Here is a 55,860-nt window from a genome sequence, read left to right as displayed (position 1 = left end):
TCTATCTCGCGCTCAGCCTGATCACATCGGCGATCATGAACGTGGTCAACGCCAGGATGGCGCTGGTGGAGAGGTAGGGTCATGCAAGAACACGATCTTTCCTTCGTCCGCGCCGAAATGGCGCTGGCAGAGCCGGCGCCATTAAGCGAGCGCGGTCTCGTCGCCTGGGTTCGCAAGAATCTGATCGCCTCGGCCGGCGACACCATTCTGACCATCATCGGCATCGCGCTGGTGGTCATGATCCTGCCGCAAGTGATCAACTGGGCCTTCATCAACGCCCAGTGGACGGGACCGGACCGCACGGTCTGCGCCACGGTGGCGCAAGGCGGCATCCAGCCGGACGGCTGGTCCGGCGCCTGCTGGGCGTTCGTCAACGCCAAGTTCGGCCAGTTCATGCTCGGCCGTTATCCCTTGGAGGAGCGCTGGCGGCCGATCCTTGTCGCCGTCCTGTTCGTCGTGCTGCTGGTGCCGCTGCTCATCCCGAAGGTGCCGCGCAAGGGTCTGAATGCCATTCTTCTCTTCCTGGTGCTGCCGGTCGTCGCCTTCATCCTGCTGGTCGGCAATGTGTTCGGCCTGCCGCATGTCGAAACCTCGCTGTGGGGCGGCCTGCTGGTGACGCTCAGCCTGTCGTTCGTCGGCATTGCCGTGTCGCTGCCGGTCGGCATCATGCTGGCGCTCGGCCGGCGCTCGAAGATGCCGATCATCAAAACGCTGTGCGTGGTCTTCATCGAAACGGTGCGCGGCATCCCGCTGATCACCGTGCTGTTTTTTGCCAGCGTCATGCTGCCGCTGTTCCTGCCGGCCGGCGTCACCTTCGACAAGTTCCTGCGCGCGCTGATCGGCGTGTCGCTGTTTGCCGCCGCCTACATGGCCGAAGTGGTGCGCGGCGGCCTGCAGGCGATCCCCAAGGGCCAGTATGAAGGCGCCGATTCGCTCGGCCTCGGCTACTGGCAGAAGATGGGACTGATCGTGCTGCCGCAGGCGCTGAAGCTGGTCATTCCCGGCATCGTCAACACCTTCATCGGCATGTTCAAGGACACCAGCCTGGTCATCATCATCTCGATGTTCGACCTGCTCGGCATCGTCAAGCAGAACTTCTCCGACGCCAACTGGGCGACGGCGCAGACCGCCAGGTCCGGCCTGGTGTTCGCTGCCTTCATCTTCTGGCTGTTCTGCTTCGGCATGTCGCGCTATTCAATGTACACGGAACGTCGGCTCGACACCGGCCACAAACGCTAAGAAAATAAGGGGATCTGCCATGGCAACGGAAAATGCAGTCAGCGCGGAAGAGATCAAGGTCAATGCCGCCAAGATGCACATTTCGACCACTGATGTCGCCATCGACATCATCGGCATGCACAAATGGTACGGCGAATTCCATGTGCTGAAGGACATCAATTTGAAGGTGATGCGCGGCGAGCGCATCGTCATCTGCGGCCCTTCGGGCTCGGGCAAATCGACGATGATCCGCTGCATCAACCGGCTGGAAGAACACCAGAAGGGCAAGATCATCGTCGACGGCAAGGAATTGACCAACGACCTGAAGAAGATCGACGAAGTACGCCGCGAGGTCGGCATGGTGTTCCAGCACTTCAACCTGTTTCCGCATCTGACCATCCTGGAGAACTGCACGCTGGCGCCGATCTGGGTGCGCAAGACGCCGAAGAAGCAGGCCGAGGAAATCGCCATGCATTTCCTCACGCGCGTCAAGATCCCCGAACAGGCCAACAAATATCCCGGCCAGCTTTCCGGCGGCCAGCAGCAGCGCGTCGCCATCGCCCGCTCGCTGTGCATGAACCCGCGCATCATGCTGTTCGATGAGCCGACGTCGGCGCTCGACCCGGAAATGATCAAGGAAGTGCTGGAGACGATGGTTGGGTTGGCCGAGGAAGGCATGACCATGCTCTGTGTCACCCACGAGATGGGCTTTGCGCGCAAGGTCGCCAACCGGGTGATCTTCATGGACCAGGGCCAGATCGTCGAACAGAACACGCCGGCCGAGTTCTTCGACAATCCACGCCATGAGCGGACAAAACTGTTCCTGTCGCAGATCCTGCACTGACAACTTCAATGCGAAGCAAGCGAGCCCGGCCGAAACCCGGCCGGGTTTTTTGCGTATCAACTTGCATTATGCCGCAAGTCGACCGGTAACCCGCCCCGCATGAAAAGGCTCGGACGTTTTCTTGGCATGCTCGTGGCAGCGGTAGCGCTTCGCTTCATTTGCAACGTTGGAGATTGGCGAAAGCCAGGATGACGTCCGATCTCCCCCCAAGTGGGGGAGATGTCCGGCAGGACAGAGAGGGGCGCGCGGTCCGCCGGCCTGTCGACCATTTTATCCTTGATCGACCGCCTCGCTCGCTCTCCAGCCATAGAGCCAGTCGAGGTCGGCGGCGAGCTCCTCCGGGGACCGCGTCTTCAGCAACAGGTTGCGGGCGATCGCCACCGGCCCCGATGCATGCCAGGCGAGGCGGTTGAGCGCGCCGCGGCGGGCGACCCGGGCGACGCGCGGCCGCCGCGCTTGCTCCCAGGCGGCAAGCGCGCCCTTAGGATCGACAGGCGAAGCGGCGATGAAGCCGGCTAGGGTGGCAGCATCCTCGATCGCCATCGCCGCGCCTTGTGCTGCAAACGGCGTCATCGCATGCGCCGCGTCGCCGATCAGCGCGATGCCGTCCGGCGTCGTCCACGGCTGGCGCTGGTCGACCGTATGGATCGGCCAGGCCGTCCACGGGCCGGCATCCTCGGCGAGCCGGGCGAGTGCCGGCGCCGTACCGAGCATGGCTTCGGCGAGGATCTTGGCATCGGCATGACCCGACCAGTCTTCGGCGATACTCTCGCCCTCGGTGAAGGCGACCAGGTTGAATGCCTTTCCGGCACGCACCGGATAGGCAACAAGGTGGAAGCCGGGATGCAGGAAGGTGGTTACGCAGTCGGCTGCTCCGACCATAGCGAAGGCTTTTCCCGCAGCACTGTCGGCGTGGATGGTGGTGCGCCAGGCGAGCTCGCCCGAGAACCGGCTTTTGGCTGACGCTCCACCTCTGGCCGAAACCCCGAGCTTGCGGGTCGCCGACCAGACGCCGTCGGCGCCGATCGCCAGGAAGCCCTCGGCTATGACGGACTTGGCCGCAATCTCGGCCATTGCGGTGATGCCCCGTGGCCCGGCGGCGATGTTGCTGACACGTGCCCCGGTTTCAAGCTCAACGTTCGGCATTTCGGCGATGCGCGCCATCAGTGCAGCTTGCAGGTCGGCACGATGCGCAACGAGATAAGGGGCTCCCCAGCGCCTTTCGGCCGCCTGGCCGAGCGGCACGCGCGTCAGCTCGCGCAGTTTCGCGGCATCCCTGAGCACGACCGCTTGCGGTCGCACCGCAGCCGGCAGCAGCTTGCCGAGCACGCCGAGCCGGCCAAGGATGCGCGTCGCATTGGGCGAAAGCTGGAGGCCGGCGCCAGCAGCCTCGAGGTGCGGCGCCTGTTCGAATAGCTTTACCGGATAGTTGCGTTCGGCAAAGGCCAACGCAGCGGTCAGCCCAGCGATGCCGGCCCCGGCTATGACGACCTGCCGGGACCGCGTGTCGTCCATCAGGATTGTCGCGAAAGAATCAGGCGGCCTGGTCGATGAAGAGACAGCCAGGCGGCTGCGTTTCCGTCGCCTTCAGCTTGGGCGAATAGCGATAGAGCGTCGAGCAATACGGGCAGACCTGCTCATTGTCGTCGCCCATGTCGAGGAACACGTGCGGATGGTCGAAAGGCGGGTTGGCGCCGGTGCACATGAATTCCTTGACGCCGATGTCGATCGCCGGGTAGCCCGCATCGTTCTGGAAATGGGGAATGGAACCACCTGCCATCGTCGTCGTCTCCTCAATTTCGTAGAATTGCATCTGGATCATAACCCGTCTGTTTGCAAGATCGATGAAATGAAACTGTCGCAAAAGCCTGTCAGAGGATAAGTTAAGCCGGTTAATGCATGACCCCGAGACCGAACTCGGAAAGGCTCATGCGTCGCTTCAGAGTAATAGAGGGTCCCTTGCGCCCGGAAGGACGCGTGGCGCTCCAGCAGGGAAATGAGTGCGGGAAGAGCAAGAACCATGACCGAATTGAAACCGGTGCAGAACGAATTCATCAATGCCGAGGTGGTGAGCCCCGAAGGCGGCAACCCCGACCGCTTTGTCAACCGCGAGTTTTCCTGGCTGCAGTTCAACCGGCGCGTTCTGGAGGAGTCGCTGAATGTCAGCCACCCGCTGCTCGAACGAGTCCGCTTCCTGTCGATCTCGGCCGCCAATCTCGACGAGTTCTTCATGGTCCGCGTCGCCGGTCTCGCCGGCCAGGTGCGCGAGGGCATCGTGCTGAAAAGCCCGGACGGCCGCACGCCGGAGCAGCAGCTGGAACAGTTGCTGCGCGAGGTCGAACGCCTGCAGGAGGACCAGCAGAAGAGCCTTTCGGCGCTGATGCTGCTGCTCAACAAGGAAGGCATCGAGAGCATCACCCGCGACGCGCTGACCAGGGACGAAAAGACCTGGCTGGAAGAGCACTTCCAGGAACAGGTTTTTCCCGTGCTCACGCCGCTGTCCATCGACCCGGCGCACCCGTTCCCGTTTATTCCCAATCTCGGCTTCTCGATGGCGCTGCAGCTTCGCCACCGCAAGAACGGTGAGGAGATGAGCGCCCTGCTGCGCCTGCCGGTGGCGCTGAAGCGCTTCATCCGCCTGCCGGACCGCAAGAACCATGTCCGCTTCATTCCGCTCGAAGAGGCAGTCGGCCTCTATATCGGCAAGCTTTTCCCCGGCTACGAGGTCAAGGGCTCCGGCACGTTCCGCATCATCCGCGACAGTGATATCGAGGTTGAGGAGGAGTCCGAGGATCTCGTGCGCCTGTTCGAGACGGCGCTGAAGCGCCGCCGCCGCGGTTCGGTCATACGCATTGAGTTCGACATGCTGATGCCGGCCGCACTACGCGACTTCGTCGCCGGTGAGCTCGGCGTTGCAGCAAGCCGCATCAGCGTGCTCACCGGTCCGCTGGCGCTCAGCCAGATTTCCGAGATCGTCGCCGTCGCTCGCGACGACCTCAAATTCACGCCCTACAATCCGCGTTTTCCCGAACGCATCCGCGAGCATGGCGGCGATTGTTTTGCCGCCATCCGCGAGAAGGACATCATCGTTCACCACCCTTACGAATCCTTCGACGTTGTGGTGCAGTTCCTGCGCCAGGCGATGGCCGATCCCGAAGTGGTGGCAATCAAGCAAACGCTCTACCGCACCTCCAACGACAGCCCGATCGTGCGGGCGCTGGTCGATGCGGCGGAGGCCGGCAAGTCGGTGACGGCGCTGGTCGAGCTCAAGGCGCGCTTTGACGAGGAAGCCAACATCCGCTGGGCGCGCGACCTCGAGCGCGCCGGCGTCCAGGTCGTATTCGGCTTCCTCGAGCTGAAGACCCACGCCAAGATGTCGCTGGTGGTGCGGCGCGAGGACAGCAAGCTGCGCAACTACGTGCATCTCGGCACCGGCAACTACCATCCGGTCACCGCGCGCATCTATACCGACCTGTCCTTCTTCACCACCGATCCGACGATTGCGCGCGATGTCGCCCAGCTCTTCAATTTCATCACCGGCTATGCCGAGCCGGCCGAGCAAATGCGGCTGGCGATATCGCCGTTTACACTGCGCGACCGCATCCTGAGGCACATCTCAGAAGAAGTGAGCCACGCGCTGGAGGGCCGGCCTGCCCGCATCTGGATGAAGATGAACGCGCTCGTCGATCCGACCGTCATCGACGCGCTTTACGACGCCAGCGGTGCCGGCGTCGAGATCGACCTCGTCGTGCGCGGCATCTGTTGCCTGAGGCCGCAGGTGCCGGGCCTGTCGGAGAACATAAGGGTGAAATCGATCGTTGGCCGTTTCCTCGAACACAGCCGCATCTACTGCTTCGGCAACGGCTATGGCCTGCCTTCGGATGAAGCGGTCGTCTATATCTCCTCGGCAGATTTGATGCCGCGCAATCTCGACCGCCGCGTCGAGACCCTGGTACCGATCACCAATCCAACTGTGCATGAACAGGTTCTTGGCCAGATCATGCTGGGCAACATCATGGACAACCAGCAAAGTTTCGACGTATTGGCTGACGGAACCTCCCGGCGCGTCGTGCTGGAGGAGGGCGAGGAACCGTTCAACGCGCAGGAATATTTCATGACCAATCCGAGCCTGTCGGGACGGGGCGATGCGCTGAAATCGCATGCGCCCAAGCGCATCGCGCAGTTCAAGCGCCGCAAGAAGCTGAACGCAGCGACTGGCTGATGATTTCAACATCCCAGGGCCGGCTCCAGGACCGCCGACCGCTATCCATCATCGACATCGGGTCGAACTCGATCCGTCTTGTCATCTATGAGGGGCTGGCGCGCTCGCCGACCTTGCTGTTCAACGAGAAGATGCTGGCCGGCCTCGGCCGCGGCATCGTTTCGACCGGAAAGCTCGACCCCGGGGCGGTGACGCGCTCGATGGAGGAATTCCGCCGCTTCCGTGCGCTTTCCGAACAGGCTGGTGCCTCACACATGTATGTGCTGGCCACCGCCGCCGCCCGCGAGGCGATCAACGGTCCAGACTTCATCCACCGCGCCGAGGACGTGCTCAGGACCGAGATTGAGGTGCTGAGCGGCCGCCAGGAGGCCCATTATTCGGCGCTCGGCGTCATTTCCGGCTTCCATCCCGCCAACGGCATTGCCGGCGACCTCGGCGGCGGCAGCCTCGAACTGATCGACATCAACGGTGAGGCGATCGGCGACGGTATCACGCTGCCGCTGGGCGGCCTGCGCCTGCAGGACATGGCCAAGAACTCGCTTGCCCAGGCGGCAAGGATCGCGCGCCAGGAACTGGCGCGGGCAAAGTTGCTGAAAGGCGGGCAGGGCAGGCCCTTCTATACGGTCGGCGGCACCTGGCGAAACCTCGCCCGGCTGCATATGGAAATGACCAATTATCCGCTCGGCGTCATGCACCACTACGAGATCAGCGCCGACAGTGCCGCGAGCTTCCTCAAGCAGGTGGCGAAAGCCGAGATCGAGAAGATCAAAGGTATCGAGGGCGTCTCGAAGAACCGCCGTTCGCTCCTGCCCTATGGCGCCATCGTGCTGCAAGAGATCATGGCGGCGATGCAGCCGTCGAAGATCATCGTCTCGGCGCTGGGCGTGCGCGAGGGCTTTCTCTATTCGCTGCTCGACGCGGCCGAGCAGAAGGCCGATCCGCTGATCTCGGCAACGGAGGAACTGGCCCAACTGCGCTCGCGCTCGGTCACCCATGCGCGCGAGCTTGTCGAATGGACGGGCAAGGCATTCGCCGCCTTCGGCATCGACGAGACCGAGGACGAGGCGCGCTATCGCCAGGCCGCCTGCCTACTCGCCGACATCGGCTGGCGCGCCCATCCCGAATATCGCGGCAAGCAGTCGCTCAACATCATCGCCCATGCCTCGTTCATCGGCGTCGACCACCCGGGCCGCGCCTTCCTGGCGCTTGTCGGCCTGTTTCGCCACGAGGGCGTGTTCACCGAAGCCGCTCCGGAAATCCGCAGCCTGGCGACGCCGCGTTACCTCGAGCGCGCCCGCGCGCTGGCAGCGATGATGCGCGTCGTCTACCTGCTGACGGCGGCGATGCCGGGCGTCATGCCACGGCTGAAATGGGAGAACCGCGGCAACGGCATGCTGGCGCTGGTGCTGCCTGCTTCGCTGTCCGACCTTTACGGCGAACGGCCGGCCGGCCGGCTGGCGCAGCTGGCCAAGGTCACCAACCGGCGCTTGGTGCTGGCGGTCGAGGGCGGCCCCAGCGTGTCGGTCAAGTGACCTGTTCCAGTTAAGTAACCTGTCTCCGTCAACTGGCTTTGGTCAGGTCGTCTCAGGGCCGATGCCAAGAGCCCAGCCGTCGATCGAATAGGCGCCGGCGCCGGCCATCGCCAGCGCCAGGAAACCGCCTGATATGGCGATGTCCTTCATCAGCATCTGCGAGTGCAGGAGGGTCAGTGTCGGATCGTCGCCGCCCTGGCCGTAGTGGCCGATGAAGCCGGCGGCGATGCAGAAGGCGGCGAGCAGCAGTGCCGCAATCGGCGTCCTGAGGCCCACGAGGATGAGCAGTCCTGCAATCAGCTCGAACAGGCCGGTTGCCCAGGCCGCCAGCGTCGGCAGCGGCAGGCCGAGGCCGGCAAAATAGCCTGATGTTCCGGCAATGTCGGCAAGCGCATGGAAACCGGATGGAACGAACAAGGCGGCGAGCAGCAGTCGGGAAAGCAGAAGCAGCGCGTTGCGGGGCATGGTCACCTCCGATGTCGGTGGGGCTGGTCGACCCTATTCGTCACCGACGCCTCGATCCTAGCAGGAATTGCCAGTTGGAACGCATGCATAGACAACGAAAAAGCGGCGCGGAAAATTCCGCGCCGCTTTTGGCCAGGTATTTCCAGCCGAGGCTCAGCCTCGCTTGGCGTCGATCGAATAGGCGCCGGCGCCGGCCGAGGCCAGCGCGATGAAGCCGCCGGCAATCGCCAGGTTCTTCATGAAGTTGATCATCTGCATCTGGTCGGCCCAGCCGGTGTGGGCGACCAGCGCCGTGGCGACGGTGAAGACCGCAAGCACCCAGCCGGCAATCCGGGTCTGGAAGCCGACGAGGACGGCGAGGCCGCCGACCAGCTCGATCAGGCCAACGACGATGGCCGTTGCGGTTGGCATCGGCAGGCCCAGGCTGCCGAAATAACCAGCTGTTCCGGCAATTGCCGTGAGCTTGCCGAAACCGGAAAGCAGGAAGATGACTGAGAGCAGGATGCGGCCAAGCAGGATCGTGGCCGAGGCATTGGAAACTGTGCCGGAACCGGCAACGGAAGTGTTGGTGGACATGGTGATTCTCTCCGGAAGGTTTTTTTGCGATACCGACCAGATAGAACAGGCTGACTGTTCACCAAAGACGCAGATCTGGTGACAGTTCGTTCACCGCAGTAACGTTTTTGCGACCAGATTGTGAGTCGACGACCTATCCCGGATGTGTCATGTCCTCCGGCCGCACCAGCCGGTCGTAGTCGGCCTCGCTGACCAATCCGGTGGCAAGCGCTTCCTCGCGCAGCGTGGTGCCCTTTTTATGCGCAGTCTTGGCGATCTTGGCGGCGTTGTCGTAGCCGATGGTAGGCGCCAATGCTGTCACCAACATTAGCGAGCGGTCTAGCGCCGCCTTGATGTTGTCCTCGCGGGCTTCGATCCCGACGACGCAATTGTCGGTGAAGGAGATGGAGGCGTCGGCCAGAAGCTGTACCGACTGCAAGAAATTATAGGCCATCAGCGGATTGTAGACGTTGAGCTCGAAATGGCCCTGGCTGCCGGCGAAGGTCAATGCCGCATGATTGCCGAACACCTGCACGCAGACTTGCGTCAACGCCTCGCACTGTGTCGGATTGACCTTGCCGGGCATGATCGAGGAACCCGGTTCGTTTTCCGGCAGCGACAATTCGCCGAGGCCGGAGCGAGGCCCGGAGCCGAGGAAGCGGATGTCATTGGCAATCTTGAACAGGGCGGCAGCGCAAGCGTTAATGGCGCCGTGCGAGAACACCATGGAGTCATGCGCGGCAAGTGCCTCGAACTTGTTCGGCGCGGTGACGAAGCCGATGCCGGTGATATCAGCAATGCGTGCCGCCACCTTTTCGGCAAAGCCGACCGGCGCGTTGAGGCCGGTCCCGACGGCGGTGCCGCCTTGTGCCAGTTCCTGCAGGCCGGGCAGCGTCATCTCGATGCGATTGATCGAGGAGGCGACCTGCGCGGCATAGCCCGAGAATTCCTGGCCCAGCGTCAGCGGCGTCGCATCCTGCGTATGGGTGCGGCCGATCTTGATGATGTGGGCGAAAGCCCTGGTCTTGGCTTCGAGCGCCGCATGGAGATGCCTCAACGCCGGCAACAAATCATGCACGATGCGCTCGGCGCAGGCGATGTGCATGGCCGTCGGATAGGTGTCGTTCGACGACTGGCTCATATTGACGTGGTCGTTGGGGTGCACCGGCTTCTTCGACCCCATGACGCCGCCGAGCAACTCGATCGCCCGGTTGGAGATCACCTCGTTGGTGTTCATGTTGGATTGCGTGCCCGAGCCGGTCTGCCAGACGACCAGCGGGAAATGGTCGTTGAGCTTGCCGTCGATCACCTCTTGCGCGGCCTCGATGATCGCCTTGCCGATCGTTGGATCCAGTCGCTTTAGCTCCATATTGGCTTCGGCCGCCGCCCGCTTGACGATGCCGAGCGCGCGCACGATCGAGGCCGGCTGCTTTTCCCAGCCTATCTTGAAATTGCCGAGCGAACGCTGCGCCTGCGCGCCCCAGTAGCGGTCTGCGGCGACCTCGATGGCACCGAACGTGTCGGTTTCGGTTCTGGTCTCTGGCGCGCTCACATGTCTCTCCGGTCTGTCGAAATTCGGCACCGGCGTATCGCGTTGCACAACGGCCTTCAAGCGGAGATTTGCAGGCGGCGAGGATGCAAATCGGTTGAAGGGAGGCACTTCTTCACCCCGCCGTATACCCGCCGTCGATGGCGAAGATGCCGCCGCTGGTCCAGGCGGCCTCGTCGCTGGCGAGATAGACGGCGATGCCGGCAAGATCGCTGGTCTGGCCGATGCGGCCGAGCGGATAGCTGCGCTCGACATAGGCCTTGAGCTCGGCCTGTGCGGCCGGCGGCAAGTTTTCGATCGATTTCCGTCGCATGGCGGTATCGACCGTGCCCGGCGCGATAGCGTTGACTCTTATGCCGCGCGGGCCAAGCTCGAATGCCAGCGACTTGGTCAGCGAATTGAGCGCGCCCTTGGACAGCGAATAAAGGCTCGACGGCCGCTTCGGGATCATCTTGTCGGCGAAATAGGACGAGACGTTGATGACTGAGGCGCCGCTTGGCACGAGATGCGGCAGCAGCCGCTGGGTGAGGAAGAACACTGCCGTCACATTGAGCGCGAAGGATTGCTGGAACTGCTCTTCGCTGACGGTTTCGAACGGCACCAGGAAGGCGATGCCGGCATTGTTGACGATGATGTCGAGCGGAGGGCCGCGCCTTACGTGCGCGACCACAGCGTCGATGCCGGTATTGGTCGAAAGATCGGCCGACAGGGTCTTGGCGCTGGCGCCGCCTTTGTTCGAAGCGGCGAGTTTTACGCGGGCCGCTTCGAGCTTCCCGGCGTCGCGGCCGACGATCAGCACATCGGCGCCTTCACGCGAAAAGGCCTCCGATATCGCCAGGCCGATCCCGTCCGAACCGCCAGTCACCAGTGCCCGTTTGCCGTGAAGTCTCATCGAACGCTCCCGCGCTATCTCTATTCTGCCTGATCAAGAGAGCAGCGCCGATCAGTGAGGCGGTCAAGCCGCCGGCCTATCGCACAGTATGAACTTCAGCGGGGCGCCTTCTGCCGCCGACATTCTCTTGATCCAGGCTGCCACGGCCGGGAAATTCGGGGCATGGGTCTGAGCAGCAGGCTTATCGCAGCAGCGATCGTGCGGTGGGCGATAGCCGCAACGTCTGCGCCGGCTTCGCAGATGCCGCTTGCAACGTCTGCCGGCATGCTTGCCACTCGGGTGAAGCGGTAAGCGCGGCTTCGTGGCGTGCATAGGCGTCGGCGCTGTCGAAACCTGTGACGCTGACGAAGACGTTTTCGCCAACCCGCACCGGCAGGCGAGGAAAGCTGTTCTCGGCGTGCTCGCTGACGAAGGCGGCGAGCGGCCTTACGCCAAACGCCTCGAACACGGGCAGGGCTTGGGCCTCGAAGTTTCCGGCGAAGTTGACCTCGGTGCCGGGCCGCAAATGATGAATCTGGATGGCATAAAAGCTCGCCAACAAGCTCGCATCGCTCGGTTTTTTGCCGTCGACCGGAGCTGGCCGCCACAGCCCGGACAGGTCGAAGCCGGCGTCCCGCCATGCCGGTTTCAGCAGCAGCACATCGTCGGAATCAATCATCGTGGCGTTGGCGGCGTCGCGCCAGGCGGCCCATACCGACCCGTCATAGAAGGCGGTCAGCGCATCTTTCCGCGCTTCCATGCCGTCGAAGCCGCGCATCCAGACGAACATGTCCGGTCGGTCGAGGTCGCGGAACTGACCGATGATGGTCATGCCTGCCTCTTCCTGGCCTTCGATCAGGTGGGCGTCGAAGATGCCGATCAGCGTCTCGCGCCGGCCGGGCTTCAATGTGTATTGCCGGAGTTCGACGATCGGCGAAGCAAGGCAATCGGATTTCTTCGCGGCGCTCAAGGGAGGGATCATGGCTCGGCCTTAAAACAGGGTGGTCGTCCTGTTCTTAAACAGACCGGTTGTCCTGTTTTGTCAATATGGTATTTCTCCCTTTCCTTCTCCCAGGGGAGAAAGGGGAGATCGCGATGGCACCGCTCGTCAAAAAACGCACCAACGACCCCGCAGGCATGCGCAAGAGGGTGCTCGATATCGCCGAAGCGTCATTTCAGGAGCGCGGCTACCATGTCTCCAGCCTTGGCGACCTGATGGCGGCTGCGGGCGTCACCGGCGGCGCGCTGCATCACCATTTTCCGACCAAGAAGGCGCTGGCGCTGGCGGTAATCGAGGAGCGGGTCGCCGCCGCCGTCGAGGAAACCTGGATCGCGCCGGTGCTGGCGGCAGGCTCGGCGCGCGAGGGCGTGCACAGCGTATTCGAGGCCGTGGCGGCGGAACTGGAACAGCAGGGTTTCGTGCGCGGCTGCCCGCTCAACAATCTGGCGCATGAATTGTCGCTCGCCGATCCGGATTTCCGCGCCGCCCTTGCCGGTATCTTTTCGGCATGGCGCCAGGCGATCGTCGACAAGGTCAGGGCCGACCAGCAAGCGGGCAGGGAGCAGGGCACGGATCCACAGCGCTTTGCGGCACTCGCGGTTGCCGCCTATTCGGGCGCCATGTCGATGGCCAAGACGGCGCAGGACGCCAGCCTGCTGCGCGACTGCCTGGCGGAACTGGAGCGGACCGCAGCCTGAAAAACGGCCTGCCTGGACACAAAATCCTATTTGGACATCAAACCTATTTGGACAGGGGCTTGATGGTCTCGTAGCCGACCACGCTTTCGGCTTTTGTGCCCTCGTCATAGCGCCTGGCGAGAACCGCCTGCAAATCGGGTGCGTAAAGCGCGGTGAATTCATCCAGCTTCTCGCCGTCCTCGCTCCTGATCGTCTGCTTGACGGCAAGCACATTGTATTTGCAGTCGCCCAGGCTAAAGCTCTCCTTGCCCTTGACGGCGAGTTCCAGCGTCTCGGTGCCCTTCGGCTGCTTGCTGGGTGTGAGACGGACAAACAGCGTCTTGCTCTTGGCACCGGCCTTCAGCGGAAACAATTTTCTGAGATCCGAAAGCGGGATCATTGCCAGCTGTCCTGTGCTGCTGTCGCGAAACACCTCGATCAGGCCGCCGAACAGGAACTGCGTCTGTGGCGATTCGGACTGGTATTTGTTGGCGACGGAAACCATGCCGCCGGCCGCGGGGCGAAATTCGCTGTGGATGCCTGGCTTTTCGAGGACGAAGCCGACCTTGGCGGATTTGGCGTTGATGCACTCGGCACCATTTGCGGCGCTCGCCAGCATGATCAGTGTCATGCCGATAGGCGCAACTCTCATGGCACTTCCTCTCTCTAGTCGCGCAAGCCCGACACCCGGCACCGGAAAAATGACAGACCGACGGCAATGTGTCGATGCATGGCGCATGAGAGAGCCATGCAGGAGAACTGGACGGACGAGCACTGGCCGTGCTGAATTCCGACGCATGATGAACCGCCGCTCGGCAAGATCGGTTTCCCGGCGCAGCGTCCTGGCGCAGCTGGCAGGGTTTGCCGTGGCGGGCACCCTTGCGCGCCAGGCCTTCGGCCAGACCGGGCAGCGCATTTCGCCGATCGACGCCACCTTCCTGTTCATCGCCGATGTCCATGCCTGCCGCATGGCCAATGGGCTTAGTCCCCATTGCGAGCAGGAGGGCAAGACCGACGCCGCCTTGCTGCGCAATGTTGCCGCCCTCAACGGCATCGGCGACAGGCAATGGCCGCACGAAATCGACGGCGTTGCGACCGGCCTGCGTTCGGCGGGCAGCATCGGCACGCCGCTGGGCATCGTTGTCGGTGGCGACATCACCGACGACGGCGGCGGTCAGATCACCCAGCCTCGCGAGGGCACACAGCTTCTCCAGTTCAGCCAGCGCTACCAGCAGGGTGTCGGCCCCGATCGCGTGCATGTGCCGGTCTATGTCGGGCTCGGCAACCACGACCTCGACCAGAACGGGCCGCGGCGGAATGTCGATTGGTACCGGCGCGAAATGCGCGACTATGTCGAGGTCAACCATCGCGCCGGCGTGTTCTTCAAGCCGCCGGTGCCGGCGACCGACTACGATGTCGACACCGATTGCTATTCATGGGACTGGGGCGGCCTGCATCTCATCCAGACGCACCGCTTCGCCGGCGACACCGGTCATGGCGCCGATAACAGCCTGCCATGGTTGAAACAGGATCTGGCGACCTACGCCGGCGACGGCCGCCCGGTCATCCTGTTCCAGCACTATGGCTGGGATGGCTTTTCGATCGAAAGATGGGACACCGCCAAAAAACTATTCGACGATGACGGCGCCGGCCGGCCGCATTGGTGGAGCGAGGCGGACAGGCGGGCGCTGCTGGCGGCGCTGAAGGGCTATAATGTCATCGGCATCTTCCATGGCCATCAGCACGCGAGGCCGATGATCTACAATCGCGACGGGCTCGACGTGTTCAAGCCAAAGGCCGCCTTCATGGGCGGCTTCGCGCTTGCGCGTGTCACCAGCAACAGCATGGACGTCGTGCTCGGCGAAGCCACCAACGACCATGGCGGGGTCGCTTTCACCAACGCTTTCTCCAAGAGCCTGGAGTTTTTGGCCAGTAAATAGCGGCCCCGGTAAATAGCGGCCGGACTTGCCATTTTTCACTGCTGGGAAGACGGCGCGGCTCAAAGCGCCTTCTTCACCTTGTCCTTCACGTCGCCATAGGCCTTCTGCAATTTACCGGCGATCTTGTCGACCGAGCCTTCAGCCTCGACACGCCTGTTGCCGGTGGCCTTGCCGGCGGCCTTCTTCACCGACCCTTTGACCTGTTTGGCCACGCCTGCAACCTGGTCCTTGTTCACCATTGTCCGCACCTCCTGGGAGTTCCACCCAAAAGCGAATATCGAGAAAACGGGCAGGCGCGGCCTCGGTTCCGAGGCCGGTATTTGCCGTCCGCATCGGTTGTCGCCATCGCGGCCACCTGACATATCCGCGCAGAATGGCACGCTATCGCGAGGACGGCTCAAGTAGCGCGTCCCATCGTCCTCCCGATGGTGGGGATCGCAGATTTTTGCGTTCGGCGATGGAATTCCTCTTCCGGATAAGTACACTGCGCAGCAGCTCTCCACTCGCTGCGACATTCGCCGAATGTCCGATCTCGGCGATGCCCCACAAATGGCGCACAGGGAGAACGCCATGACAATTCTCGCCATCGGTGCCGCCGGCGCAGTCGCCGGCCTTGTCGTTCCCGCCCTGGCAGAACGCGGCGCGCGGGTGCGTGGCCTGGTCCGCAAGCCGGAGCAGGTCGATCAGGTGCGCGGTTGTGGCGCGGCGGAAGTCACTGTTGGCGATCTTCGCGACCGGACGAGCCTCGATCAAGTGTTCCGGGACATCGACGCCGTCTTCTATATCTATATCGCACCGGCGTTCCTTCCTGGCGAAGCCGAGGTGGGAAAGGGCGTGGTCGACGCTGCGATCAGGGCAGGCGTGCGCCGGTTCGTGTTTTCGTCGGTGATCCACCCCGTGCTCAGCGGGCTCGTCAACCACGCCGCCAAGGCTGTCGTCGAGGAGGCGGTGCTCAACTCGACACTGGAGTATACGTTCCTCCATCCGACCCTCTATTTCCAGAATTACGCCGGGCTCTGGTCCACGATCATCAAAGCGGGAGTGCTGGCAGAACCATGGTCGGCCGACACCCGTTTCACACGGGTCGACTATCGTGATGTCGCGGAAGCCGCGGCGATCGCATTGACCGAGGATCGGCTGCTCTACGGCACGTTTGAGCTCTGCTCGGCGGGCAATTTGAACCGCAAGGAGGTCGCGGCGTTGATCGGCGAGGTGCTGGATCGCGAGATCAGGGCCGAGACGAGTGATCCAGCCGCTCTCGGCGATATTCCGAAGCCGATGAGGACGATGTTCGAACATTATGAGCATCGCGGTCTGCTCGGAAGCCCGCTGACGTTGCGCGCCATTCTGGGTCGGGAGCCACGGACGCTGCGTGCCTATATCAAGGAACTCGCTGCCGGAAAAGCTTAGCGTTCCTGGGCAGGTCCAAAGGTGCAAAGGCGCAGGTCGTACGGAAGCGGAGGTCGGGGATCGGTGCATCCGAAAAATCGGAATCGATTTTCGGCAGGGATCGTGCACAAGATCGTGCAGCGTTCTGTGCGCGTCTAAAAAGGCGCGGCCGTAGTCTGGCGAAAAATCCGGGGGAACCGTCTTGACTGAATTCACGCTCTACATCGGCAACAAATGCTTTTCGTCCTGGTCGCTGAGGCCATGGGTGGCGATGAAGCATCTGGAGATCCCGTTCGACGAAAGTTTTGTGCGCCTGCGCACGCCGGAGACCGCTGCCAATCTGGACAAAGTGTCGCCAACCGGGCTGGTGCCGGTGCTGAATCACAAGCCGTTGAATGGTGGAGGCAGGGTCGTCTGGGAAACCCTTGCCATCCTTGAATATCTTGCCGACCTGTTTCCGGAGAAGAAGCTGTGGCCGGCCGATATCGGCGCCCGCGCGCTGGCGCGCTCGGCGGCGACCGAGATGCATTCCGGTTTTCGCGAGGTGCGCTATGGCTGGCCTATGAATTTGCGCCGGCCGAAGGGCCACAAGCCGCTCGACGCCGAAGGCGAGGCGCAAAGGGCTCGCATCGAGGCGCTGTGGCGCGAGTGCCGGGAAAAATATGGCAAGGGCGGCCCGTTCCTGTTCGGTCACTTCACTGCGGCCGATGCCATGTATGCGCCTATCGTCACCCGCTTCGACACCTATGGCGGCACGTTGGCGCCGGATATCAGAGCCTATGTCGACGCCATGCTTTCAACACCGGCCATGCGCCACTGGTATGCTGAAGCGGCGAAGGAGAAATGGCCGGAGCCCGGCCCGGACGAGTGAGCCTGATTAGAAGGCGGGTTTTCAGAACGCCCGTTCGGGGCGCGGCTTTCGCTACGAAATCCTGCCGATGATGACCGCGGTGATGTGAAGAGGGCGCGCCGCCGTATAGGAACGCCTCTCGCGCGGTAGTCGCGCGGGAGGCGTCCATTGTCGTCAGCCTTTCCACAGATTGCTCTCCGGAACTCTTGACGACATTTGGAAAATGCAACGATGCCAAAACGGTTCCCGACTTTTGATGATTTTTTCTGGAAATTTTCGTGACTGGCGGTTTTGCGCCCGATCCGCCAACAGAGTGGCCGTAACGTGCCTTTGCCAGCAGCCTGCGGCACGCTTCCGCTGCAGGTCCAAACCAAAAAATTGACAGGGCGCCAAAAGCAGCGTAAAAGTAATTGTCGATATTTGTTTGACCGACTTTTGTTATCCGTGCGCCCAGGCGCGCCTTTGACGAACTTCCCCCATCAAAATCGAGACAAACGTTGTTGTGCAGTCGCATGGCAACCAACGAATATTTGCCATGGAAAGGGTTCGTTATGAGCACAGGCACAGTTAAATGGTTCAACGCCACCAAGGGTTTTGGTTTTATTCAGCCTGACGATGGCTCGGCAGACGTTTTTGTCCACATCTCCGCCGTCGAGCGCGCCGGAATGCGTGATATCGTCGAGGGCCAGAAGCTCGGCTACGAGATGGTCCGCGACAACAAGTCGGGCAAGATGTCCGCCGATCAGTTGAAGGCGGCCTAAAACGGAATTCAGCCTCGCCGGTGACCACGGATGTACTGGCACCGGTGATAGCGAATTCCAGCGCATGACCTCGGAAACATCGGTTTCCGGAAAGGATCATGCGCAGATTGGAAAGTGTTGGCGCGTTCATCTGGACGCGACGCTCCAGCGGAAGGTCAGGCAACGCCCTGGCCTTTTTGCATTTGGGACGCTTTAAAAGTCCGAAAGAGCGCCGCACGACCGCTTGAACGTGCTATGGACGCTCCAGCAACTGAAATCCGACTGCCGTATTGCTTTGTGCGTGGACCTGGCCGAAAGACCGGTCTCGCCACTTTCGGCAGCACGCTCCGAACCGGGAGAAAGACCTTGACCGCCGCTTCGAACAAACCCCACGACCAGGCCGAATCCCTTTTCAGCAAGACCAAGACCCAGTCGATGTCGCTCAACCGCATCATTTCCGAACAGGATGCCGTCAGCCAGGCCCGGGAGGCCAAGACCGCGCGGCTGCGCGAACTGCGCCTGGAAAAGGAAGCCGACGACATGGCGGCAGCCGCCGTGCTCGCTGCCTTGCCGAAGCGCGCAGGCAAACGCTGATGGCCACCAAGCGTGTGCCGCAAAAGGCGATTGCCGGCGATTCGACCATTGCCGATGTTGTGGAAGGCCTCGACAAGCCGATTGAATATGTCCGGCGCGTGCTCGAAAAGCTCGAGCGCTGCAAGCGCGCCCATGGCGATGCCCAGGTGCGTCTTGGCGTGCGCGGCCGCGCCGAATGTCCTAACTACCTGATCGAATACGTCCGCGAAAACGCCAGGACCAATGAGCGCGTCACCCATCAAGATGCCGCCTATAGCGGCAGCACGCATCGCGAGCTGGCGCCCCGGCATATCGAGGAAGCCAGGAACTGGTCGCCCGAGGAAATGAACATCACGGCGGTTTCGGCGCTGATCGGCCGCCTGCGCAATCCGCGCGCGCCATCATCGCGTTTCGCCGACGAGGATTGACATGGCTATAAAGTTTTCCGCCAAGGACCAGCCGACGTCTGCCGCCACGGCAAAACCGGCCAAGCCGGCTGCCGCGCCGAAAGCCGATGAGCCGGCGGCCACCGACCTGTTCAAGTCGCCGGCAGAAGCACCATCGCGCAAGACCAGGAAGAAGAAATAGCGCCTTGCCGCAACAAGACGCCGATCGCGATCCTGTTGCGCCAGGGCTGCTTGCCTTGGCGCTCGCCGGCGGCTTTTCGTCGACGGAGGAGGGCGCCGGCCCGGGCGCGACCTTCGACTGCCAGAGCTGCGGCGCCTGCTGTTCCTATTCATCCGAATGGCCGCGCTTCTCGACCGAAGATGACGTGCAGCTCGACCGGATCCCGCAAAAATATGTGGCCGCCGACGAATCCGGCATGCGCTGTGACGGCGTGCGCTGCTCGGCGCTTTCGGGCGAGGTCGGCAAGTCGACCGCTTGCGGCATCTACGACCTCCGCCCGGATGTCTGCCGCTCCTGCATGCCGGGCGGTGACGATTGCCTGCTGGCACGACGCGCCCACGGGCTGCCGACCTCTGATCCCGCCTTGCTGGCATGCCCTTCACCCGGCCCCTTGGTCGACACTTGTGCGCGCTGATCTTGCTGGCTAACTTGCCGGCGGGCAGGTCACCGGAGGAACCATCGTGAGCATCGAATTCCTGTTGACGTCGCTGATCGTCGTGGCTTCGCCCGGCACTGGCGTTCTCTATACGCTGAGCGCCGGCCTTTCGCGCGGCGCGCGTGCCAGCATCATCGCCGCTTTCGGCTGCACGCTCGGCATCATCCCGCATATGGCGGCGGCCATCACCGGCCTGGCGGCGTTGCTGCACACCAGCGCGGTCGCCTTCGAGACGCTGAAATATCTGGGCGTCGCCTACCTGCTCTACATGGCCTGGAACACGCTGAAGGAGAAGGGCGGACTGAGCGTCGAGGAAAATGTCGCGCCGCGCTCGGCCGGCAAGGTGATCACTTCCGGCATCCTCATCAATATCCTCAACCCGAAGCTGTCGATCTTCTTCTTTGCCTTCCTGCCGCAATTCGTCAGCACCACCGAACCGCATGCGCTGTCGAAAATGCTTGAGCTCAGCAGCGTCTTCATGCTTCTGACTTTCATCGTCTTTGTCGGCTACGGCATTTTCGCCGCCTCGATCCGCAGCCATGTCGTGTCGCGGCCAAAGGTGCTGACCTGGATGCGCCGCACCTTCGCCGGCGCCTTCGTCATGCTCGGCGCCAAGCTGGCGCTGGCCGATCGGTAGGGAGGCGTCGCCGCTCTTTCCGCTCCGCTATCCCCTCACGTAGCCCATCGCTTCGACGATCAGCCCGTCGCGCACCCGCATCAGATTGACCCCACGGATGGAACCGCCGTCGGCCCGCCAGTAGCGCCAGCGGATCGTGGCCCGCTCGCCGGCGACGAATGTTCCCTCGAGGTCGAAGCGCGTCCCGGCTTCGCTGGCGATCGCCGACCAAAGGCCGACGCACGCCTCCCGGCCGACATTGCGGGCGCCATCTGGTGCCGGCACAGTGTTTTCGATGACACAGTCCTCTGCGACCAGACCGGGAAGCGCCGACGGATCATGATTTTGGAACACGTCGTTGAAGCGCCGCATGATCTCGGCTGTCTGTCTGGATTGGTCGTCCGGATGGATGTGCATAGTGCTATCCTGTTTCATCTCATGTCCTCCTGATTTCATCCGGGGCGGTGGTCGCGATCAGTTCCGCCTTGAGCGTGATATCGGCCACGCCGGCCAGGGCGCGCGAGACCAGGCAAGTCGCTTTCGCGGACTCAGCCAGGCGCTGGAATTCTTCCGGCGCCAGGCCCGCAATCTCGGCTTCGGTTTCGAGGTCGATGCGGGTGATCGTCGGCCCGGACGTGCTCGTGCCAAGATGCACCCTGGCGACGGTGCTGATGCGCACGGGAACATGGCCGCCGCGGCCTGCTATGGCGCTCAGCGCCATCGAAAAGCAGCCGGCATGCGCCGCCGCGATCAATTCCTCGGGGTTCGTGCCCGGACCGTCCTCGAAACGCGACGGGAAGGAATAGGCGCCTTCGAAGACGCCGCTGCCGAGCCGCAGCCGGCCCGAGCCTTGTTTCAACGATCCCTGCCATTGGCCCTCTGCTTCACGGATGGTCATTCGTCTTTCTCCTTTCAATGATCGAATCCCTTCAGGCGCCTTCGATGATCACCTTTCCGAAGACGTTGCCCTGCTCGAAGTAGCGGTAGGCATCGCGGACTTCGGCGAAGGGGAAGACCTTGTCGACGACGGGCTTCAGGCGATGCGCCGAGATGGCGCGCAGCATGGTTTCAAGGCCGGTGCGGCTACCGACGAAGACGCGGCTGATGGTGACGAGGCTGCGCTGGTAAACCGCGCCGGGAATCTGCACCGCGCCGCCTTTCGCATCCTGTACGGTGAGCAGCACAATGCGCCCGTAAAGCGTGCTGGCGATCATCGACTGCGCGAAGGTCGGCGGGCCGCCGGTCTCGACGACGAGGTCGATGCCGCCGGTCTGGTCGCGCACCATCGCACCCCATTCCGGCGTGTCCGCAGTGGAGACGACGATGTCGGCGCCCAGTGCGCGCAGCTTGTCCGCCTTCTCGCTGCGCGAGGTGACCGCCACGACCTGACAGCCGAGCAGCTTGGCGAACTGCAGCGCAAACAGCGCGACGCCACCCGAGCCGATGACCAGAACCCATTGGCCGGGCTTCGGAATCTCCGCACCCGTCAGCGAATTCCAGGCCGTCAGACCGGCGCAGGTCAGCGTCGCCGCTTCATGCCAGTCGAGATGTTCGGGAAGCCGCACGGCCCACTGTTCGTCAAGCAGCGCATATTCGGCCAGCATGCCGTCCAGCGTGCAGCCGAATTGGTCGATGAGCTTGGCATTGATGCGGCCGTCGATCCAGCGCGTAAAATAGCTGCCGGTGACGCGGTCGTCGACGGCAAAGCGGGTGACGGCGTTGCCGACGGCAACGACTTCGCCGGCGCCGTCGCTCAGCGGAATGACGCCTTGGCGCGGCGTCAGCGGATAGGTGCCGTTGAGGATCATCGTGTCGCGCCGGTTGAGCGAGGTGGCGCGAACGCGAACCACGATATCGTGCGGTTTCGGCGTCGGCTCAGCCTCGTCATGCATCACCAGGCAGTCAGTCCCACCGGACCCTTCAAGACGAAAGTTGCGCATTCGACCCCCATATATGTAGACTGATCTACATATTATGTAGACCGATTGTCATATTCTGAGCAAGGCCTATAATGATTGCTCCTGACAGAGGTTGACATGGCGAACGACACCCGCATCCGCATGCTCGAGGCGACGGCGCTGCTGCTTAGGCAGCGCGGCTATCACGGCACCTCGCTGAACGACATTTTGAGCGCCAGCGGGGCGCCGAGAGGCTCGCTCTACTTCCATTTTCCGGGCGGTAAGGACCAGCTGGTCCTCGAGGTGACGCGCAACAGCGTCGACGAGGTGACGCAAAGGCTGGAGGCCGCGCTCGCCGCCGAGACGGACCCGGCGGTGGCCGTCCACCATATCTACCAGTCGGTCGCGCGCATGTTGGAGGAGAACCAGTTCACGCTTGGATGTCCGATCGCGCCCGTGGTGCTGGACTCGCCGACCGACGTGCCGGAGCTGGCCGAGTTGTGCCGGTCGGCCTTCGAGCAGTGGATAGGCTTGCTGCGGGCGGCCTTCGTCAGGGCAGGGATACGCGAGCGCCGCGCCCACGCCCTGGCGCTGCTTGTCGAATCATCGCTGGAAGGGCTGATGGTGATCGCGCGCGCCACCCGCGACCGCGCCCCGGTGCTGGCGGTAGCAGATGAAGTCGCCGCGCTGATCGAAGGTGCGATGCTGGCCCAGGAGGTGGCTGCGGCACATTGAGCCGTCGCCTGAGCCGAGGCAGTCTCAGGCGAAATGATCACCCGATAGCAAACAGAAAGGGCGGCATTGCTGCCGCCCTTTCCGTAAGCTTAGCGAGATTGGCTGGATTAGAAGTCCATGCCGCCACTCAAGCCCGCTTGCGGGCTTGAGCAATTGTCAGTTCATGGGCGTGCTCTATGGACTTCTTTAGAAGTCCATGCCGCCCATGCCGCCCATGCCGCCGCCGCCCATGCCGCCAGGCATGCCGCCGCCAGCAGACTCCTTCTTCGGAGCCTCGGCGATCATGGCTTCGGTGGTGACCAGCAGGCCGGCGACCGAGGCCGCGTCCTGGAGAGCCGTGCGCACGACCTTGACCGGATCGACGATACCCATGGCGATCATATCGCCGTATTCGCCGGTCTGGGCGTTGTAACCGAAGGTCGCGCCCTTGTTGTCGAGGATCTTACCGGCAACGATCGAAGCTTCCGCACCGGCGTTGGCCGCGATCTGGCGGGCCGGAGCCTGCAGCGCGCGACGCACGATGTTGATGCCGGCAGCCTGGTCGGAGTTGACGCCGGTGGCCTTGAGGTTGGCCGAAGCGCGCAGCAGGGCGACGCCGCCGCCGGCGACAATGCCTTCTTCCACGGCCGCGCGGGTCGCGTTGAGGGCGTCATCGACGCGGTCCTTCTTTTCCTTGACTTCCACTTCGGTCGCACCGCCGACGCGGATCACCGCAACGCCGCCCGCCAGCTTGGCGAGACGCTCCTGCAGCTTCTCCTTGTCGTAGTCCGAGGTGGTCTCCTCGATCTGCTGCTTGATCTGGGCGACGCGGCCCTGGATCTCGGCCTTCTTGCCGGCGCCGTCGACGATGGTGGTGTTCTCCTTGGAGATCGACACCTTCTTGGCGCGGCCGAGCATGTTGAGGCCGACATTCTCGAGCTTGATGCCGAGGTCTTCGGAAATGACCTGGCCACCGGTGAGGATGGCGATGTCTTCCAGCATGGCCTTACGGCGATCACCGAAGCCCGGCGCCTTGACGGCGGCGATCTTCAGGCCACCGCGCAGCTTGTTGACGACCAGCGTGGCCAGAGCCTCGCCTTCGACGTCTTCCGAGATGATGAGCAGCGGCTTCGAGGTCTGCACGACGGCTTCGAGAACCGGCAGCATGGCCTGCAGGTTGGAGAGCTTCTTCTCGTGGAGAAGGATGTAGGCGTCTTCCAGATCCGCAACCATCTTGTCGGCGTTGGTGACGAAGTAGGGCGAGAGATAGCCGCGGTCGAACTGCATGCCCTCGACGACTTCGAGCTCGGTCTCGGCGGTCTTGGCTTCCTCGACCGTGATGACGCCTTCGTTGCCGACCTTCTGCATCGCTTCCGCGATCATCTTGCCGACCGACTCGTCGCCATTGGCCGAGATCGTGCCGACCTGGGCGACTTCCTCTGAGGTCTTGATCTTCTTGGCAGCTTTGCCGAGGGCCACGACGACTTCGGTCACGGCGAGGTCGATGCCGCGCTTCAGGTCCATCGGGTTCATGCCGGCGGCAACCGCCTTGTGGCCTTCCTGGACGATCGACTGCGCCAGAACGGTCGCGGTCGTGGTGCCGTCGCCGGCGATGTCGTTGGTCTTCGAAGCAACTTCGCGGACCATCTGCGCGCCCATGTTCTCGAACTTGTCCTCAAGCTCGATTTCCTTGGCGACGGTGACGCCGTCCTTGGTGATGCGCGGGGCGCCGAACGACTTGTCGATGACGACGTTGCGGCCCTTGGGGCCGAGCGTGACCTTCACGGCGTCGGCGAGGATGTTGACGCCGCGCAGCATGCGCTCGCGGGCATCACGGGAGAATTTTACGTCTTTGGCAGCCATTTTTAGCTCCTGGCAGGGGCTTGGATTGAGCCCGAAGATTCAAGTTGACGGTGAGGCCGATATTCAGCCGATGATGCCCATGATGTCGGATTCCTTCATGATCAGAAGGTCCTCGCCATTGAGCTTGACTTCGGTGCCCGACCACTTGCCGAACAGGATGCGGTCGCCGGCCTTGACGTCCAGCGGGACGAGCTTGCCGGCTTCGTCGCGGGCGCCGGAACCGACGGCGATGATCTCGCCTTCCTGCGGCTTTTCCTTTGCCGTATCGGGGATGATGATGCCGCCCGCGGTCTTGGATTCGGATTCGACCCGGCGAACGACCACGCGGTCATGAAGCGGTCGGAACTTCGACTTTGCCATATTTGATTCCTCGATGAGAATGGTGAGAATAGTCCCTCCGTCCGGCAGCGCCGGACATATGAGTTAGCACTCACCAATGGCGAGTGCTAACGTGGCGCTGAAATAGGCCCGCGGCTCGTGAGAGTCAAGCCGCGGCACGTCATCGAAATGCGCGAAATTTGCGTTCCCTGATCGTGACCGCGTTAGAGGAACAGCCGCAACTGGGCGTGGATGATCGACCTGTAATCCTCGATAGTCCGCCGGCTTTCGGTTTCGTCCTGGGTAAGCGCCAGGCGCACGACGCCACCGGCAAGCTGGAAGATCAGGAAAACCACGCGTCCGAATTGCTCGCGTCTCTCCGGCTCGAGAAAGGGGGCGACATGGTCGCAGAATAGCTTGGCTTGATGCCGGGTTTCGGCGATGTCGAGATTCTGCAGCGCCTTGTCGGCCTGGATCGCGTTCTGCAGGTCCTGGATGGCGGGGTCGCCGGCGACACGCTCATAATAATCGTCGAGCAGGCGGTCGGCCGCCGCCATCACGTCGTCCAGTCCATGGATGTCGGCGATGATCGCGGTCAGCCGCGCGCGGCTGACCTCGGAGAACCGTTCGTAGAGCATCGCCAGGATCGCCGATTTGCTAGGAAAATAATGATAGACGGTGGCGATCGGCCCACCCGCCAACGTGCCGACTTCCTTCATCGTGACGGCGTCGATGCCCTTCTCGCCGATCAGCCGCATGGTCGTCGACAGGATGGCATCGATGCGCTCGCGGCTGCGCTCCTGCTTGGGCTTGCGCCTGGGCTCGGTCGCCGTTCGCCTTGCTTCTTTCATGCACAGATCTCTCGCGGCAGGCCCAAATTTCGGTTGACAGGAAATATGATCAAGTATCAGTTTCTGGAAAGCTGACAGGTTGTCAGATTTCTCGCCATGCGGCAAGGACATCGGGGAGGGCGCCTGTGACTTCGACAAATGCCGGGCATACGGACAATGGCGACTGGCTGGTCGGCAATCCGACTAGTGGACAGCTTGCCTCAGCACTTTGGATCGGTTCGGTCGGCTTGCTCATCCTCGGGCTACAACCCGTGCTGCTCGGCGCGCTTTATACCGAGGGGCATGTCAGCGGCGATGAGCTGGCCCTGGTCGCCACGGCGGAGATGATCGCGATTGCCATCGGCTCGGCAATCGTGGCGATGCTGTTGTCGGCCCGCAACATGCGCTGGAAAAGCGCCATCCTGCTGATCATTCTGGCGCTGGCGAATTGGTGGACTGCGCACGTCGCGACCCCCCACATGCTGATCTCAGCTCGCACCGTGGCCGGGCTCGCCGAGGGTGGCGTTGTGGCGGTCGCCACCGAGCTGATCGCCCGTTCGCGGCGGGCCGAGTGCATCGGCGGCTATTTCGTCACCATCCAGACCCTGGCGCAAAGTGCCCTGGCTTTGCTGCTGGCGCTCTACGTGATTCCGGCTGCCGGGTCGGCTGGCGGCTTCATTGTCCTTGCCGTCGTGTGCGTCGCCTCTCTGGCGGTCGCCTGGAAGGTGCCGGCCGACTATGCCGACCTGCCCAGGGAAGAGCATTTCGGCAATGTGCTCACTTTACCCTCGATCACCGCGCTGCTGTGCATCTTCTGCTATTTCATGTTCTTCGGTGCGGTCTGGGCCTTCCTGGAGCCGCTTGGTGCGCAATTCGGGATTTATTCGTGGACTGTCGGCCTGATGGTGTCGGCCAGCCTCGCTGCCCAGGTTCTGGGCGCAATGACGGCGACAGTTCTCGAGGCGCGCATCGACCACCGCATCACCATTGCGGTGGTCGGCGCCATCGCCGTTGCCAGCTCCGCTCTGCTCGCCAGTGGGCCGGGCCTCACGACTTTCTGGGCGGTCGCCCTGGTCATGGGCTTCATCCTCTTGTTCATCGTCCCCTACCAGATCCGTCTGGCAATCACCGCCGACGAGACGCGCACTGCCGTGCTTCTGGTGCCGGCCGCCCAGATCCTTGGTCTGGCGATAGGACCGATTGCGGCATCCCTGCTCATCGACGGCACGGATTTCCGGCCGGTGCCGGAATTCGCCGCCGCCTGCGCCCTCGCCAGCGTCGTGCTGCTCGGCCTGTTCATTCTGGTATCGCGGCGTCGCCGCGCAATAGCTTAAATCGGCGCCATGTCGAACGCCACCACGCAGACCTGGAGCAACTAGTCCGGCCATGTACGCGCCGAACCGCAGCTGATCGCCAGCCCTGCCGACGCAGATGAACTCAGCGATCTCGTACGCACCGCGCCTGGCCCGGTGCGGGTCGCCGGCGCCGGGCATTCCTTCACGCCGCTGGTAAAATCCGAAGGCACGATCCTGTCGATGGAGAGGTTCGAGGGGCTGGTGTCGCACGACAGCGAGCGGCATCAGGCGCGGGTGCGTGCAGGGACACGGCTCGGGCCGCTGATGCATATTCTGCAAGGCATCGGCCAAGGCCTGCCGAACATGGGCGATATCGACCGCCAGGCGATCGGCGGCGCTCTTGGCACCGCCACCCACGGCTCCGGACCGACGCTCGGCGCCTATCACACGCAACTGGAGACAGTGCAGATCGTCGACGGGCAGGCAGATTGCACGACTTCAACCGGGCCGGCGATCTGGACATGGTCCATGCCATGGGTGTCGCGCTCGGCGCCTTCGGCATCCTGACCGAAGTGACAATGAACAATGTGCCGACCTATCGGCTGCGCCGCCGCAAATCGGTGCTGCCGATTGCCGACATGCTCCGCGATTTCGAGACAATGATGGCCGCACACCGTTCGGCCGAATTCTACTACATCCCGTTTTCGGGCTACGCACAGTTCATCGCCAGCGATCTGAGCGATGCGGCTACAACGACGCGGCCGACCGAGGACGACGAAGCGGGGCTGGCGACGCTGCGCCGGCTGCGTACCGCGCTTGCCTGGCTGCCGTCGCTGCGCCGCCGGCTGATCCTGGGCGCGATCGCCAAATTGCCGGCCGAGGACTATGTGCAGGACTGGCTCAACGTCTATGCCAGCGACCGGCAGACGAAGTTCAACGAGATGGAATATCATCTGCCGTTCGAGGAAGGGCCGAAGGCGCTGGCCGAAATCATCGAACTGACCGAAAAGCGGTTTGCGGAAGTCTATTTCCCGATGGAGGTGCGCACGGTCGCGCCCGACGAATTCTGGTTGTCGCCGTTCTACAACAGGCTCACCTGTTCGATCGCCATCCACCATGATGCGGCCAGCGATCCGCAACGGTTCATGCGGGCGGCCGAGCCGATCTTCCGCAGATATGGCGGCAGGCCGCATTGGGGCAAGATGCACAGCCTGAAGGCGGCGGACCTGAAAAAACTCTATCCGCGCTGGGATGACGCCATGGCGGTGCGCCGCGACATCGATCCCGAGAACCGCTTCGTGTCGCCTTACATGGCCGGCCTTTTCGGCATCGAAGCATGAGCACCTATTTCGCCGCATTGTCAGATGCGCTGAAGGCCGCCGGCATCTTTCAACCCTGCCTGCTGCTCGACCTCGACATCCTGGACCACAACATCGCTTTGGTCAGGGAACGCTTGGCGCCGGGCCTTGCCCTGCGGCTGGTCGACAAGTCGCTCGCTTGCCTGCCGCTGCTTTCGTATATCGGCAAGGCGCTCGGGACCAATCGCTTCATGACCTTCCATCCGCCGGTCGCCGAAGCGGTGCTGAAGGCGTTTCCCGACGCCGACATGCTGTTCGGCAAGCCGATGCCGGTTGGCGCGGCAAGGGCAGTGCTGGCGAACGGCGCCGCCGACTGGTCGCGCGTGTGCTGGCTGATCGACACCGAGGAAAGGCTGGCGGAATATGGCGCGCTGGCGAGCGAACTCGATATCGAGTTGCGCATCGCTTTCGAGATCGATGTGGGGCTGCATCGCGGCGGCTTCACCAGCCCGCAGGCCCTGAAGGCATTGCCTACCCAAGAGCGGCTGCGTTGCGAAGGCATCATGGCCTACGAGGCGCATGCGCCGCATATTCCCGGCCTGTTCGGCGGACCGGCGAGGGCCCTGGAACAGGCGTCAGTATCAGCCGTGGCATTCGCCGCCTGCCTTAGCGCGGACCAGCGCCGCATCCTCAACATCGGCGGCAGCAAGACCGCGCTGCTCCACCGGGGCGGCGTGGCCAATGAAGTGTCGATCGGTTCCGCCTTCATGCTGCCCAGTGATTTCGACACGCCCGGCCTCGATGGCTTTCAGCCGGCTGCCTTCATTGCGACGCCGATCCTGAAAGTGGTCGAGCCGATGCTGCCGGGCCCGGCAGCTGTTTCCCGGGCGTTGCAGACGATCGGCCTGTTTCCGCGCAAGGGTTGCTATCTCTATGGCGGCAAGTGGATGGCCGAACCGGAATTTCCCGTCGGCATGAAGCCGAACCGCCTGCTCGGCCTGTCCTCCAACCAGCAATTCATGGGCCTGCCTAGCGATGCGAGCGTCAAGCCCGGTGACTACGCTTTCCTGCGCCCGACGCAGAGCGAGGCCGTGCTGCAGCATTTCGGATCGATCACCGTCCTCTCCGGCGGCAGCATCGTCGACCGCTGGCCAGCACTGCCGATGGCGTGAGCGGCCGCGCCAGAAACCTGTCGAAGATCATCGCCGCCGGCACCGCCAATCTCGCCGCCGGCTTCGAGGGCCTCATCCGCCGTGCCAGATAAGGTCCGTCGCTGCGATACTTGACTAAGTCAACTAATTGATTGATCATGGTCCGGCAGGAGCATGCCATGACGATTCATCATCAGCCCGGCAAGGAGCGGATAGACGCCGTGCGGGCTTTCAACCGCTTCTATACCCGCCAGATCGGCCTGCTCGACGAAGGGTGGCTGAAAAGCGCCTTCTCGCTGACCGAGGCGCGGGTGCTCTACGAGCTGGCGCATCGTGATGGCCTGACCGCCACCGACCTTGCGCGCGATCTCGGCCTCGATCCCGGCTATCTCAGCCGGCTTCTGAAGAAGTTCGAGCAACGCGGCCTGGTCGAGCGCGCCGCGACCGAGGCCGACGCGCGGCGCTCGTCGATCGCGCTGACCCCGGCCGGACGGCAGGCCTTTGCCCCGCTGAACCAGGGCTCGCATGACCAGGTCGCGGCCTTGCTCGACCGGCTTTCAGTTCCCGAACAAGACAGGCTGGTCAAGGCCATGCAGACGGTGCAGCGCCTGCTCGGCGAGGATGCCGAGCCGAAAGTCCCTTACATGCTGCGGCCTCCGAGGGTCGGCGACATCGGCTGGATCATCAATCGCCAGGGCCTTCTCTACGCGCAGGAATACGGCTGGGACGAGACCTATGAGGCGCTGGTCGCCGAGATCCTCGGCGCCTTCGTCAAATCCTTCGACCCGAAATGGGAGCGCGGCTGCATCGCCGAGCGGGAAGGCGAGATCGTCGGCTCGGTCTTCGTCGTGCGCAAGTCGGACGAGGTGGCGAAGCTTCGGCTGCTCTATGTCGAGCCTTCGGCGCGCGGCCTCGGCATCGGCAAGCGGCTGGTCGATGAGTGCATCAACTTTGCCCGCGCCAAAGGGTACAAAACCTTGACGCTATGGACCAACGACGTCCTCACCTCCGCCCGCCGTATCTACGAGGCATCAGGCTTCAAGCTCGCCGACGAGGAGCGCCATCACGCCTTCGGCAAGGACCTGGTCGGCCAGAACTGGAACCTGGAGCTCTAGGGCACTTCGCCCAAAAGTGCGCAGCGGCGCTTCAGGCCTTGACAGGAATCCAGATTTCCAGCCCGCCATTGCCGTTTCGCGGATCGAACTCGGGGCCGTAGCGCTCGAATTCGGGCGCATCGGCGATCTCGTGCCCGGAGGCCGGCAGCCATTTGTTCCAGATCGTGTTGACCGTGCGACGGATGGTCGAGATGTGTTCGCGATGGGCGAATACCGCATATTTCTGCGCTGGTACCCGCACGCGGAAAAATTCCTTCGGCAGGTCGGAAAAATCCGACACCTCGACGCCGGCGATGTAGTCGAAATTGCCGGCATCGTCGCCGTTGACGCAGACGCCATAGGCGATGTCGCCGACCTCGCCCGGAATGTTGCCGATATAGGGGCCGAACCGCTGCCACTGCATAGGAATGCCGGCGCTGGTTTCACAGCTGTAGCGCTCACCCAGGCCGGCGATGAGGAAAGGCCGGCTGGTTTCGAAGCATGGCGGTTCGAGATTGGTCAGGAAGGACTGGTCCATCAGGATTGGCTCCACGAGATCGAGTTTTTTGAGGCTGCCTTGCGCGCGCACCAGTTCCGGCGTGGTGCCGAACTGGACGCGAAAGGCGCGGGTGAAGGCCTCATGCGAGGCCTAGCCGGCATCGAGCGCCACCGAGAGGATGTCGGGTGCGCCGGCAGCGAGCTTGCGCGCCGCTTCGCTCAGCCGGCGCGAGCGCATGTAGCCCATCACCGAACGGCCGGTGGCGGCGCCAAAGGCCCGTGTGACATGAAAGCGCGACACGCCGCTGCTCTTGGCGACATCGTCGAGCGAAATCGCTTCCGGCAGATGGCTCTCGACGAACCACAGCGCTTTCTCGGTCGGGTTCATGAGTCTCCTCGTCCGCAATTGGCGCGGCCATGGTGCCGCTTCCTTGCATGATCAGTTTGATCGAAGTTGTGCCCCGCGCAAAATTGAAACGATGATGATCGTCAGCGCCGGCGCTCATGCCCATATTGAATTGAAGTTGTAGTCGATGCCGCCGGGCGTGTTGCCAATCCAGGGCGTATCGCCTTGTCAATCAGGCTACCAATCGACGTGTTAGGTCCGCTTTCGGACCCGAAGCCGCGGCGGAAATCGCTCAGATCGTTGGCCTGATGTTCTGATTCAAGCGGAAGAAATTGGTGGGATCATATTTGTTTTTTAGTGCAGCCAACATCGGGTAGTTCTCGCCGTAAGCTGCCAGGACCCGGTCTGTGCCCTCTTCGCCGAGATTGTTGGCATAGACGCCGCCGGTCGAGAACGGTCTCATTGCATCCCATAGGTCACGCGCCCATCGGATGTGCGTTTCGTCATTGGTCGGATTGTCCCAGATCGATATCGGGAAGCAATCGTAAAGCGCATCTCTATTGGCGTAGGGAGTTTCGGGCGTCGGTACACGCGAGATTGCGCCGCCAACCTGCTGCAGGACAAGAAGCGACTCGCTGGGTGCGGTCGCGTAAGCTGCGAGCATTGTGTCGATCGCCAGGTCAGTGATTTCGCGCATGAACTGCGCCTTCCAGTAGTAGCGCCGCCCGCGCGGAAAGATGCTGTCTCCGGCTGACTGGATTTGAAGATACGGGACAGCAGCAATCCGATCTTCAACCGGCGTACCGTATTCTCTCAACGGTTGGACGATTTGCTCGCCCTCAGCGAGCGGGCCGATGTAACAGGCCGAGATGCTGAAGAAGCGTTCGCCTGAGGGCGCAGTTACAAGCGCCGCGTCCAGGCTCAGCTCATCGGGAGCGTTGCTCGAAAACGTGCGGTAGAACCGCATTGCTTCGCGCGCATGATCGTAGCGGTATAGCACGGACCCCGCGATGAGCAGGGGACCCACGGGATGAAGCTTGTATTCGAAGGCTGTAACAACACCGAAGTTGCCGCCGCCGCCCCGAATGCCCCAGAAGAGATCCGTGTTTTCGGCCGCGCTTGCCTTGAGCAACCGGCCGTCCGCCGTCACGATTTCTACGGCTACAAGATTGTCGCAGCTCAGACCATGTTTGCGGCCAAGCTTGCCAAACCCGCCGCCGAGTGTCAGTCCAGCTATGCCGGTATCGGCGTTGACACCCATGGTCGTCGCGAGGCCATGAGCCTGCGTGGCTTCATCGAACTCTCCCAGGTTCAAGCCGGCCTCTGCGCGCGCAATACGGCGAACTGGATCGACCTCAATCCGCTTCATGCGTGACACGTCGATTACGACGCCGCCGTCGCATACCGAAGTGCCGGCGACGTTGTGACCACCGCCGCGAACGGCGACGAGAAAGTTTTGCGATCTGGCAAAGCTGACGGCCGTGACGACATCGTGGGATTCGGTGCAGTAGATGATCGCTGCTGGTCGCTTGTCGACCATTCCATTCCAAACTCTGCGTGCCCGGTCATAGCCGGAATCGTCCGGGAGGACCAAATCCCCGCGAATTGCCTGCCTGAGCCGCGCAACGTCCGAAGCGTGCAGGGCTGGCCCTGTCCTGGGATCGTCCATCAGCTCGAGCGTGCTCATCAAGGGATTCCCTTCGTGATCCAGACAGGCTGGATGCGATGATCTCATGGGCCTTCACCCGCCGCAAAGTCGAATATCTCAGTCGCCAGATGAGCCAAATTCATCTAGATTCCACGAATGAGAAAACTTCCGCCGCTTGGATCCCTCCGCGCCTTCGAAGCGGCTGCCAGGCGCATGAGTTTCAGGGCGGCCGCGATTGAGCTCGGCGTGACGCCCACGGCCATCAGCCACCAAATTCGGTTGCTCGAGGGCATCTGCGGACAACCGTTGTTCCGACGGCGGCCTCGGCCACTTTTGCTCACGAGTGCGGGTGAGCGGCTTTTCCCAGCAATTCGGAACGGCTTCGACGCTTTCGCCACCGCAATTGCATCAGCCTCGGCCGGCGTCGGCCAACGTCCGCTGCGTGTGACGAGCCCGAATGCATTCGCCAGTCGGTGGCTGGTGCCGCGCCTGCCAAAGTGGCGGGAAGAGCACCCTGAGATTTCTTTGGAGATCATCGGCACCGACTCGGTGTTGGACTTGCGCGCCGGCAATGCCGATGTCGCGATCCGCTATGCCCGCACAATGCCTCCCGACCTTGCCGCCCAAGAAATTTTTCGGGACCGGTTCTTTCCGGTATGCAGTCCGGAATTGCTCGCCAAGGGCGCCCGGCAGATCGAGCGGGCCGCCGATGTATTGCAATATCCGCTCATCCATTTTGATTGGATGAACCGTGATCGCGAAGCACCGACCTGGTCGTGTTGGTTGGCAGCGGCACGCTCCGTCGATCCCGGCTTCCCGGATACCAACAAGGCTTGCGACCTGAGCTTTCGCGAAGAACTGCACGCGATTGATGCGGTCGCGGCGGGCCAGGGTATCGCTATCTGCAGCGACGTGGTTGTCGGCCGCGAGCTCAAAAATGGAGCGCTGGTCAAGGCATACGATCTGTGTCTCCCGGGCTACGGGTTCTATCTCGTATCCGTACCCGGTCACCCCCTGCAGCCGCACATCGAGGCCTTTTCTGCCTGGATGAAATCGGTGGTGTAAGCGTTGACCATCGGGCTCGATATGTGGGTCCGGTGTGGGCGCAGGTCGACCGGAACGCGGATTTCTTCTGCCATCCATGAATCGCTAACCATGACCGCTTTTGCATGGCTGCCATACAAACTTGCCGGTCTCTGGCGCAATGCGTCGGCTTGAATAGTAAGCACGCTTATTATATATGCCGCTCATGGTTTCCGACGGCATCGACAGATTGGGCTTCTTGATCCACGACGTGCAGCGCCTGATGCGCAAGCGCTTCGAGGCGCGCGCCAGCGGCTTCGGCCTTTCCTCGGCGCAATGGCGACTTCTGGTCCGTGTCGCCAAGGAGGAGGGCGTCGCGCAGGCCCGGCTTGCCGAGCTTCTCGAAATCGAGCCGATCAGCGTATCGCGCCTGGTGGACCGCATGGAGGAGGGCGGCTGGATCGAGCGCCGGTCCGATGCCGCCGACCGCCGCGTGCGCATGATTTTCCCGACCGCCAAGGCGAGCGAGGCTTACGCAAAGGTCAAGAGCCTTGCCGGCGAAGTCTATGAGGAATCGCTTGTCGGCGTTTCGCCGGAAGATCGCCGCATCCTGATCAAGGCGCTGGAGGCGATCGTGCAGAATCTTGCGGACGACGAAACGTCGTCCTTGGAAAAGTGAAGAATACGGAAGGCGCAGCAGCATGAACGCGGTAGCCAAGATAGACGAGAATGTGACCAAGCTGGAGATGGAGGCTCCCGAAAAGCCGGCTGCAACTCCGGTGACGGTGGCTCCTCCGGAACAACCGGCGCCAGTGCCGCCGAAGAAGCGTCGCGTCGGCCGTTTCCTTTTGATGTTTGCGCTGCCTGTGGCACTGATCGCCGGTGGCAGCTACGTCTGGGTGACCGGCGGCCGCTACCAGGAGACCGACAACGCCAACCTGCAGCAGGCCAAGGTGTCGATCGCCGCGGATACGGCGGGACGCATCGTTCGGGTCGATATCGCCGACAACCAGCTGGTCAAGCAGGGCGACCTGCTGTTCGCCATCGATCCCGAGCCATACCGGATCGCATTGGCGCAGGCCGACGCGGCGGTGGCCGGCGCACGGCTCAACGTCGAGCAGTTGCGCGCTGCCTACAGCCAGGCGATGGCGCAGGAAAAGTCCGACAGCAGCGAAGTCGAGTATGCGCAGTCGCAATACGACCGCGCCGCCGACCTTGCGCAGAAGGGCATCAATGCCAAGTCGGCGCTGGACGAAGCCAGGAACGATCTCGACAAGGCCAAGCAGCAGCTGGCCGTGGCCCAGCAGGGCATCGCCAGCGCCAAGGCGGCACTCGGCGGCAATCCCGACATCGAGACCGACAAGCATCCGACCGTGATGGCCGCACTCGCAGCGCGCGACAAGGCTGCCTACGACCTGGCGCAAACCACGGTCAGGGCGCCGGCCGACGGCATCGTCAGCCAGGCCGCCTCGTTCAAGGTCGGCCAGTATGTCGGCGCCGGCACGCCGCTGTTTTCGCTGGTCGAGACCGGCGACACCTGGATCGACGCCAACTTCAAGGAAACCCAGCTCACCAACATGAAGCCCGGCCAGAAGGCCGAAATCGTGGTCGATACCTATCCGGGCAAGACGTTCGAAGCCACCGTCAAGGCGATCGGCGCCGGCACGGGGGCCGAGTTCTCGCTGCTGCCTGCCCAGAATGCTACCGGCAATTGGGTCAAGGTCACCCAGCGCATTCCGGTGCGCCTGCAGTTGACCGACCCTGACGGCAAGATGGCGCTGCGCACCGGCATGAGTGCTGCCGTCACTGTTGACACCGGTGTTTCCCGCGGGCTGCCGGGCATCTTCGGCCACGCCACGGCCGGCGAGGTTAAGTAGACGAAACGGTCGCCATACGGCGAGTTTGGATGGAGATGACAGGATTGGTCCGATGGGAGGTGCGGGAAGGGTTGAGGGGTCGGACCTGGCTGCGTTGCGGCCTGACCGAAGCCTGAATCGTTCGACGCAGGACCCTTCGGTCCTGAAGTTTCCGGGCGGCAGGCGCCCGTTTTATCGAGACGCTCGGTCGATGTAACCCCCACATCGATAATCGCGTCGCACCGCGATGAGGGTCTCTCCACACGGAAGGCCTCGCCGCCCGGAAACCTTGTGTACACGTTTTTGTTACCTGCCGGAAGTTCCGCATCATGAGCACGCCAGAACCTTTTCGCGAAGTGCCGCACCGCGGCCTGATCACTGTTGCGCTCATGTTGGCGACGATCATGCAGGCGCTCGACACGACGATCGCTAACGTCGCGCTGCCGACCATGACCGGCGATCTCGGCGCCTCCCCGGACAACATCAACTGGGTGCTGACCTCCTACATCGTTGCCGCCGCAATCATGACGCCGGTGACCGGCTGGCTGGCCGACCGCTTCGGCCGCAAGGAACTGTTCCTGACGGCGGTTGTCGGCTTCACCGTCTTCTCCATGCTGTGCGGTATCGCCTGGAGCCTGGAGACCATCGTTTTCTTCCGGCTGATGCAAGGCGTGTTCGGCGCGGCCATCGTGCCGCTGTCGCAGACCTTCCTGCTCGACATCAATCCCAGGGAACGTCATGGCCAGGCGATGGCAATCTGGGGCGCCGGCATCATGCTGGGACCAATCCTTGGCCCGACCCTGGGTGGCTGGTTGACCGAAAATTTCAACTGGCGCTGGGTGTTCTTCATCAACCTGCCGGTCGGCATCATCGCCTTCCTCGGCATGGCCGCATACCTTCCCAATATTGCCCGGCGGGTACGGAGCTTCGATTTCTTCGGCTTCGCCATGCTCTCGCTCGGCGTTGGCGCGCTGCAGCTGATGCTCGATCGCGGCGGCGAGGTAGACTGGTTTTCCTCGGTCGAGATATGGATCGAGCTTGGTCTTTCCATCACCGGCTTCTGGGTGTTCATCATTCACACCTTGACGGCGGAGCACCCCTTCATTGACCCGAAGATCTTCCTCGACCGCAATTTCGTGACCGGACTGGCGTTCATCTTTGTCATGGGCGTGCTCATTTTGGCGAGCATGTCGCTGCTACCGCCAATGCTGTCGACCATCTTCGGCTATCCGACCCTCACCATCGGCATCGTCTTGGGGCCACGCGGTGTCGGCACGATGATTGCGATGCTCGTCGTCGGGCGGATCATGCACAGGATCGATGCCAGAATCCTCGTCGTCATCGGCTTTCTCCTGACCGCGCAGTCACTCTATACGATGGCTGGCTTCACGCCTCAGATGGATAACTGGCTGATCCTCAGCTCCGGCGTCATCCAGGGCCTGGGGATGGGAATGGTGTTCGTGCCGCTGTCGACCGTCGCCTTCGCCACGCTCGACGCGCGCTACCGCACCGATGCCACGGCGCTGTTCAGCCTGGTACGCAATCTCGGCTCGTCGATCGGCGTATCGGTCGTCACGGTTCTGCTGGTCCGCAACACGCAGATCAATCACGCCGAGCTGTCGGCCTTCATCAACCCGTTCAACCCGAATCTATGGGCGGCCTCGCCGGCGGCTGCGGGCGGCGATCCAACGACGCTTTCGCAGATGGATGGCATGGTCAATATCCAGGCAATGATGATTTCTTACGTCAACGACTTCAAGCTGCTGATGATGATGACGCTGCTTGCCATCCCGTTTGTTTTCGTGCTGCGCAAGCCAAAGGCTGGTCCGACCGCCGGTGGGGCGCCGGCCGCGCATATGGATTAAATATCGCAGGGTGCGCCGATACTCGGGACACCCTGGCATATGCTTCCAACGCAAGCCCCTAGCCAATTCGGTCTGGCTCAAGAAATATTGCTGAGCAATGCCGAGGCTGGAGATGATGATGATGATGATGATGCAAACCCCGACCTTCTCGGTGTCCGACAGGTTTCCTGTGTTCGATCTGGGGCGGTTCGAAAGTCTGGCGCGTTGGAGAAAAGGCGCTTGGCGCCGAAGTCGACGGCGGGTGCGTTCGTCATCAATATCGGCGACCTGATGGCCCGTTGGACCAACGATCGCTGGGTCTCCACCATGCACCGCGTGGTCAATCCGACTGTAAAAGAGGGGCCGCCGGCGGAAGCGGGCGGCAGGGACAGGCGCCAGTCGATGGCCTTCTTTCACCAGCCGAACTGGAATGCCGAGATCAAGGTGCTGGACGTATGCCTCGCAAGCGGCGAGGCGCCGAAATACGAGCCGGTGCGGTCCGGCCTATATCTCATGGCCAAGTTCAGGGCGACGACCAGGTAGAGCCTCATTTCCCGAGCACAAGGCTCCAGTAGCGCAGCGAGCCGTCGCGGTCGTCGCGGACATAGGCGAGGCCAAAGCGGGTGAAGCGCGGGTCGAGCATGTTGCGGCGGTGGCCGTCCGAATGCATCCAGATGTCGAACAGCTTTTGCAGGTCGAAGCGGCCCTCGGCGATGTTTTCGGCGGCGGCACCGGCAATGCCGTTATCCCTGACGCGCGATCCAAAATCCTTGCCCCAGCCGGTGGTGTGGGTCATGCGGCCACCACGCGCCATGTAGCCGGCCTGCTGCAACGCCGCCTTTTCGAGCTGCGGATCGGGGACGAGTGGTCCCAACCCAGCTGAGGTACGGAGATCGGCAAGCGTGCCGGCAGCGGAGGAAGAGGCACCGGCGCCTTCGCCGGTCGGCAGCGCGGTGGCGCAGGCGGCGAGCCCCGCCAATGCGGCGAGGCCGGCAGCCCTGAGCAGCATTCGCCGGTTTGGTGCCGGGCGCATTTCGGCCGAGTGAGGACCCGAGGATGGATGGTTGGCGATGTCGGTGAGCGTCATGCCCGCCTGAGATACCAGGAATCATGGCTTTTGCCGGGCAGGCGATGAAAAATGCGAGGTGACGGGCTGGACGCCATCTGCGCGGCGACAATCTCTGGCAAATCAGCTATCATGCCATAGTTCTAGAAGTGGCAGCTACGGGGCGGCCATCCCGGCGGTGACCGCCCCGACATACGGGAGAAAGGTAATGGCCAGCTTTCATGTCATGTCGGACGCGCGTGGCATGCACGTGCAGCCAAAAGTGCGCCGCATCACCACGGCCGATTTGAAGGATGCGTTGCGGCTCGGCGTAGAGGATTTCTGGGCAAAGCCCTCGCACTACGTGTTCCTGTGCCTGATCTATCCGATCGTCGGGCTGATCCTGACGCGGTGGTCATCCGGCTCCAACGCCATCCAGCTCGTCTACCCGCTGATGTCTGGCTTCGCCCTGGTCGGCCCGTTTGCCGCGCTCGGCCTCTATGAGATCAGCCGCCGGCGCGAGCTCGGCATGAACACATCCTGGCGGCGTGCGCTCGACATACGCCACTCGCCGGCGCTGTTCTCGATCGCGGCGATCGGTTTCATGTTGCTGGTGCTGTTCCTGTTGTGGATATACACCGCGCAGGCGATCTACACCGGCCTGTTCGGCAGCCAATCGCCGGCCTCGGTCGGCGGCTTCCTGCGCGAAGTGCTGACAACGAGCAGGGGCTGGATGCTGATCCTGCTCGGCAACGCGGCAGGCTTCGTTTTCGCCGTCATCGTGTTGGCGACGACGGTGGTCGCCTTTCCGCTGCTGCTCGACCGCGATGTCGGCGCGGTGTCGGCGATCGAGACCTCGGCGCGGGCGGTGATAAAGAATCCGCTGCAGATGGCGCTGTGGGGCCTGACGGTCGCGGTGCTGCTGGTCATCGGCTCGATCCCGCTGTTTGCCGGGCTCGCCGTCGTCATGCCCATCCTTGGCCATGCGACGTGGCACCTCTATCGCAGAACGGTCGAGCCGGAGCGGGCACAGCAGGTGAGGCGGCCGATGTAGGGCGCCCTGCCGGCCCGCATTGCAGGTAAGACGCTCAGCGCTGGGCGTCGGTCGCCATCTTCAGGGCCAGGGCAGTCAGCACCGTGCCCATCATCCAGCGCTGGATGACCAGCCATAGCGGCCGCCCGGCGAGGAAGGCGGCGATCGAACCGGCCGTCACTGCGATGATTGCGTTGACGGTGAGGCTGATCGCGATCTGGGTGGAGCCGAGCACCAGCAGCTGCGCCAGCACATGGCCCTTGCCGGGATTGATGAATTGCGGCAGCAGCGACAGATAAAGCACCGCCACCTTCGGATTGAGCAGGTTCGTCATCAGGCCCATGGCGAACAGCTTGCGCGGCCTGTCCTTCGGCAGTTCCCGTACCTGGAACGGCGAGCGCCCGCCGGGCCGCACCGCTTGCCAGGCGAGCCACAAAAGGTAGAGCGCGCCGGCAAAGCGCAACGCGTCGTAAGCGAAGGGCACCGCGAGCAGCAGCGCGGTGATGCCGAACGCCGCCGACAGCACATAAAAGAGAAAGCCGAGCGCCACGCCGCCGAGCGAGATCAGGCCGGCTTTCGGCCCTTGCGACAGCGAGCGCGAGATCAGATAGATCATGTTCGGGCCTGGCGTCAGCACCATGCCGAGGCAGACCAGCGCGAAGGCGAGATGGTTGGCGGCTTCGGGCATTGAGGCGTCTCCGGATGGCGGCAAAGATCGTCCGCTTCCCGATATTCATCCAATGCGCCGGTCGTGCGAACGCTCACCATGTGCCTGCGCCGGCGGCAACGCGCAAGGGCATGACCACCTGAGCCATTGCGCCAGTGTTGACGATTGGCGAAGTGGCGATGACTGCCAATCTCCCCCGTAACGGGCGAGATCGCAGCTTCGGTGAAGTCGCCTTCAGCTGACGACGCGCAGGTTGGACAATTCGTTGGCGATTTCCTTGAAATTGTCCGACAGCGTCGCTCCGGTCGCGTTCCAGAACAGCTTGGCCGGCTTGCTCGGATCGGTTGGATCCTTGCGGAAGCGCGAGTCCGAGGAGCACGTCTTCAGCGCGTCCATCGCTTTCTGGTCGCCCGCATCGGCCGTCGACATGTCGAGCGCGACGGTCATCACCATGATGTTGGCCGCCTTGGCGTTGCTGCAGAGCGTTTTCATCTGCTCGTTGAGCGCGGCGGTGTAGTTGCTCGACGAATAGTTGAACTGGCCGATGTCGCTCGACGTGCCGCCGAACAGGCGGGTGACCGAGGTGCCATTATAGCCGAGGCCGGTATAGCCGTAGGCGGCGTAGGTCGATTTGTTGCCGGCCGGGTCGCTGCTTAGGGCCGAATAGGTATTCTCGCCGTCGGTGAGCACGATGACGACCTTGTCGTTGCCGCGCTCCGTCTCCGGCCGCCCTTCGGTAAACGGCTCGCTGCTCGACACCGTGCGCCAGCCCCAGGCCATGCCTTCCGGCACGTTGGTGTTGCCGTTGGGCGTCATAAGGTCGATCGCCGCCTTGATCGCGGCGAGGCCGTCGGTGTTGGTAACGTCGGTCAGCGGTGTGATCGGGGTGGTGGTGCAGCTGTAGTTGGGGCCGGCGCCTTTGCCCAGCACCGGCGCATTGATCGGCCGCGGCTGGAAATACTTGGCCATGTTGGACTGCCGCGTCTTGCCGGTGGCGCTGGTCGGGTCATCGTTCCACCAGCTGTTCGCGGCGCCGTAGGTTACGGGCTTCGGCTCGTCGGGATCCTGGGTCAGATACCAGTGGTTGCCGGGTTCGTCCGGTGCGAACATCGGCACGAACATCGTTGCCGGGTCCCCAACGCTCGTGCCGGTGTTGTTAGGTCCGCCGGAAGCGGGTGCGTCGTTGACGTTGTAGGGGTAGGGCCGGACCTCGACGCAGCCCTGCCAACTGGCGAACGGACCATAGGTGTCGGTATAGTCGTATTCGTCGTGGCTGCGCTTGCAGGTGTTGTCTGAGCGGTATTCGTCACAGACGACGCGCTTGCTGCCGACGATTTGCTCATGGCTGGTGACGACCTTCATGTCGCGATAGAGCGAGAAGCGGGTCAGCATCTGGCCCTCCTCGTCACCCCAGCCAGTGCCCTTCTTGTACCAGATGCCGTTGATTTTCTGGGCATATTTGTCGGCGGCATTCAGCGTCGACCAGTCGAAATTCTCGTTATGCACCGGCGACAGGCCATAGATGTCGATCCATGGTGCGTTGTCGTTGCTGGTGCCGACATTGACCGAGGCGGCGAAGGGCACGAGGCTGAACTGGACCGGCTTGTCGATCTGCTTGATCATTGCCGCCTGCGTGGCCAGCGTGTCGACAAGCTGCTTGGCGGCTTGCTTGAGAAGATCGATGCGTTTTTGTCCGGAACCGGTACCGGTGTTCGACATCGATCCGGAATTGTCGAGCACCATGGCGACTTCCAGCGTGTTCTTCAGCCGGACTTCCGAGCATACGGAATAATTGAGCGCGGAAGAGGACCTGCCGATCAGCGCCGCCGCCGCCGGCAGGAAATAGGGGTGATAGACCAGGTCGGCGCAGAGTTTCAGTATGCCGCCGCCGGTGGTGGTGGCCGGCAGCGTGACGTTGAGCGTCGTATTGGTGGGATCGACGTTGTCGAGGTTGGCATTGAAGAAGTCGAGCGCGTAGGCTTTCAGCTGGTCGTCGGTGGCGCCTTCGACCAGCCGGCGAGCGGTGGCGAAGTTGGCGGCGTCAAGCGCATTCACCACCATCTGCTTCTCGCTGGTCAGTCCCGTATAGTCGACGGCCATCGCCAGGCCGCCCATCAGTGGCACCATGGCCAGCACGGTCATGAGAGCATAGTTGCCGCGCCTGTCGCGGCAGAATTCACGCCAGAATTCACGCATGTCTGTAAGCGGCCCCGCCTGCTTCAATGCGGCCACAGTTTCACAAAACGCTGAAGGGCGGGTTTGGGAAACCGGTCGATTGCGCGTTCGGTATTTCATCAAGCGCTAACCAAACAGGTGCCGGCAGCTGCTGAACAAAAACACGCCCCGCCGTCGGGCGGGGCGTTTCGCATCGGCAATGTGCCGATCAGCCGACGATGCGCAGGTTCGACAACTCGTTGCCGATCTCCTTGAAATCGTCCGACAGCGTCGCGCCGGTCGCGTTCCAGTAGAGCTTCGCAGGCTTGCTCGGATCGGTCGGGTCCTTGCGAAAGCGCGAGTCCGAAGCGCAGCTCTTGAGCGCGGCCATCGCTTTTTTCTCGTCTGCGTTGGTATCGACGAGGTCGAGCGAGACGGTCATGACGATAATGTTCGAATTCTTCGCATTGGCGCAAAGCGTCTTCATCTGCTCGTCCAGCGCGGCGGTGTAGTTGGTGGCGGTGTAGGTGGTCTTCGGAACGCTTGTGTTCATGAACATGCGGGTCACACTTTGCGACGCCTTCGGGCCGGTGTAACCGTAAGCGGCGTAGGTCGACCGGTTGTTGGCATAGAGGCTGTCGCTGAGGGCAGAATAGGTGTTGGCGCCGTCGGTCAGCACAATGACCACCTTGTCGTTGCCTCTTTCGCTGTTCGGCCGGCCTTCGGTGAAGGGTTCGTTGCTCGACACCGTCCGCCAGCCCCAGGCGAGCCCCTCGGGCGCGTTGGTATTGCCGTTCGGCGCCATCGCGTCGATAGCGTCTTTGATCACTTGCTTTTGCGCATCCTGGCTCACGTCTTTCAATGTCGTGATCGGGTTGGTCGTGCAGGACGCATTCGGACCATCCCCGGAGGCGGCAGATGCGGAGCCGTAAGGCTTGACCAGAAAATATTTGCGCATGTCCGACTGCCGCTGTGAAGCAGTCGGGTCGATTGGATCATAGGGCCAGTCGGCCCACCAGTTGTTGCCGTACCCGTAGTTGGCGCTGACGATGTCGTTGGTGCCGTCACGGTTGAAGTCTCGCCAGAGGGTACCAGCTTCGTCCGGCGCGAACATCGGAACAAACAGTGTGGCCGGGTCGGCGGTATCCGGCGTCGTGTCGTCATCGTTATAGGGGTACGGCCTTGCCTCCACGCACCCCTGCCAACTTGCATAGCGGCTCGTCGTGTAGATGTATTCCGGGGTAGTCCAATGGCCTTTATCGCAGGTGCCGTTTTTCTTGTAGGTGTCGCAGATGTACTGCTTCGTATTGGGCACCTCCTCGCGACCCGACTCGACGGTCATGTCGGCATAGAGGCTGAAGCGGGTCAGCGGCTGGTCCTTACTGTCACCCCAGCCGGCTCCGCGCTTGTACCAGACGCCGTAGACCTTCTCGGCATATTTGTTCGAATCATTCGCCTCAGTCATCTTCGTCCAGTCGAAATTCTCGTGCTGTACCGGGGAGATGCCGTCCTGGTCCATCCAAGTGTCCTGGTCATGGGTGGGGCCGACATTGACCGAGGCGGCAAATGGCACCAGCGAGAACTGCACCGGTTTGGAGACCTGTTTCATCTGCTGGGCCTGCAACGCAAGCGTATCGACAAGCTGCTTTGCGGCGTCCTTCAAGAGATCTATGCGCTTTTCGCCAGTGCCGGAGCCGAGATAATTCATCGAGCCGGAATTATCGAGCACGAGGGCGACTTCCAGCGTGTTCTTGAGCCGGACCTCGGAAGTAGCGGTGAAGCCGACTTCGGTGGCGCTGGCGGACTTGCCGATCAGCATGGCCGCTGCCGGCAGGAAATACGGTTGATACTTCAGGGCGGCTTGCAGTTTCAGCGTGCCGCCGCCTGCGTTGCTGTTGGGCAGCGTGACGGTCAGCGTCGTATTCGCCGGCTTGACATGCCTCAGATTGGCTTCGAAGAAATCCTTGGCATAGGCCTTGGCGCTGTCATCGCTTGCGCCGGAGACGATCTGCTGGGCCGTGGCGAGGCCGGCAGCATCCAGCGCGTTCAGCGTTTCGTGTTTTTGGCGCAGCAGTTCCGTATAGTCGACCGCAATCGCAACGGCGCCCATGAGCGGCACCATGGCAATAACGGTCATCAAGGCATAATTGCCGCGCCTGTCGCGCGCGAATGTGCGGATCATTGCCTACAGCACCCCTGCCAGGATCCAATTGTCGGCGCGACCATGCCCAGAAATATTTAAATTTCAGGTTGCCGGAATACGTCCAAGATCACGCCGCCCTTTCAAAGCCCGTTAACCAGGCGACCTTTCGTGGCAATGTGACTTCGATTGGGTCGCCTTCGGAATAGTGTTCTCGTTCACCGCGGCCTTTCTCCGATCGCCTGGCGGCAGCCTTCGGAGATGCCGAAAGCTGGTGACAGGGTGAAGCGCTTCGGCTAATGCGGACCGGCTGCGGCGGACCGTCGGCTGCGGCTCTTGCAATGATCATGACTTGGGAAAACGGCATGGCGCATTTGCCCGACATCATCGGCTCGCTCGCGGATCTGTCGGGAGCCTATTCGGCCATACTGTGCGATGTCTGGGGCGTGGTGCATAATGGCGAACGACATTTTCCGGCGGCGGCTCTGGCATTGGCCGCCGCGCGCGCGGCGAAGCTGCCTGTCGTGCTGATCACCAATTCGCCGCGCCGCAGCGCTGACGTTGTGGCGCAGATGGATGCGATCGGCGTTCCGGCGGCTGCCTATGACCACGTGGTCACCTCCGGTGACGTGACCCGCGACCTGATCGCCGAGGGTCCACGAAAGATCTTCCACATCGGCCCCGACCGCGATTTCACGCTCTATGACGGCCTCGACGTCGATCTCGTCGAGGAATTCGAGGCAACCGGCGTGGTCTGCACCGGCCTGTTCGACGACGAGGTGGAAAGGCCGGAAGACTACGCCGATCTTCTGCAGCGGCTGCGTGCCAGGAACCTGCCCTTCATTTGTGCCAATCCCGACATCGTGGTGGAGCGCGGCGAGCGGATGATCTGGTGCGCAGGGGCGCTGGCCCGCGACTATGCGCAACTCGGCGGGCGCACGCTGATCGCCGGAAAGCCTTATGCGCCGGTCTATGAGGTCGCGATGAAAGAGGTTGCCCATCTTCTCGGCCGCCCGGTGGAGCGCTCGCAAGTGCTGGCTATCGGCGACGGCATGATGACCGATATCAAGGGTGCGGCCGACAACGGCTTCGATGTGCTCTACGTGTCGGGCGGCATCCATGCCCGCGACTATGGCGAGGCGCTGCAACCCGATCCCGCCAGGCTGGCGGCCTTCCTGGAGAAGCATGGCTACCGGCCGGTCGCCGTCATTCCGAGACTGCAATAGGTTTAGACCATGACGGCAACCTTCGAACGCATTTCCGCAACTACCCCGCTGCCTGCGCATTTGCGCGGCGGCGTGGTGGCGATCGGCAATTTCGACGGCGTTCATCGCGGCCACCAGGCGGTGCTCGAACGCGCGCTTGCAGAAGCGACGCGGCGCGGCGTGCCGGCCCTGGTGCTGACCTTCGAGCCGCACCCGCGAAAAGTGTTCAGGCCCGACATTCCGTTGTTCGTGCTGACCCCGCCGCCGATGAAGGCGCGGCTGCTGTCGCATCTGGGCTTTGCCGCGCTGGTCGAACAGCCGTTTACGCGCGACTTCGCCTCCCTGTCGGCGGAGGCTTTCGTGACCGATGTGCTGGAAAAGAACCTCGGCATAACGCACTCCGTCACTGGTTTCGATTTCCATTTCGGCAAGGACCGGCAAGGCGGCCCTGCCTTTCTGATGGCAGCCGGCGAGCGCCACGGTTTCGGCGTCACGCTGGTGGATGCCTTCCGCGACGAGGGCGCCGAGGTGGTGTCGTCGAGCCGCATCCGCGAACTGCTCGGCGAAGGCGCCGTGGCGGACGCCGCCGGCCTGCTCGGCTACCGCTTCACCGTCGAGAGCGAGGTGATCGGCGGTCAGAAGCTGGGCCGCACGCTCGGCTTTCCGACCGCCAACATGAGGCTTTCGCCGGAAGCGACTCTTAAGGAAGGGATTTATGCCGTCCGCTTCCGCCGCGCCGAAGGCACGCTTTATGACGGTGTCGCCAGCTTCGGCCGCCGCCCGACCGTCGACGACAATGGTGCGCCGCTGCTGGAAACCTTCGTCTTCGACTTTTCCGGCGATCTCTACGGCGAGATTTGCGCGGTGTCCTTGTTCGGCTTCCTGCGTTCGGAGGTGAAGTTCGACGGGCTGGACGCGCTGGTCGTGCAGATGAAGCGCGACGAGACCGAGGCGAGGGCGCTGCTCGCCGGGGTCAGGCCGTTATCGGACCTGGACCGCGCTATCGCCTTCTGACGTTTCCGGAAAGCGCCGCCGAAAAGCGCGCGACTGTGAAGCAACTGATCGAAGGCCGTGGCCAAAGCGTCCAACGATCGTCGATGAAAATCGACACCACGCAATATCTCGGTATCGCGCTGGCGCCGGTTTCGGTGACGCTGCTCAATCTGGTGTAACTACTTCTTCGCCCCGCCCTGGAATGACGAAGCTGAGACTATCTCTTCAACGCCAGGCCAACGGCAATAAATGTCCAGCCCTGGAAGATCAGGTCGATCGCCAGGAAAAGCCCGAGCACCCACACGCTGTTGACCGGCCAACCCATGGCGATGACCAGGCCCGCCAGCACGCTGATGACGCCGGCCGCCACGATCCAGCCCCAGCCGCGTTCCGGCCGGTGGTTGTAGCCCACCCAGGCCCTGAGCACGCCGGAAGCGACGAGGGCGACCGCCAGCAGAAAAGTCAGCACCGTCGAGGCAAGGATCGGATTGTCGAAAGCGAAGAACCCGGCGACAGCATAGAGAAGGCCGCTGAGCAGCCAGTAGAAGAAACGGCCCCATGTCTTCACGCCGAAGGCATGCACGATCTCGATGACGCCAGCCATCAGCATCAGCCAGCCGACGACATAGACCGAGGCGACGGTGGCGATGAACAGATTGCCGAAGGCGATGCCGCCGAGGATGAGCAGCAGCACGCCGAGCCCGACGAACCATCCCCATTTTGCCCGCGTCCGCTCGATCGCATCATCCAGGGCATCGCTGCGCAGGGTCATTGCCGTCATCTCCGCCGGGCTTGGCTTATTGCCAAGTTGGAGGGTAGCGCCGAAGGCCTTGCCCGTCCAGCGAGCAGCTGGCACCAGGTGCACGCCAAAAAGCAAGCAGCCGTTTCAAATTTAAATCAAACTTTACCGAACTGGCGCCATGGCTCTCGGAAAGCCGGATGTTCTACCGGCATGTTTCGCGTATGGAGTGAAAATGCGTTCTGTCAGGGCGATTCCGCTGGTTTTGGCTATTTTCATGCTGGGCACACCCGTAGCCCTTGCCGGCGAGGGCGCTCTCGGCTGGCTGTCTGGCGACTGGTACCTGACGGTCGGCGCCACCGGCATGGTCGCGCCGAATTTCGAGGGCGGCAAGAAATACCTGCTCGGCGCCCAGCCGATCATCTTGCTCGGCAAGGCTGGTCCCGCGGCCCGTTTCACCTCGCGCAACGACAACATCTCGCTGGCGCTGATCGACGACGGCAGCGTCCGCGCCGGCCTGACCGGCAAGTTCCTGTTCTTCCGGGACAGCGACGATGAACTGAAGGGTCTCGACCCGGTGCGCTGGGGCGGCGAGGCGGGCGGCTTCTTCGAATTTTATCCCTTGGACTGGCTGCGCGCCCGCGCCGAGCTGCGGCACGGGATTCGCGCCCATAACGGCTTTGTCGCCGACATCGCCGCCGACGCCTTCTACGACGTGACGCCGAATGTCAGGATTTCCGGTGGGCCGCGCGTCTCGTTCGCCTCATCAGGATATTTCGATGCCTATTACGGCGTCAATGCGCAGGAGGCCGTCGCTTCGGGCCTGAGCGAATACCATCCGGGCGGCGGCGTGAAGTCGACCGGCGTGGGCGGTGCGGTAACCTGGAAGGTAACTGAACCGATGACCGCCAGCCTGTTCGGCGAATATTCCCGCCTGATGGGTCCGGCGGCCGATTCCAGCCTGGTCAGGGAGCGTGGCGACCGCAACCAGTTCACGGTCGGCGTGTCGACCACCTACCGCTTCGATTTCTCGATGTGAGGGCACAACCGCCCGACCCGCTTCATTTGATCAGCCGACTGTCGAACGGGTAGCGGTATAGGCTAGCAATGGTGATGCGCGGCGCGTCGCCATGGTTTGGGTTGAGCAGATAGTTGCTCGCTTTCGGCATTATGGCCGATGGAATTTTCATGAGCGCATGACGATTGGCCGAAAGAAAGTCCGTGCCCTGCTGTCGGGTTGATTCCACATCTTTGTCCCAGCCGTCATCGATGACTGGCTCGATAGTTTCGATGCCCTCCGGAACGTCGATTTCAATAAGCTGGTAAGTATCCGGAACGGTTTGCCGCGTCGCATGCACCAGTATCTCCAGAAGTGCTGTCGAAGGGTGATCGGTGCAATAGACGATCGGCGTCCCGTGCCTGTGCCACCTTCCATCGATAAGCATTCCGCCGCGACCTGAAAGATCCGCGAAATTGGAGATGCGCCAGATGCGCATCGTCAGGCAAACATACCGTAGTCGATGCGGATAAGCTCCTCGAAGACGACGTGGGCGCCGGTTTCCGTCTCGAGAAGATCGATCGGCCTTGCGCCGTCCAATGCAATGATCTCACTGCGCAGCCAACGCTGGGCCTTCTCATGACTGCCGAATACCCGGTCCGCGTGTTCGGCTATACGTTCCAGGCGCAGGGCGCGATCGGACTCAGCAGGCGAAAGCGGCTCGGCATGCTCTTTGCGGCGAGCCAGCGTGCGGCGTGGCGCAACTATGCGGTAGAGTTCATCGCTGCTGAAACCAAGACTGCGCAGATGATCGAGCTTGTCCGTAGGGACGGAAAAGTCGTGTGTAGCGCGAATTGCCTTTGCCGGGACTGTCACAGGCATCTCCTTCGTCTGCAGGCTGCCATCTGCCCCGCAACATAGGCGCAATTGGCACATGCTGCAAGGAGAGTTCGGGCTTTTCAATATCGCCTGTCTCGGTTAAAAGCCCAGCCATGACGAGTTCTTTGTGCCTTGTCGCGCCGACGATACGAATTACAGGCCCGGTGTTCCGGGCGGCGTGACCGCCGCCGGAGCCGCCGGGAATCTTGCGCGCGGCCTCTCGCGCTTTTTCCAGATCATGATAGTTCAACGCCCGGGCTCTTTTGCCGCCGGGCAATGCACATGGCAGACCAATGACCGACACTGTTGAAACCATCGACTATTCCAGGACGCTTTATCTGCCGCAGACGGATTTCCCGATGCGCGCCGGCTTGCCCGAAAAGGAGCCGCTGCTGGTCAAGCGCTGGCAGGACATGGACCTTTACCGAAAGCTGCGCCAGGACGCCGCCGGCCGCGAAAAATACGTGCTGCATGACGGCCCGCCCTACGCCAACGGCAACATCCATATCGGCCACGCACTGAACAAGATCCTCAAGGATGTCATCAACCGCTCGTTCCAGATGCGCGGCTACGATTCCAACTACGTGCCGGGCTGGGACTGCCACGGCCTGCCGATCGAATGGAAGATCGAGGAGCAGTACCGCGCCAAGGGCAAGAACAAGGACGAGGTGCCGGTCAACGAGTTTCGCAAGGAATGCCGTGAGTTCGCCGCGCACTGGATCAAGGTGCAGGGCGGCGAGTTCCAGCGGCTGGGTGTCGTCGGCGACTTCGAAAATCCTTATACGACGATGGCCTTCCATGCCGAGGCGCGCATCGCTGGCGAACTGTTGAAATTCGCCATGTCGGGCCAACTCTACCGCGGTTCAAAGCCGGTGATGTGGAGCGTGGTCGAGCGCACTGCGCTGGCCGAGGCCGAGGTCGAGTACCAGGATTATGAGTCGGATATGATCTGGGCGAAGTTCCCTGTCGCCAGCCTGGTCCGGCCGGTGGCAAACGTCGAGTCCGGGCAGCCGGTAACCCTGGATGCAACACTGACCGAAGCCTCGCTCGACCTCCTTGAGGCCCATGTCGTCATCTGGACGACGACGCCCTGGACGCTGCCTGGCAACCGCGCCGTCAGCTATTCGCCGCGCGTCGCCTATGGCCTCTATGAGGTGACGGCGGCCGAGAACGCTTTCGGCCCTCAGCCCGGCGAGAAGCTGATCTTTGCCGACGCGCTGGCCGAGGACGCCGCGGGAAAGGCCAAGGTGACGTTGAATCGGCTTCACAGCGTTTCGGCCGAACAGCTTGCAACCCTTACGCTTTCGCATCCCTTCAGGGGCTTCGCCGATGGCTATCAATTCCCGGTGCCGATGATCGCCGGCGAGCATGTCACCGACGATGCCGGCACCGGTTTCGTGCACACCGCACCCAGCCACGGCCGCGAGGACTTCGACGCCTGGATGGATGCGGTGGCCGACCTACTCAAGCGCGGTGTCGACACCGCGATCCCGTTCCCTGTCGACGATGCCGGCTTCTTCACCAAGGACGCGCCGGGCTTCGGCCCGGACCGCGAGGGCGGTGCCGCGCGCGTCATCGACGACAACGGCAAGAAGGGCAACGCCAACCAGGCGGTCATCGAGGAGCTGATCAAGCGCAATGCGCTGTTCGCACGCGGCCGGCTGAAACATTCCTATCCGCATTCCTGGCGCTCGAAGAAGCCGATCATCTTCCGCAACACGCCGCAATGGTTCGTCTATATGGACAAGGATCTCGGCGACGGCACGACGCTGCGCAGCCGCGCGCTGAAGGCCATCGACGATACGCGCTTCGTGCCAGCCGCCGGCCAGAACCGCATCCGCGCCATGATCGAGGAACGTCCCGACTGGGTGCTGTCGCGCCAGCGCGCCTGGGGCGTGCCGATCGCCGTCTTCGCCGATACCGAAGGCAACGTGCTCAGGGACGAGGCGGTCAACCAGCGCATCATGGACGCTTTCGAAAAGGAGGGAGCCGACGCCTGGTTCGCGGCCGGCGCCAAGGATCGTTTCCTCGGCAATCACGACGCCTCGAAATGGCAGCAGGTGACGGACATCCTCGACGTCTGGTTCGATTCCGGCTCGACCCATGTCTTTACCCTGGAGGACCGGCCCGACCTGAAATGGCCGGCCGACGTCTATCTCGAAGGCTCCGACCAGCATCGTGGCTGGTTCCACTCCTCGCTGCTCGAAAGCTGCGGCACCAGGGGCCGGGCGCCCTACGACACCGTCGTCACCCATGGCTTCACCATGGATGAGGAGGGGCGGAAAATGTCGAAGTCGCTCGGCAACACCGTCGTGCCGCAGGATGTGATCAAGCAATCGGGCGCCGACATCCTGCGGCTGTGGGTGGTGACAACCGACTACTGGGAAGACCAGCGGCTCGGCAAGAACGTGCTACAGACCAACATCGACGCCTACCGGAAGCTGCGCAACACCATCCGCTGGATGCTGGGCACGCTCGCCCACGACGTTGGCGAGACGGTGCCGCTGGAAAAGATGCCGGAACTGGAGCGGCTGATGCTGCACCGGCTTTCCGAACTCGACGATGTCGTGCGCTCGGGCTACGACGCCTTCGACTTCAAGCGCATCACCCGCACGCTGCTCGATTTCATGGTGGTCGAGTTGTCGGCTTTCTATTTCGATATCCGCAAGGACGCGCTCTATTGCGAGGCGCCGTCCAGCGTGAAGCGCAAGGCCTCCGTGCAGGTGGTTCGCCATCTGTTCGATTGCCTGGTGAAATGGCTGGCGCCGATGCTGCCCTTCACCATGGAGGAGGCCTGGCTCGACCGTCACCCCGACACCGTGTCGGTGCATCTCGACCAGTTCCCGCAAGTCCCGGCAGATTGGAAGAACGAGGCGCTGGCGGAAAAGTGGCGCAAGGTACGACAGGTCCGCCGTGTCGTCACGGGCGCGCTTGAAATCGCCCGCGCCCGGAAGGTCATCGGTTCGTCGCTGGAAGCGGTGCCGCTCGTCACCCTCGACGATGCAGCTCTCGAAGCCGCAATCGCCGATGTCGACATGGCCGAGATGGCAATCACCAGCGATCTCGTCATCGTCCATGGCACGGCGCCCGCGGGCGCCTTCACGCTGGACGACGTCAGGGGCGTCGCCGTGGTGGTTGAGAAGGCCGAGGACCGGGGCCTGGTGAAATGCGCGCGCTCCTGGCGCTACACGGCCGATGTCGGGCAGGACCCGGAATTCCCCGACGTTTCGGCGCGGGATGCCGCAGTCCTGCACGAGCTGAAGGCGCTTGGCCGGCTTTAATGCATGTCGCCCAAAAGTGTTTAGCGGTTTTGGGATAACGACATGCACGGCAATGCATGTCGCCCAAAAGTGTGTAGCGGTTTTGGGATAATGACATGCGCAGCCAGATCACCATATCGGTGCACAAATGCCACGCCGGGCGGCCGATCGGCCCCCGCGCGTTGCCGTTAATGAGTGGTTGAGGTAAACACGCGAAACTCCGGACGACAAATTGTCGCCGGATTTCCGTCGGAAGAGCATGGACGATGGGGACCGGACCTTTGGCCGGTGGCTTTTCGAGAGGCTGTCTAGAGTGGAACTTTTTGGCATGACCGAGAGAACTTACGCGCGCGTTGCGCTGCTGGCGCCGCTTGTCGTGTCAAGCCTCGCTCTGTCCGGCTGCATGGGCTCGCCCACCTATGGCACCGACAAGCCGGCTGCCACCCAGCTTGCAGACGATCTCACCAACGCCTTTACGTTCGCGCCGAAACGCAAGGAAAAGATCGACTATAAGCCGCGCCCCGAACTGGTGAAGCCGGCACCGGGGCAGAAGGAACAATTGCCGCCGCCGCAGGAAAGCATCGAGACGGCGAGCGCCGATTGGCCCGAATCGCCTGAGCAGCGCCGCGCCCGCCTGCGCGCCGACGCCACGCTGCACCAAGACGATCCGGCCTACCAGGCGCAGATCGTCGATGATGTGCAGACCGATCCTACCTCGGTGAAGAAGGCGATGGCGGATTCCGGCTCGAGCCATCCACCGCGCTGGACGCCGGCGGATTCGGACAAGGGCCGCGCCGACGAAATCAAGCGCCGCCTTGCCGAAAGCAAGCAGGGCGATCCCAACACCCGCAAATATCTCAGCGAACCACCTCTCGACTATCGCGTTGCCGCCGGCACCGCGCCGCAGGGCGATCTCGGCGAGGACGAATACAAGAAGGAACGCCGCCTCAAGAAGGAGGCAGCCGCCAAGAGCAAGAGCGGCGGCATGTTCGACTGGCTGCCCTGGTAATCTGACGGCTCTACAACTCGCGTCGCTCCCGGAAAAAATCCTTGAGAAGCAGGGCCGCGTCGTTCTCGGCCATGCCCGCATAGATATCGGGCGTATGGTGGCAGGTTGGTGAGGCGAAGAAGTGCACGCCGTTGACCACCGCGCCGCCCTTCTCGTCGGCGGCGCCGAAATAGAGCCGGCGCAACCTGGCGAATGAAATGGCGCCGGCGCACATGGCGCAAGGCTCCAGCGTCACATAGAGGTCGTGGCCGGTGAGCCGCTCGCTGGAAAGCTTGCGGCAAGCCTCGCGGATCGCCAGCATCTCGGCATGGGCGGTAGGATCGGCAAGCTCGCGGGTGCGGTTGCCGGCACTGGCAACGACCGTTCCACCGTGGGCGATGACAGCGCCGACCGGCACTTCGCCACGCTGGGCGGCGGCTGCGGCTTCTCTAAGCGCCAGCGCCATGAAATCCGGGCGCTTCAAGCGGTTTCCATTCCGATTATCTCCTCGCCACTCGACGGCGATCCTGTTATCTAGCGCGTGACCCAGAAAACCGGAATCGGTTTTCAGAAAAGATCATGCGCCAAATCAAAGTGCTACAGCGTCCGTTGCGCGTCCGAAAGGACGCCGCGCTGTAACGGTGCAGATGAGCAAAGGCCACATGGACGACAACGACAAGAAATTTTCGGGCAAAAAAAGCCCGAGCAAGAACGCATCGGGCAAGAGTGGCCCGAAAGCGGCGGGACCACGCGGCCGCGACGGCGCCGCCGGCAAGGGCGGCAAGCCATCCTTCGGTGCGAAAAAACCCTATGCACCGCGCGGCGAACGTCCGATGGCGGCCGAGGGCGAGCGGCCGAAGCGTGATTTCAAGGGCGGCGACCGGCCATTCAGCAAGGGGCCGCGCCCCGAAGGCAAGCCTTATGAGAAGCGTGAAGGGCCGCGCAAGCCTTACGCGCCGCGCGGCGACAGACCGATGGCGGCCGAGGGCGAGCGGCCGAAGCGTGATTTCAAGGGCGGCGAACGGCCATTCAGCAAGGGGCCGCGCCCCGAAGGCAAGCCTTATGAGAAGCGTGAAGGGCCGCGCAAGCCTTACGCGCCGCGCGGCGACAGACCGATGGCAGCCGAGGGCGAGCGACCGAAGCGCGAGTACAAGCCGCGCGAGGCGGGTGAAGGTGGCGAAGGCAAGCCGTATGAGAAGCGTGAAGGGCCGCGCAAGCCTTACGCGCCACGCGGCGACCGGCCGGCTGCTGCCGAAGGCGACCACGGCGAAAGGCGCTTCGACGGCCCCAAGCGCGATTTCAGTGACCGCCCCAAGCGCGATTTCAGCGACCGTCCCAAGCGGGACTTCAGTGACCGGCCGAAGCGCGATTTCGGCGGCGATCGGCCCCAGAGGGCACAGGGGGCATCAGGCGGCGGCTTCAAGCCGCGCCCGCGTCTTGCCGAGGCGACGGAAGAGGCCGGCGAGCGCATCGCCAAGCGGCTGGCCCGTGCCGGCCTTGCCTCGCGCCGCGACGCCGAGGAGTTGATCGCGGCCGGCCGCGTCAAGGTCAATGGCCGGGTCTTGTCCTCGCCGGCCTTCAACGTGATGCCTGGCGACATCATTCATCTCGATGGCATGGAAATCCCCCCGATCGAGCGCACTCGGCTGTTCCTGTTCCACAAGCCGGCCGGCGTGGTCACCACCAATCGCGATCCGGAAGGCCGAAAGACAGTGTTCGACGTGCTGCCGGCCGACCTGCCGCGGCTGATGACCATCGGCCGGCTCGACATCAACACTGAAGGCCTGCTGCTGCTGACCAATGATGGCGGTCTGTCGCGGGTGCTCGAATTGCCGGCCACCGGTTGGCTCAGGCGCTACCGTGTGCGCGTCCACGGCAAGGTCGAGGAGAGCGCGCTCGCCGGCCTGCGCGAAGGCATCGCCGTCGACGGCGTCTTCTATGGCGCCATCGAGGCTACGCTTGACCGCGAGCAGGGCTCGA

Annotated in this window: 55 protein-coding genes and 3 pseudogenes (2 of these 58 only partly in view); 33 read left to right on the top strand and 25 right to left on the bottom strand. The window is 62.8% G+C overall.

Annotated elements, in window-relative coordinates:
• The 3 genes in view from EN859_RS13415 to EN859_RS13405 are tightly spaced (at most 19 nt apart) and all read left to right on the top strand, a layout consistent with a single transcriptional unit that may run on beyond the window.
• On the top strand, positions 1 to 77 hold the 3' portion of the coding sequence (locus EN859_RS13415; RefSeq protein ID WP_127856779.1) for an amino acid ABC transporter permease. Its footprint begins 1,111 nt before the window's first position; the window shows 77 of its 1,188 coding nt (coding positions 1,112-1,188); the start codon falls outside the window, past its left edge; the stop codon is at positions 75 to 77.
• Positions 78 to 81: 4 nt separating this feature from the next.
• On the top strand, positions 82 to 1,239 hold the full coding sequence (locus EN859_RS13410; protein WP_127856780.1) for an amino acid ABC transporter permease: 1,158 nt from the start codon (positions 82 to 84) through the stop codon (positions 1,237 to 1,239).
• Positions 1,240 to 1,258: 19 nt separating this feature from the next.
• Entirely contained in the window at positions 1,259 to 2,062 is an 804-nt protein-coding gene (locus EN859_RS13405; protein WP_127856781.1) for an amino acid ABC transporter ATP-binding protein, read from the top strand.
• A 270-nt stretch (positions 2,063 to 2,332) separates the two neighbouring features.
• Here the strand turns inward: EN859_RS13405 and EN859_RS13400 are convergent, their stop codons facing one another.
• Positions 2,333 to 3,577 (bottom strand): FAD-dependent monooxygenase, encoded by a 1,245-nt coding sequence (locus tag EN859_RS13400; RefSeq protein ID WP_127856782.1) that lies wholly within the window; start codon positions 3,575 to 3,577, stop codon positions 2,333 to 2,335.
• A gap of 19 nt (positions 3,578 to 3,596) precedes the next feature.
• Positions 3,597 to 3,842, bottom strand: a complete 246-nt coding sequence (locus tag EN859_RS13395) for a zinc-finger domain-containing protein (RefSeq protein WP_127856783.1) — start codon at positions 3,840 to 3,842, stop codon at positions 3,597 to 3,599.
• Between the two features lie 240 nt (positions 3,843 to 4,082).
• Here EN859_RS13395 and EN859_RS13390 point away from each other — a divergent pair, with 240 nt between their 5' ends.
• Both EN859_RS13390 and ppx read left to right on the top strand, forming a co-directional pair.
• Complete coding sequence (locus EN859_RS13390) at positions 4,083 to 6,284, top strand: RNA degradosome polyphosphate kinase (RefSeq protein WP_127856784.1); 2,202 nt, start codon at positions 4,083 to 4,085, stop codon at positions 6,282 to 6,284.
• On the top strand, positions 6,284 to 7,816 hold the full coding sequence (gene ppx, locus EN859_RS13385) for an exopolyphosphatase (protein WP_127856785.1): 1,533 nt from the start codon (positions 6,284 to 6,286) through the stop codon (positions 7,814 to 7,816). Before EN859_RS13390 ends, ppx begins: the two co-directional genes overlap by 1 nt.
• A 42-nt stretch (positions 7,817 to 7,858) precedes the next feature.
• On the opposite strand, the gene EN859_RS13380 is transcribed toward ppx, so the two are convergent.
• The 5 genes from EN859_RS13380 to EN859_RS13360 all read right to left on the bottom strand — a co-directional run bounded on the left by EN859_RS13380 (position 7,859) and on the right by EN859_RS13360 (position 12,238).
• Complete coding sequence (locus EN859_RS13380; protein WP_127856786.1) at positions 7,859 to 8,281, bottom strand: DoxX family protein; 423 nt, start codon at positions 8,279 to 8,281, stop codon at positions 7,859 to 7,861.
• Positions 8,282 to 8,434: 153 nt separating this feature from the next.
• Positions 8,435 to 8,857: a DoxX family protein gene (locus tag EN859_RS13375; RefSeq protein ID WP_127856787.1), complete on the bottom strand. Its 423-nt coding sequence runs from the start codon at positions 8,855 to 8,857 to the stop codon at positions 8,435 to 8,437.
• A 133-nt stretch (positions 8,858 to 8,990) separates the two neighbouring features.
• Positions 8,991 to 10,388, bottom strand: coding sequence for a class II fumarate hydratase (fumC, locus tag EN859_RS13370; protein ID WP_127856788.1), 1,398 nt, complete (start codon positions 10,386 to 10,388; stop codon positions 8,991 to 8,993).
• 112 nt (positions 10,389 to 10,500) lie between these two features.
• Entirely contained in the window at positions 10,501 to 11,277 is a 777-nt protein-coding gene (locus EN859_RS13365; RefSeq protein ID WP_127856789.1) for an SDR family oxidoreductase, read from the bottom strand.
• Positions 11,278 to 11,458: 181 nt separating this feature from the next.
• A complete protein-coding gene (locus tag EN859_RS13360) occupies positions 11,459 to 12,238 on the bottom strand; it encodes an NIPSNAP family protein (protein WP_127856790.1) in 780 nt (259 codons plus the stop codon).
• A 113-nt stretch (positions 12,239 to 12,351) separates the two neighbouring features.
• Between EN859_RS13360 and EN859_RS13355 the strand changes: the two genes are divergently transcribed.
• Positions 12,352 to 12,954, top strand: a complete 603-nt coding sequence (locus EN859_RS13355; protein WP_127856791.1) for a TetR/AcrR family transcriptional regulator — start codon at positions 12,352 to 12,354, stop codon at positions 12,952 to 12,954.
• 43 nt (positions 12,955 to 12,997) lie between these two features.
• On the opposite strand, the gene EN859_RS13350 is transcribed toward EN859_RS13355, so the two are convergent.
• A complete protein-coding gene (locus EN859_RS13350; RefSeq protein ID WP_127856792.1) occupies positions 12,998 to 13,585 on the bottom strand; it encodes a hypothetical protein in 588 nt (195 codons plus the stop codon).
• A 145-nt stretch (positions 13,586 to 13,730) separates the two neighbouring features.
• Between EN859_RS13350 and EN859_RS13345 the strand changes: the two genes are divergently transcribed.
• On the top strand, positions 13,731 to 14,873 hold the full coding sequence (locus EN859_RS13345; protein ID WP_127856793.1) for a metallophosphoesterase: 1,143 nt from the start codon (positions 13,731 to 13,733) through the stop codon (positions 14,871 to 14,873).
• 59 nt (positions 14,874 to 14,932) lie between these two features.
• Here the strand turns inward: EN859_RS13345 and EN859_RS13340 are convergent, their stop codons facing one another.
• Positions 14,933 to 15,121: a CsbD family protein gene (locus EN859_RS13340; RefSeq protein WP_189501930.1), complete on the bottom strand. Its 189-nt coding sequence runs from the start codon at positions 15,119 to 15,121 to the stop codon at positions 14,933 to 14,935.
• Positions 15,122 to 15,443: 322 nt separating this feature from the next.
• On the opposite strand from EN859_RS13340, the gene EN859_RS13335 reads away from it, so the two are divergent.
• The 8 genes from EN859_RS13335 to EN859_RS13305 all read left to right on the top strand — a co-directional run bounded on the left by EN859_RS13335 (position 15,444) and on the right by EN859_RS13305 (position 20,125).
• Entirely contained in the window at positions 15,444 to 16,283 is an 840-nt protein-coding gene (locus EN859_RS13335; RefSeq protein WP_127856795.1) for an NmrA family NAD(P)-binding protein, read from the top strand.
• A 181-nt stretch (positions 16,284 to 16,464) separates the two neighbouring features.
• Complete coding sequence (locus EN859_RS13330) at positions 16,465 to 17,133, top strand: glutathione S-transferase family protein (RefSeq protein ID WP_127856796.1); 669 nt, start codon at positions 16,465 to 16,467, stop codon at positions 17,131 to 17,133.
• A 530-nt stretch (positions 17,134 to 17,663) separates the two neighbouring features.
• Entirely contained in the window at positions 17,664 to 17,873 is a 210-nt protein-coding gene (locus tag EN859_RS13325; protein WP_010915421.1) for a cold-shock protein, read from the top strand.
• Positions 17,874 to 18,218: 345 nt separating this feature from the next.
• The gene (locus tag EN859_RS13320) at positions 18,219 to 18,446 is read left to right on the top strand and encodes a hypothetical protein (RefSeq protein ID WP_127856797.1); all 228 of its coding nucleotides are present in this window, start codon (positions 18,219 to 18,221) and stop codon (positions 18,444 to 18,446) included.
• Positions 18,446 to 18,853 carry a hypothetical protein gene (locus EN859_RS13315; RefSeq protein ID WP_127856798.1) on the top strand — a complete coding sequence of 136 codons (408 nt, stop codon included), beginning with the start codon at positions 18,446 to 18,448 and terminating at the stop codon, positions 18,851 to 18,853. The genes EN859_RS13320 and EN859_RS13315 overlap by 1 nt, the downstream gene beginning before the upstream one ends.
• A 1-nt stretch (position 18,854) precedes the next feature.
• Positions 18,855 to 19,013 (top strand): hypothetical protein, encoded by a 159-nt coding sequence (locus tag EN859_RS38100; protein WP_189501929.1) that lies wholly within the window; start codon positions 18,855 to 18,857, stop codon positions 19,011 to 19,013.
• A 4-nt stretch (positions 19,014 to 19,017) separates the two neighbouring features.
• Positions 19,018 to 19,467, top strand: coding sequence for a YkgJ family cysteine cluster protein (locus EN859_RS13310; protein WP_127856799.1), 450 nt, complete (start codon positions 19,018 to 19,020; stop codon positions 19,465 to 19,467).
• Positions 19,468 to 19,513: 46 nt separating this feature from the next.
• Positions 19,514 to 20,125, top strand: a complete 612-nt coding sequence (locus EN859_RS13305; protein ID WP_127856800.1) for a LysE family translocator — start codon at positions 19,514 to 19,516, stop codon at positions 20,123 to 20,125.
• Between the two features lie 27 nt (positions 20,126 to 20,152).
• Here EN859_RS13305 and EN859_RS13300 read toward each other — a convergent pair whose 3' ends face one another.
• From EN859_RS13300 to EN859_RS13290, 3 genes are read right to left on the bottom strand one after another with little or no spacing between them, the layout of a single operon-like run.
• Complete coding sequence (locus EN859_RS13300; RefSeq protein WP_127856801.1) at positions 20,153 to 20,539, bottom strand: nuclear transport factor 2 family protein; 387 nt, start codon at positions 20,537 to 20,539, stop codon at positions 20,153 to 20,155.
• A gap of 1 nt (position 20,540) precedes the next feature.
• On the bottom strand, positions 20,541 to 21,002 hold the full coding sequence (locus tag EN859_RS13295) for an OsmC family protein (RefSeq protein WP_127856802.1): 462 nt from the start codon (positions 21,000 to 21,002) through the stop codon (positions 20,541 to 20,543).
• Positions 21,003 to 21,033: 31 nt separating this feature from the next.
• Entirely contained in the window at positions 21,034 to 22,044 is a 1,011-nt protein-coding gene (locus EN859_RS13290; RefSeq protein ID WP_127856803.1) for an NAD(P)-dependent alcohol dehydrogenase, read from the bottom strand.
• A gap of 96 nt (positions 22,045 to 22,140) precedes the next feature.
• Between EN859_RS13290 and EN859_RS13285 the strand changes: the two genes are divergently transcribed.
• The gene (locus EN859_RS13285; protein ID WP_127856804.1) at positions 22,141 to 22,737 is read left to right on the top strand and encodes a TetR/AcrR family transcriptional regulator; all 597 of its coding nucleotides are present in this window, start codon (positions 22,141 to 22,143) and stop codon (positions 22,735 to 22,737) included.
• Positions 22,738 to 22,923: 186 nt separating this feature from the next.
• Here EN859_RS13285 and groL read toward each other — a convergent pair whose 3' ends face one another.
• The 3 genes from groL to EN859_RS13270 all read right to left on the bottom strand — a co-directional run bounded on the left by groL (position 22,924) and on the right by EN859_RS13270 (position 25,748).
• Positions 22,924 to 24,579, bottom strand: coding sequence for a chaperonin GroEL (gene groL, locus EN859_RS13280; protein WP_135913531.1), 1,656 nt, complete (start codon positions 24,577 to 24,579; stop codon positions 22,924 to 22,926).
• A 63-nt stretch (positions 24,580 to 24,642) separates the two neighbouring features.
• Positions 24,643 to 24,939, bottom strand: coding sequence for a co-chaperone GroES (gene groES / locus EN859_RS13275; RefSeq protein WP_006203049.1), 297 nt, complete (start codon positions 24,937 to 24,939; stop codon positions 24,643 to 24,645).
• A 182-nt stretch (positions 24,940 to 25,121) separates the two neighbouring features.
• Entirely contained in the window at positions 25,122 to 25,748 is a 627-nt protein-coding gene (locus tag EN859_RS13270; protein WP_127854539.1) for a TetR/AcrR family transcriptional regulator, read from the bottom strand.
• Positions 25,749 to 25,873: 125 nt separating this feature from the next.
• Here EN859_RS13270 and EN859_RS13265 point away from each other — a divergent pair, with 125 nt between their 5' ends.
• The 4 genes and pseudogenes from EN859_RS13265 to EN859_RS13250 all read left to right on the top strand — a co-directional run bounded on the left by EN859_RS13265 (position 25,874) and on the right by EN859_RS13250 (position 30,586).
• A complete protein-coding gene (locus EN859_RS13265; RefSeq protein ID WP_127854538.1) occupies positions 25,874 to 27,061 on the top strand; it encodes an MFS transporter in 1,188 nt (395 codons plus the stop codon).
• A 72-nt stretch (positions 27,062 to 27,133) separates the two neighbouring features.
• Positions 27,134 to 28,362 (top strand): annotated as a pseudogene (locus EN859_RS13260) (D-arabinono-1,4-lactone oxidase).
• A complete protein-coding gene (locus EN859_RS13255; RefSeq protein WP_127854537.1) occupies positions 28,359 to 29,492 on the top strand; it encodes an alanine racemase in 1,134 nt (377 codons plus the stop codon). The pseudogene EN859_RS13260 and the gene EN859_RS13255 overlap by 4 nt, the downstream one beginning before the upstream one ends.
• Before the next feature lie 158 nt (positions 29,493 to 29,650).
• Positions 29,651 to 30,586: a helix-turn-helix domain-containing GNAT family N-acetyltransferase gene (locus tag EN859_RS13250; RefSeq protein ID WP_127854536.1), complete on the top strand. Its 936-nt coding sequence runs from the start codon at positions 29,651 to 29,653 to the stop codon at positions 30,584 to 30,586.
• Between the two features lie 31 nt (positions 30,587 to 30,617).
• Here the strand turns inward: EN859_RS13250 and EN859_RS13245 are convergent.
• Together EN859_RS13245 and EN859_RS13240 are read right to left on the bottom strand one after the other, a co-directional pair.
• A pseudogene (locus tag EN859_RS13245) lies at positions 30,618 to 31,451 on the bottom strand (AraC family transcriptional regulator).
• Positions 31,452 to 31,701: 250 nt separating this feature from the next.
• On the bottom strand, positions 31,702 to 33,096 hold the full coding sequence (locus EN859_RS13240; RefSeq protein WP_245525556.1) for an FAD-binding oxidoreductase: 1,395 nt from the start codon (positions 33,094 to 33,096) through the stop codon (positions 31,702 to 31,704).
• A 117-nt stretch (positions 33,097 to 33,213) separates the two neighbouring features.
• Between EN859_RS13240 and EN859_RS13235 the strand changes: the two genes are divergently transcribed.
• From EN859_RS13235 to EN859_RS39220, 5 genes and pseudogenes are all read left to right on the top strand, one after another.
• Positions 33,214 to 34,122 carry a LysR substrate-binding domain-containing protein gene (locus tag EN859_RS13235; protein ID WP_127854535.1) on the top strand — a complete coding sequence of 303 codons (909 nt, stop codon included), beginning with the start codon at positions 33,214 to 33,216 and terminating at the stop codon, positions 34,120 to 34,122.
• A 184-nt stretch (positions 34,123 to 34,306) separates the two neighbouring features.
• Positions 34,307 to 34,785 (top strand): annotated as a pseudogene (locus tag EN859_RS13230) (MarR family transcriptional regulator).
• Entirely contained in the window at positions 34,782 to 35,957 is a 1,176-nt protein-coding gene (locus EN859_RS13225) for an HlyD family secretion protein (RefSeq protein ID WP_127854534.1), read from the top strand. Before EN859_RS13230 ends, EN859_RS13225 begins: the two are co-directional and overlap by 4 nt.
• Positions 35,958 to 36,265: 308 nt before the next feature.
• The gene (locus EN859_RS13220) at positions 36,266 to 37,801 is read left to right on the top strand and encodes a DHA2 family efflux MFS transporter permease subunit (RefSeq protein WP_127854533.1); all 1,536 of its coding nucleotides are present in this window, start codon (positions 36,266 to 36,268) and stop codon (positions 37,799 to 37,801) included.
• 219 nt (positions 37,802 to 38,020) lie between these two features.
• A complete protein-coding gene (locus EN859_RS39220; RefSeq protein ID WP_245525554.1) occupies positions 38,021 to 38,323 on the top strand; it encodes a 2OG-Fe(II) oxygenase family protein in 303 nt (100 codons plus the stop codon).
• Between the two features lie 4 nt (positions 38,324 to 38,327).
• On the opposite strand, the gene EN859_RS13210 is transcribed toward EN859_RS39220, so the two are convergent.
• Positions 38,328 to 38,813: a CAP domain-containing protein gene (locus EN859_RS13210; protein ID WP_127854547.1), complete on the bottom strand. Its 486-nt coding sequence runs from the start codon at positions 38,811 to 38,813 to the stop codon at positions 38,328 to 38,330.
• Positions 38,814 to 39,054: 241 nt separating this feature from the next.
• Between EN859_RS13210 and EN859_RS13205 the strand changes: the two genes are divergently transcribed.
• Complete coding sequence (locus EN859_RS13205; RefSeq protein WP_127854531.1) at positions 39,055 to 39,879, top strand: DUF2189 domain-containing protein; 825 nt, start codon at positions 39,055 to 39,057, stop codon at positions 39,877 to 39,879.
• Between the two features lie 34 nt (positions 39,880 to 39,913).
• Here EN859_RS13205 and EN859_RS13200 read toward each other — a convergent pair whose 3' ends face one another.
• From EN859_RS13200 to EN859_RS13190, 3 genes are all read right to left on the bottom strand, one after another.
• Positions 39,914 to 40,546 (bottom strand): LysE family translocator, encoded by a 633-nt coding sequence (locus EN859_RS13200; RefSeq protein ID WP_127854530.1) that lies wholly within the window; start codon positions 40,544 to 40,546, stop codon positions 39,914 to 39,916.
• Positions 40,547 to 40,759: 213 nt separating this feature from the next.
• Positions 40,760 to 42,721 carry a pilus assembly protein gene (locus EN859_RS13195; protein WP_189501924.1) on the bottom strand — a complete coding sequence of 654 codons (1,962 nt, stop codon included), beginning with the start codon at positions 42,719 to 42,721 and terminating at the stop codon, positions 40,760 to 40,762.
• A 187-nt stretch (positions 42,722 to 42,908) separates the two neighbouring features.
• Complete coding sequence (locus tag EN859_RS13190; protein WP_127854529.1) at positions 42,909 to 44,861, bottom strand: pilus assembly protein; 1,953 nt, start codon at positions 44,859 to 44,861, stop codon at positions 42,909 to 42,911.
• 323 nt (positions 44,862 to 45,184) lie between these two features.
• Between EN859_RS13190 and EN859_RS13185 the strand changes: the two genes are divergently transcribed.
• Genes EN859_RS13185 through EN859_RS40250 form a run of 3 tightly spaced genes read left to right on the top strand, consistent with a single transcriptional unit; the run spans position 45,185 to position 47,196 of the window.
• A complete protein-coding gene (locus tag EN859_RS13185; protein WP_189501922.1) occupies positions 45,185 to 46,045 on the top strand; it encodes a TIGR01459 family HAD-type hydrolase in 861 nt (286 codons plus the stop codon).
• Positions 46,046 to 46,054: 9 nt separating this feature from the next.
• On the top strand, positions 46,055 to 47,038 hold the full coding sequence (locus EN859_RS13180) for a bifunctional riboflavin kinase/FAD synthetase (RefSeq protein WP_127854527.1): 984 nt from the start codon (positions 46,055 to 46,057) through the stop codon (positions 47,036 to 47,038).
• A gap of 35 nt (positions 47,039 to 47,073) precedes the next feature.
• Positions 47,074 to 47,196 (top strand): hypothetical protein, encoded by a 123-nt coding sequence (locus tag EN859_RS40250; RefSeq protein ID WP_281015609.1) that lies wholly within the window; start codon positions 47,074 to 47,076, stop codon positions 47,194 to 47,196.
• A 38-nt stretch (positions 47,197 to 47,234) separates the two neighbouring features.
• Here the strand turns inward: EN859_RS40250 and EN859_RS13175 are convergent, their stop codons facing one another.
• Positions 47,235 to 47,789: an HdeD family acid-resistance protein gene (locus EN859_RS13175; protein ID WP_127854526.1), complete on the bottom strand. Its 555-nt coding sequence runs from the start codon at positions 47,787 to 47,789 to the stop codon at positions 47,235 to 47,237.
• 202 nt (positions 47,790 to 47,991) lie between these two features.
• On the opposite strand from EN859_RS13175, the gene EN859_RS13170 reads away from it, so the two are divergent.
• The gene (locus EN859_RS13170) at positions 47,992 to 48,795 is read left to right on the top strand and encodes a MipA/OmpV family protein (protein WP_127854525.1); all 804 of its coding nucleotides are present in this window, start codon (positions 47,992 to 47,994) and stop codon (positions 48,793 to 48,795) included.
• 22 nt (positions 48,796 to 48,817) lie between these two features.
• Here EN859_RS13170 and EN859_RS13165 read toward each other — a convergent pair whose 3' ends face one another.
• Together EN859_RS13165 and EN859_RS13160 are read right to left on the bottom strand one after the other, a co-directional pair.
• On the bottom strand, positions 48,818 to 49,252 hold the full coding sequence (locus tag EN859_RS13165) for an RES family NAD+ phosphorylase (RefSeq protein ID WP_127854524.1): 435 nt from the start codon (positions 49,250 to 49,252) through the stop codon (positions 48,818 to 48,820).
• Between the two features lie 2 nt (positions 49,253 to 49,254).
• Positions 49,255 to 49,635 carry an antitoxin Xre/MbcA/ParS toxin-binding domain-containing protein gene (locus EN859_RS13160; protein WP_245525560.1) on the bottom strand — a complete coding sequence of 127 codons (381 nt, stop codon included), beginning with the start codon at positions 49,633 to 49,635 and terminating at the stop codon, positions 49,255 to 49,257.
• A 290-nt stretch (positions 49,636 to 49,925) separates the two neighbouring features.
• Between EN859_RS13160 and ileS the strand changes: the two genes are divergently transcribed.
• On the top strand, positions 49,926 to 52,913 hold the full coding sequence (ileS, locus tag EN859_RS13155) for an isoleucine--tRNA ligase (protein ID WP_127854522.1): 2,988 nt from the start codon (positions 49,926 to 49,928) through the stop codon (positions 52,911 to 52,913).
• A 307-nt stretch (positions 52,914 to 53,220) separates the two neighbouring features.
• Positions 53,221 to 53,901, top strand: coding sequence for a hypothetical protein (locus EN859_RS13150; RefSeq protein WP_127854521.1), 681 nt, complete (start codon positions 53,221 to 53,223; stop codon positions 53,899 to 53,901).
• A gap of 10 nt (positions 53,902 to 53,911) precedes the next feature.
• On the opposite strand, the gene EN859_RS13145 is transcribed toward EN859_RS13150, so the two are convergent.
• Positions 53,912 to 54,364 (bottom strand): nucleoside deaminase, encoded by a 453-nt coding sequence (locus EN859_RS13145; protein WP_127854520.1) that lies wholly within the window; start codon positions 54,362 to 54,364, stop codon positions 53,912 to 53,914.
• A gap of 178 nt (positions 54,365 to 54,542) precedes the next feature.
• Here EN859_RS13145 and EN859_RS13140 point away from each other — a divergent pair, with 178 nt between their 5' ends.
• Positions 54,543 to 55,860, top strand: the 5' portion of a protein-coding gene (locus tag EN859_RS13140; protein WP_127854519.1) for a pseudouridine synthase. The gene runs 821 nt beyond the window's last position; 1,318 of the gene's 2,139 nt are visible here — the first part of the coding sequence; it begins with the start codon at positions 54,543 to 54,545; its stop codon lies off the right edge, out of view.

The organism is Mesorhizobium sp. M00.F.Ca.ET.216.01.1.1, from assembly GCF_004010325.2.
Taxonomy (GTDB): domain Bacteria; phylum Pseudomonadota; class Alphaproteobacteria; order Rhizobiales; family Rhizobiaceae; genus Mesorhizobium.
Note: the sequence above shows the minus strand (reverse complement) of the source record. Positions and strands in the feature narration are given on the sequence as shown.

Bases quoted from the DNA above. Each gene is read 5' to 3' on its own strand.
- EN859_RS13180 (WP_127854527.1), top strand. From the start codon at position 46,055: ATGACGGCAACCTTCGAACGCATTTCCGCAACTACCCCGCTGCCTGCG.
- EN859_RS38100 (WP_189501929.1), top strand. From the start codon at position 18,855: ATGGCTATAAAGTTTTCCGCCAAGGACCAGCCGACGTCTGCCGCCACG.
- EN859_RS13400 (WP_127856782.1), bottom strand. From the start codon at position 3,577: ATGGACGACACGCGGTCCCGGCAGGTCGTCATAGCCGGGGCCGGCATC.
- EN859_RS13300 (WP_127856801.1), bottom strand. From the start codon at position 20,539: ATGAAACAGGATAGCACTATGCACATCCATCCGGACGACCAATCCAGA.
- EN859_RS13285 (WP_127856804.1), top strand. From the start codon at position 22,141: ATGGCGAACGACACCCGCATCCGCATGCTCGAGGCGACGGCGCTGCTG.
- EN859_RS13390 (WP_127856784.1), top strand. From the start codon at position 4,083: ATGACCGAATTGAAACCGGTGCAGAACGAATTCATCAATGCCGAGGTG.
- EN859_RS13255 (WP_127854537.1), top strand. From the start codon at position 28,359: ATGAGCACCTATTTCGCCGCATTGTCAGATGCGCTGAAGGCCGCCGGC.
- EN859_RS13335 (WP_127856795.1), top strand. From the start codon at position 15,444: ATGACAATTCTCGCCATCGGTGCCGCCGGCGCAGTCGCCGGCCTTGTC.
- EN859_RS13375 (WP_127856787.1), bottom strand. From the start codon at position 8,857: ATGTCCACCAACACTTCCGTTGCCGGTTCCGGCACAGTTTCCAATGCC.
- EN859_RS13380 (WP_127856786.1), bottom strand. From the start codon at position 8,281: ATGCCCCGCAACGCGCTGCTTCTGCTTTCCCGACTGCTGCTCGCCGCC.
- EN859_RS13405 (WP_127856781.1), top strand. From the start codon at position 1,259: ATGGCAACGGAAAATGCAGTCAGCGCGGAAGAGATCAAGGTCAATGCC.
- EN859_RS13325 (WP_010915421.1), top strand. From the start codon at position 17,664: ATGAGCACAGGCACAGTTAAATGGTTCAACGCCACCAAGGGTTTTGGT.
- EN859_RS13360 (WP_127856790.1), bottom strand. From the start codon at position 12,238: ATGATCCCTCCCTTGAGCGCCGCGAAGAAATCCGATTGCCTTGCTTCG.
- EN859_RS13350 (WP_127856792.1), bottom strand. From the start codon at position 13,585: ATGAGAGTTGCGCCTATCGGCATGACACTGATCATGCTGGCGAGCGCC.
- EN859_RS13345 (WP_127856793.1), top strand. From the start codon at position 13,731: ATGATGAACCGCCGCTCGGCAAGATCGGTTTCCCGGCGCAGCGTCCTG.
- EN859_RS13270 (WP_127854539.1), bottom strand. From the start codon at position 25,748: ATGAAAGAAGCAAGGCGAACGGCGACCGAGCCCAGGCGCAAGCCCAAG.
- EN859_RS13165 (WP_127854524.1), bottom strand. From the start codon at position 49,252: ATGCGCATCTGGCGCATCTCCAATTTCGCGGATCTTTCAGGTCGCGGC.
- groL (WP_135913531.1), bottom strand. From the start codon at position 24,579: ATGGCTGCCAAAGACGTAAAATTCTCCCGTGATGCCCGCGAGCGCATG.
- EN859_RS13235 (WP_127854535.1), top strand. From the start codon at position 33,214: ATGAGAAAACTTCCGCCGCTTGGATCCCTCCGCGCCTTCGAAGCGGCT.
- ileS (WP_127854522.1), top strand. From the start codon at position 49,926: ATGACCGACACTGTTGAAACCATCGACTATTCCAGGACGCTTTATCTG.
- EN859_RS13175 (WP_127854526.1), bottom strand. From the start codon at position 47,789: ATGACCCTGCGCAGCGATGCCCTGGATGATGCGATCGAGCGGACGCGG.
- EN859_RS13185 (WP_189501922.1), top strand. From the start codon at position 45,185: ATGGCGCATTTGCCCGACATCATCGGCTCGCTCGCGGATCTGTCGGGA.
- ppx (WP_127856785.1), top strand. From the start codon at position 6,284: ATGATTTCAACATCCCAGGGCCGGCTCCAGGACCGCCGACCGCTATCC.
- EN859_RS13365 (WP_127856789.1), bottom strand. From the start codon at position 11,277: ATGAGACTTCACGGCAAACGGGCACTGGTGACTGGCGGTTCGGACGGG.
- EN859_RS13205 (WP_127854531.1), top strand. From the start codon at position 39,055: ATGGCCAGCTTTCATGTCATGTCGGACGCGCGTGGCATGCACGTGCAG.
- EN859_RS13225 (WP_127854534.1), top strand. From the start codon at position 34,782: ATGAACGCGGTAGCCAAGATAGACGAGAATGTGACCAAGCTGGAGATG.
- groES (WP_006203049.1), bottom strand. From the start codon at position 24,939: ATGGCAAAGTCGAAGTTCCGACCGCTTCATGACCGCGTGGTCGTTCGC.
- EN859_RS13240 (WP_245525556.1), bottom strand. From the start codon at position 33,096: ATGAGCACGCTCGAGCTGATGGACGATCCCAGGACAGGGCCAGCCCTG.
- EN859_RS13410 (WP_127856780.1), top strand. From the start codon at position 82: ATGCAAGAACACGATCTTTCCTTCGTCCGCGCCGAAATGGCGCTGGCA.
- EN859_RS13290 (WP_127856803.1), bottom strand. From the start codon at position 22,044: ATGCGCAACTTTCGTCTTGAAGGGTCCGGTGGGACTGACTGCCTGGTG.
- EN859_RS13315 (WP_127856798.1), top strand. From the start codon at position 18,446: ATGGCCACCAAGCGTGTGCCGCAAAAGGCGATTGCCGGCGATTCGACC.
- EN859_RS13200 (WP_127854530.1), bottom strand. From the start codon at position 40,546: ATGCCCGAAGCCGCCAACCATCTCGCCTTCGCGCTGGTCTGCCTCGGC.
- EN859_RS13160 (WP_245525560.1), bottom strand. From the start codon at position 49,635: ATGCCTGTGACAGTCCCGGCAAAGGCAATTCGCGCTACACACGACTTT.
- EN859_RS13250 (WP_127854536.1), top strand. From the start codon at position 29,651: ATGACGATTCATCATCAGCCCGGCAAGGAGCGGATAGACGCCGTGCGG.
- EN859_RS13295 (WP_127856802.1), bottom strand. From the start codon at position 21,002: ATGACCATCCGTGAAGCAGAGGGCCAATGGCAGGGATCGTTGAAACAA.
- EN859_RS13150 (WP_127854521.1), top strand. From the start codon at position 53,221: ATGACCGAGAGAACTTACGCGCGCGTTGCGCTGCTGGCGCCGCTTGTC.
- EN859_RS13190 (WP_127854529.1), bottom strand. From the start codon at position 44,861: ATGATCCGCACATTCGCGCGCGACAGGCGCGGCAATTATGCCTTGATG.
- EN859_RS13195 (WP_189501924.1), bottom strand. From the start codon at position 42,721: ATGCGTGAATTCTGGCGTGAATTCTGCCGCGACAGGCGCGGCAACTAT.
- EN859_RS13210 (WP_127854547.1), bottom strand. From the start codon at position 38,813: ATGCGCCCGGCACCAAACCGGCGAATGCTGCTCAGGGCTGCCGGCCTC.
- EN859_RS13220 (WP_127854533.1), top strand. From the start codon at position 36,266: ATGAGCACGCCAGAACCTTTTCGCGAAGTGCCGCACCGCGGCCTGATC.
- EN859_RS13395 (WP_127856783.1), bottom strand. From the start codon at position 3,842: ATGGCAGGTGGTTCCATTCCCCATTTCCAGAACGATGCGGGCTACCCG.
- EN859_RS13170 (WP_127854525.1), top strand. From the start codon at position 47,992: ATGCGTTCTGTCAGGGCGATTCCGCTGGTTTTGGCTATTTTCATGCTG.
- EN859_RS13355 (WP_127856791.1), top strand. From the start codon at position 12,352: ATGGCACCGCTCGTCAAAAAACGCACCAACGACCCCGCAGGCATGCGC.